This is a genomic window from Acetomicrobium mobile (assembly GCF_937920065.1).
This window is the reverse complement of the sequence record NZ_CALETC010000171.1, coordinates 1-48032: the sequence shown is the minus strand read 5'-3', so window position 1 is coordinate 48032 and position 48032 is coordinate 1. Positions and strand designations below refer to the sequence as shown.

At 44.8% G+C, this 48032-nt stretch carries 47 protein-coding genes and 1 riboswitch; all 47 genes read left to right on the top strand.

Features of this window, described 5'->3' with window-relative positions; genetic code table 11:
- Positions 1-64 precede the first annotated feature (64 nt).
- The gene (locus Q7P41_RS06740) at positions 65-406 is read left to right on the top strand and encodes a histidine triad nucleotide-binding protein (RefSeq protein ID WP_303883043.1); all 342 of its coding nucleotides are present in this window, start codon (positions 65-67) and stop codon (positions 404-406) included.
- Between the two features lie 32 nt (positions 407-438).
- Complete coding sequence (gene rpsU, locus Q7P41_RS06735; RefSeq protein ID WP_303883042.1) at positions 439-612, top strand: 30S ribosomal protein S21; 174 nt, start codon at positions 439-441, stop codon at positions 610-612.
- 280 nt (positions 613-892) lie between these two features.
- Positions 893-1366 (top strand): transcriptional regulator NrdR, encoded by a 474-nt coding sequence (nrdR, locus tag Q7P41_RS06730; protein WP_303883041.1) that lies wholly within the window; start codon positions 893-895, stop codon positions 1364-1366.
- Between the two features lie 2 nt (positions 1367-1368).
- Positions 1369-3492: an anaerobic ribonucleoside-triphosphate reductase gene (gene nrdD / locus Q7P41_RS06725; protein ID WP_303883040.1), complete on the top strand. Its 2124-nt coding sequence runs from the start codon at positions 1369-1371 to the stop codon at positions 3490-3492.
- Positions 3489-4169, top strand: a complete 681-nt coding sequence (locus Q7P41_RS06720) for an anaerobic ribonucleoside-triphosphate reductase activating protein (protein WP_303883039.1) — start codon at positions 3489-3491, stop codon at positions 4167-4169. The genes nrdD and Q7P41_RS06720 overlap by 4 nt, the downstream gene beginning before the upstream one ends.
- Before the next feature lie 31 nt (positions 4170-4200).
- Entirely contained in the window at positions 4201-5382 is a 1182-nt protein-coding gene (locus Q7P41_RS06715) for a glycine C-acetyltransferase (RefSeq protein ID WP_303883038.1), read from the top strand.
- Positions 5383-5589: 207 nt separating this feature from the next.
- Positions 5590-6735, top strand: coding sequence for an ABC transporter substrate-binding protein (locus tag Q7P41_RS06710; RefSeq protein ID WP_303883037.1), 1146 nt, complete (start codon positions 5590-5592; stop codon positions 6733-6735).
- An 89-nt stretch (positions 6736-6824) separates the two neighbouring features.
- Complete coding sequence (locus Q7P41_RS06705) at positions 6825-7718, top strand: branched-chain amino acid ABC transporter permease (RefSeq protein WP_303883036.1); 894 nt, start codon at positions 6825-6827, stop codon at positions 7716-7718.
- Positions 7715-8761, top strand: coding sequence for a branched-chain amino acid ABC transporter permease (locus Q7P41_RS06700; RefSeq protein WP_303883035.1), 1047 nt, complete (start codon positions 7715-7717; stop codon positions 8759-8761). The genes Q7P41_RS06705 and Q7P41_RS06700 overlap by 4 nt, the downstream gene beginning before the upstream one ends.
- A complete protein-coding gene (locus Q7P41_RS06695; protein ID WP_303883033.1) occupies positions 8754-9551 on the top strand; it encodes an ABC transporter ATP-binding protein in 798 nt (265 codons plus the stop codon). The genes Q7P41_RS06700 and Q7P41_RS06695 overlap by 8 nt, the downstream gene beginning before the upstream one ends.
- Positions 9538-10242, top strand: coding sequence for an ABC transporter ATP-binding protein (locus Q7P41_RS06690; protein ID WP_303883031.1), 705 nt, complete (start codon positions 9538-9540; stop codon positions 10240-10242). Before Q7P41_RS06695 ends, Q7P41_RS06690 begins: the two co-directional genes overlap by 14 nt.
- A 46-nt stretch (positions 10243-10288) precedes the next feature.
- Positions 10289-10810, top strand: a complete 522-nt coding sequence (gene pgsA, locus Q7P41_RS06685; RefSeq protein WP_303883047.1) for a CDP-diacylglycerol--glycerol-3-phosphate 3-phosphatidyltransferase — start codon at positions 10289-10291, stop codon at positions 10808-10810.
- Between the two features lie 24 nt (positions 10811-10834).
- Complete coding sequence (locus tag Q7P41_RS06680; protein ID WP_303883030.1) at positions 10835-12058, top strand: M20 family metallo-hydrolase; 1224 nt, start codon at positions 10835-10837, stop codon at positions 12056-12058.
- Positions 12059-12221: 163 nt separating this feature from the next.
- Positions 12222-14888, top strand: coding sequence for a preprotein translocase subunit SecA (gene secA, locus Q7P41_RS06675; protein ID WP_303883029.1), 2667 nt, complete (start codon positions 12222-12224; stop codon positions 14886-14888).
- 3 nt (positions 14889-14891) lie between these two features.
- Complete coding sequence (locus Q7P41_RS06670) at positions 14892-16769, top strand: hypothetical protein (protein WP_303883028.1); 1878 nt, start codon at positions 14892-14894, stop codon at positions 16767-16769.
- A 19-nt stretch (positions 16770-16788) separates the two neighbouring features.
- Positions 16789-18465, top strand: coding sequence for an arginine--tRNA ligase (argS, locus tag Q7P41_RS06665; protein WP_303883046.1), 1677 nt, complete (start codon positions 16789-16791; stop codon positions 18463-18465).
- Positions 18466-18762 carry a septum formation initiator family protein gene (locus Q7P41_RS06660; RefSeq protein WP_303883027.1) on the top strand — a complete coding sequence of 99 codons (297 nt, stop codon included), beginning with the start codon at positions 18466-18468 and terminating at the stop codon, positions 18760-18762. It abuts the gene before it with no gap.
- Between the two features lie 167 nt (positions 18763-18929).
- The gene (gene rpsF / locus Q7P41_RS06655; RefSeq protein WP_303883026.1) at positions 18930-19214 is read left to right on the top strand and encodes a 30S ribosomal protein S6; all 285 of its coding nucleotides are present in this window, start codon (positions 18930-18932) and stop codon (positions 19212-19214) included.
- A 12-nt stretch (positions 19215-19226) separates the two neighbouring features.
- Positions 19227-19700 (top strand): single-stranded DNA-binding protein, encoded by a 474-nt coding sequence (locus Q7P41_RS06650; protein ID WP_303883025.1) that lies wholly within the window; start codon positions 19227-19229, stop codon positions 19698-19700.
- 25 nt (positions 19701-19725) lie between these two features.
- The gene (gene rpsR / locus Q7P41_RS06645; protein WP_303883023.1) at positions 19726-19956 is read left to right on the top strand and encodes a 30S ribosomal protein S18; all 231 of its coding nucleotides are present in this window, start codon (positions 19726-19728) and stop codon (positions 19954-19956) included.
- A 74-nt stretch (positions 19957-20030) separates the two neighbouring features.
- Positions 20031-20987, top strand: a complete 957-nt coding sequence (locus Q7P41_RS06640; RefSeq protein WP_303883021.1) for a YybS family protein — start codon at positions 20031-20033, stop codon at positions 20985-20987.
- Positions 20988-20993: 6 nt separating this feature from the next.
- Entirely contained in the window at positions 20994-21437 is a 444-nt protein-coding gene (gene rplI, locus Q7P41_RS06635) for a 50S ribosomal protein L9 (RefSeq protein WP_303883020.1), read from the top strand.
- Between the two features lie 5 nt (positions 21438-21442).
- Complete coding sequence (gene dnaB, locus Q7P41_RS06630; protein WP_303883019.1) at positions 21443-22786, top strand: replicative DNA helicase; 1344 nt, start codon at positions 21443-21445, stop codon at positions 22784-22786.
- 97 nt (positions 22787-22883) lie between these two features.
- The gene (locus tag Q7P41_RS06625) at positions 22884-23861 is read left to right on the top strand and encodes a DUF72 domain-containing protein (protein ID WP_303883018.1); all 978 of its coding nucleotides are present in this window, start codon (positions 22884-22886) and stop codon (positions 23859-23861) included.
- On the top strand, positions 23858-24253 hold the full coding sequence (gene queD, locus Q7P41_RS06620; protein ID WP_303883017.1) for a 6-carboxytetrahydropterin synthase QueD: 396 nt from the start codon (positions 23858-23860) through the stop codon (positions 24251-24253). Before Q7P41_RS06625 ends, queD begins: the two co-directional genes overlap by 4 nt.
- A complete protein-coding gene (locus tag Q7P41_RS06615) occupies positions 24250-25218 on the top strand; it encodes a 2-hydroxyacid dehydrogenase (protein WP_303883016.1) in 969 nt (322 codons plus the stop codon). Before queD ends, Q7P41_RS06615 begins: the two co-directional genes overlap by 4 nt.
- 33 nt (positions 25219-25251) lie before the next feature.
- Complete coding sequence (locus tag Q7P41_RS06610) at positions 25252-25944, top strand: HAD family hydrolase (protein ID WP_303883015.1); 693 nt, start codon at positions 25252-25254, stop codon at positions 25942-25944.
- A gap of 7 nt (positions 25945-25951) precedes the next feature.
- On the top strand, positions 25952-28171 hold the full coding sequence (locus tag Q7P41_RS06605; RefSeq protein WP_303883014.1) for a vitamin B12-dependent ribonucleotide reductase: 2220 nt from the start codon (positions 25952-25954) through the stop codon (positions 28169-28171).
- A gap of 22 nt (positions 28172-28193) precedes the next feature.
- Positions 28194-29120 carry an HlyD family efflux transporter periplasmic adaptor subunit gene (locus Q7P41_RS06600; RefSeq protein WP_303883013.1) on the top strand — a complete coding sequence of 309 codons (927 nt, stop codon included), beginning with the start codon at positions 28194-28196 and terminating at the stop codon, positions 29118-29120.
- The gene (locus Q7P41_RS06595) at positions 29114-29818 is read left to right on the top strand and encodes a YggS family pyridoxal phosphate-dependent enzyme (RefSeq protein WP_303883012.1); all 705 of its coding nucleotides are present in this window, start codon (positions 29114-29116) and stop codon (positions 29816-29818) included. Before Q7P41_RS06600 ends, Q7P41_RS06595 begins: the two co-directional genes overlap by 7 nt.
- Before the next feature lie 30 nt (positions 29819-29848).
- Positions 29849-30238 (top strand): cell division protein SepF, encoded by a 390-nt coding sequence (gene sepF, locus Q7P41_RS06590; RefSeq protein ID WP_303883011.1) that lies wholly within the window; start codon positions 29849-29851, stop codon positions 30236-30238.
- Complete coding sequence (locus tag Q7P41_RS06585) at positions 30231-30695, top strand: DivIVA domain-containing protein (RefSeq protein ID WP_303883010.1); 465 nt, start codon at positions 30231-30233, stop codon at positions 30693-30695. The genes sepF and Q7P41_RS06585 overlap by 8 nt, the downstream gene beginning before the upstream one ends.
- Positions 30682-32772 carry an ATP-dependent DNA helicase RecG gene (gene recG, locus Q7P41_RS06580; protein WP_303883009.1) on the top strand — a complete coding sequence of 697 codons (2091 nt, stop codon included), beginning with the start codon at positions 30682-30684 and terminating at the stop codon, positions 32770-32772. The genes Q7P41_RS06585 and recG overlap by 14 nt, the downstream gene beginning before the upstream one ends.
- Before the next feature lie 124 nt (positions 32773-32896).
- Positions 32897-34255 (top strand): sodium-dependent transporter, encoded by a 1359-nt coding sequence (locus Q7P41_RS06575; protein ID WP_303883008.1) that lies wholly within the window; start codon positions 32897-32899, stop codon positions 34253-34255.
- A gap of 91 nt (positions 34256-34346) precedes the next feature.
- The gene (locus Q7P41_RS06570; protein ID WP_303883007.1) at positions 34347-35870 is read left to right on the top strand and encodes a sodium-dependent transporter; all 1524 of its coding nucleotides are present in this window, start codon (positions 34347-34349) and stop codon (positions 35868-35870) included.
- Between the two features lie 462 nt (positions 35871-36332).
- Positions 36333-37871 carry a ribonuclease Y gene (rny, locus tag Q7P41_RS06565; protein WP_303883006.1) on the top strand — a complete coding sequence of 513 codons (1539 nt, stop codon included), beginning with the start codon at positions 36333-36335 and terminating at the stop codon, positions 37869-37871.
- A gap of 10 nt (positions 37872-37881) precedes the next feature.
- Complete coding sequence (locus Q7P41_RS06560) at positions 37882-38688, top strand: TIGR00282 family metallophosphoesterase (RefSeq protein ID WP_303883045.1); 807 nt, start codon at positions 37882-37884, stop codon at positions 38686-38688.
- A gap of 143 nt (positions 38689-38831) precedes the next feature.
- Complete coding sequence (locus Q7P41_RS06555) at positions 38832-39068, top strand: HypC/HybG/HupF family hydrogenase formation chaperone (protein ID WP_303883005.1); 237 nt, start codon at positions 38832-38834, stop codon at positions 39066-39068.
- The gene (gene hypD, locus Q7P41_RS06550; protein WP_303883004.1) at positions 39046-40134 is read left to right on the top strand and encodes a hydrogenase formation protein HypD; all 1089 of its coding nucleotides are present in this window, start codon (positions 39046-39048) and stop codon (positions 40132-40134) included. Before Q7P41_RS06555 ends, hypD begins: the two co-directional genes overlap by 23 nt.
- A complete protein-coding gene (hypE, locus tag Q7P41_RS06545; protein ID WP_369693146.1) occupies positions 40131-41111 on the top strand; it encodes a hydrogenase expression/formation protein HypE in 981 nt (326 codons plus the stop codon). Before hypD ends, hypE begins: the two co-directional genes overlap by 4 nt.
- Positions 41112-41198: 87 nt before the next feature.
- A riboswitch (glycine riboswitch) is annotated at positions 41199-41294 on the top strand.
- A gap of 119 nt (positions 41295-41413) precedes the next feature.
- The gene (locus Q7P41_RS06540) at positions 41414-41830 is read left to right on the top strand and encodes a GrdX family protein (protein WP_303883002.1); all 417 of its coding nucleotides are present in this window, start codon (positions 41414-41416) and stop codon (positions 41828-41830) included.
- On the top strand, positions 41814-42134 hold the full coding sequence (locus Q7P41_RS06535) for a co-chaperone YbbN (protein ID WP_303883000.1): 321 nt from the start codon (positions 41814-41816) through the stop codon (positions 42132-42134). Before Q7P41_RS06540 ends, Q7P41_RS06535 begins: the two co-directional genes overlap by 17 nt.
- A gap of 36 nt (positions 42135-42170) precedes the next feature.
- Positions 42171-43460 (top strand): glycine/sarcosine/betaine reductase component B subunit, encoded by a 1290-nt coding sequence (locus Q7P41_RS06530; protein ID WP_303882999.1) that lies wholly within the window; start codon positions 42171-42173, stop codon positions 43458-43460.
- Between the two features lie 25 nt (positions 43461-43485).
- Positions 43486-43971, top strand: a complete 486-nt coding sequence (gene grdA / locus Q7P41_RS06525) for a glycine/sarcosine/betaine reductase complex selenoprotein A (protein WP_303882998.1) — start codon at positions 43486-43488, stop codon at positions 43969-43971.
- A 25-nt stretch (positions 43972-43996) separates the two neighbouring features.
- A complete protein-coding gene (gene grdB / locus Q7P41_RS06520) occupies positions 43997-45304 on the top strand; it encodes a glycine reductase complex selenoprotein B (protein ID WP_303882997.1) in 1308 nt (435 codons plus the stop codon).
- Positions 45305-45410: 106 nt separating this feature from the next.
- Positions 45411-46961: a glycine/sarcosine/betaine reductase complex component C subunit beta gene (gene grdC / locus Q7P41_RS06515; protein ID WP_303882996.1), complete on the top strand. Its 1551-nt coding sequence runs from the start codon at positions 45411-45413 to the stop codon at positions 46959-46961.
- A gap of 20 nt (positions 46962-46981) precedes the next feature.
- The coding region (gene grdD, locus Q7P41_RS06510; protein WP_303882995.1) for a glycine/sarcosine/betaine reductase complex component C subunit alpha at positions 46982-48032 on the top strand (1051 nt) is incomplete at its 3' end.

The window sequence follows — 48032 nt, the reverse complement described above, 5'->3', positions numbered from 1 at the left end:
AGTTGGCTTGTAAGAGACATGAATGTAGGGTAAAATAGATTAAAAGGTTTTGGAGGAATGGCGTGTGGTTAGTAATTGCGTCTTTTGCAAGATCATAAATGGCGATATAAAAAGTGACGTTGTATACGAAACGGAAGATGTTTTAGCAATTAGGGATGTAGCACCACAAGCACCTCATCATTACTTGATAATCCCAAAATTACACATACCAACCTCTCAAGACGTAAGAGATCCTTCCATCTGGGCTAATCTCATGGAAGTTTTAACAATAGTAGCACAGCGGATGGGGCTAGTAGACTCTGGTTACAGGGTCGTTATAAATTGCGGGAGCCAGGCGTGTCAGAGCATATTTCATCTTCACCTACATTTGCTTTCTGGGCGCAAATTTGGTTGGCCCCCCGGTTGAAGCTGTCATGAGATGCGAAAGGGGGGAGAGAGATGGCTAAAGTTTACAGAAGAGAAAACGAATCGATAGATGATACTTTGCGCCGCTTTAAAAGAGAGGTTAAGAAAGTTGGAGTTCTTCGAGATGCGAGGAAACACGAGCACTACGAAAAGCCGAGCGAGATAAGAAAGAAGAAAAGATCAAGTCCAAGAAAGCGCCGGGGTTAGTGGGTCCCCGCTATAAAAGTCGGGCTTGTTGTTTTCTGCTTGCAAGTTAAAAGGGGAAGACGAATATTCGTCTTCCCCTTTTAACTTGCAAATAAGTGCAACACAGTCTTAAAGATTGGTAGACATCAAATAACAAACCAAAGCCTTTCAAGTTTGATTGAGTCCTAAGGACCAAAAATTTGAGCAACTTTAAGCGTAAAGGCCTTTCAGTCATTCCAGTCAGGAATTACACTATATGTAGTAAATAAAAAAGACATATACCATACAGGTAGGGTTATGCATGCGTTGTCCAAGATGTAACCATGATGATAGCAGGGTTATAGAGACGAGAGCGGTTGAAAATGGCATCGTCATCCGCAGAAGGAGGGAATGCCCTAAATGCGGTCGGCGATTTACGACTTATGAGAGGATCGAAAGGAGCACGGTGCTTTTGGTCGTCAAAAAAGACGGTCGAAGAGAAGCTTTCGATAGGGAGAAGGTTTTAAGGGGGATGATACGCGCCTGTGAAAAACTACCCGTGCCCTTGGAGACCCTGGAAAGCGCGGTTGCTTTAATAGAGGAGGAGCTTTTCGCGTTAGCCGTGGGAGAAGTTTCGAGCGCAATGATTGGAGAAATGGTGGCAGATGCCCTGAAGAGCATAAACCACGTTGCTTACGTTAGATTTGCCTCCGTATATCGTGAATTTACCGATTTAAATAGTTTTATTGAAGAGATATCAAGGCTTTTGGAGAAGGAAGAGGGGAGGAGAATATAGCGATGGCTTCGTCCATGAAGTTTGACCGTTTTTGCGATGCGGAAATGAGCATACAGCAATTTTTGTTCAATAGGCCAGAATCAACGGATCTTGCCTTGATGGTGGAGACTCATTCCAAGGAGGAACGCAGTCCATGGGACGCCGCTAAAATAAAGGATGCCCTTATCAGAGAGGCTGGGGTCGATCCAGAAACGGCCCTTTCGATTGCCGTAGAAATCGAGGAGGAGGTGATTCGCCGCGGCAAGGACAGGCTTACCACTTCGATAATAAGGGAAATGGCTAACACCAAACTTTTTCAAAGGGGGTTGGATGCTTATCTTGTCGATCATTCCAGGGTAGGTATACCTGTTTATGATCTTGAGACTTTGATGTTTTCTCCAAATAAAGAAAATAGCAATACATCTTACAACCCGGAATCCGTTAATTTGACGATAGCTGAGATGATCATAAAAGATTACGCCTTGAGTAAGCTCTTTTCCCGCGATGTCGCACGCGCACATCTAGATGGCGACATTCACCTTCACGACCTTGGGATGGTAATAAGGCCCTACTGCAGCGGACAGAGCCCCGCATATGTGGCTAAGTTTGGGCTAAACTTGCCTTCCATAACGAGTGTCTCATCTCCGGCCAAACATCCGGATGTGCTTTTGGCCCATTTACTCAAGATGACTTCGGTGTTGCAGAATAACTTTGCCGGGGCCATCGGTTGGGATGCCATTAACATGTTTTTCGCTCCCTATCTTGAGGGTTGCAGCGATCGCGATCTACGTCAATTGGCCCAGATGTTGATATTTGAATTTAATCAATTAGCTGGTGGCAGGGGAGGGCAAGTAGCCTTCACGGACATAAACTTGTACTATGAAATTCCAAAGCACTTCCGCCATGTGCCAGCCATTGGCCCTGGTGGTAAGTTAAGTGGCAAGACTTATGGAGATTACAGTTTAACCTCAAAACGTTTTTTGCGAGCCTTGTTTGAAGTTTACTTGGAGGGAGATAGCAGATCTCAACCCTTCTTTTTCCCAAAACCGCTTCTTCACATAACTGATGCCTTCTTTAAGGAAGATGGATGGCAAGAGATGCTTGAGTTGGCTTGTATGGTAGCTTCGGAAAAGGGCAACACCTATTTTGTTTTTGACAGAGGAGGCGTGACTAAGCTCAGTGAATGCTGTCGCCTCTCCTTCGAGCTAACTGAGGAAGACTTGCTAGAAGCCAAAACTCCCTGGAAAATGAGATATTCAGCCTTGCAGAACGTAACTATAAATTTGCCCCGAGTTGCTTTCAGGTCTCAAGGTGATCTCGAGACCTTTTTCGGAATACTAGAAAATTTGATGGAAATTGCGCTCAAGGCGCATGTTCAAAAGAGGAGCTTCATTAAAAATCTTCTGGATTTAAAGGACAAAGGGCCGTTGTCGCTTTTGACAGTAGAGCATGATGGCGAGAGTTACATAAGGCTGGAAAAGGCAAGCCACTTAATAGGATTGCTTGGCCTTAATGAAGCGGTACAAGTTTTATGTGGCAAGCAGCTTTACGAAGGAAAGGAAGCAGAAGAGCTAGGGTTGGCCATAGTAAAGTTCATGGAACTCAAATGTCAAGAAATGACCGAACGAGTTGGATTTAAAGTTGTGTTAGAACAAACTCCAGCCGAGAGCGCTGCTCATAGGCTTGCCAGATTGGACTTGAAAAAGTTTCCCGAGGCAAAGCACGTAGTTAAGGGCAATGTTGAGGCAGATGAGGTATTTTATACGAACAGTACCCATATACCCTACGAAGCGGATGTTGACCCAATTGAAAGGGTAGTCAGAGAAGGACGATTCCATCCCTTCATTAAAGCTGGTGCTATAACTCACGTATGGATGGGAGAACATAAACCTGATGCCAAAGCTTTGGCCTCTTTTGTTCGCAAAATTTTCTTGCATTCTCAGAACGCACAGGTGGCCTTTAGCCCAGAGTTCACCATATGCAACGACTGTGGCATAGTTGAGAGGGGCCTGCTGTCTTCTTGCAATAGATGCCGTTCGACGAACGTTGATGGAGTGACGCGAATAACGGGGTATTTTACCAAAATCTCCTCTTGGAATGCTGGAAAAAGGGCAGAGCTTGAAGGCAGAAAGAGATGGAGTTTATGAGGCCTGATATTAAAGGCATAGGAGGCTATATTCCTTCGTCATTCATAGACTGGGAGGGACATGTGTCGGCTGTTTTGTTTTTTAGGGGGTGTAATTTTAGATGCCCCTTTTGTCATAATGGTTCAATGGTAATGGGGCAGTTGCCTGTTTTAAACGAGGAGCTCATCGTGGAGCACATTAGATCGAGGAAAGATTTCTTGGACGGGGTTGTCATAAGTGGCGGTGAACCTACGCTGGATCCCAATCGTTTGAAGGTGTTATTGCCGCGCTTTAAGGATATTGGCTTGCCCATAAAGCTGGATACGAATGGCAGCAACCCAATGGTCATTGAAGGGTTGTTGTCAGGGGGATTTGTCGATGCTATCGCCATGGACGTAAAGGCGCCTTGGGAAAAATATGAACTTTTGTGTGGTTGTATCGTCGATACAAATTTGGTGCAAGAGTCCCTGTACTTATTATTGCATCTTGACCTCGAAGTCGAAATTCGAACAACCTTCGTACCAGCTTTAATGAATTATGATGACCTTTCTATAATTCAAAGCTATTTAGTCGAAAACGTCCGTTGGGTGATACAGTGTTTCAGACCTGAAAATGCCATGGATGAAGCTTTGAGGAGAACAAAGGAGCCGGAACGTGAGGTTTTGCGCGAGAAGTTTCCCAGTGCTATCATTAGATAGAATATGACAATCTCAAGGAGGGACTGCGGGCATGTCATCTAAAATGAAATTCGTGGAGGAGGAGCTTAAGCGCCTTAGGGACGAGGGATTGTACGTCCATATTAGGGTCCTTGAAAGCCCTCAAGGTCCGTGGGTACAAATAGAGGGAAGGCAAGTTTTAAACTTGTGTTCAAATAATTACCTAGGGCTTTGCAATGATCCCAGGTTATGTGAAAAGGCCCAGGAATACATCGATAAATTCGGTGTTGGGCCTGGCGCCGTTCGCACTATCGCTGGTACGATGTCAATACACGTTGAGTTAGAGGAAAAATTGGCGACCTTCAAGGGCGCCGAAGCTGCCCTCGTCGTACAATCCGGCTTTTGCGCTAACTTGTCGGCGATTCCACCGCTAGTTGAAAGAGGCGATCTCATATTTAGCGATGAGTTGAATCACGCCTCGATAATTGATGGTTGTAGGTTGAGCAGGGCTGAGATAGTAAGATATGCCCACTGTGACGTGGTTGACCTTGAGGCTAAGCTGAAAGAATATGTAGATAAAGATTGCAGGAAGCTCATAGTCACCGATGGGGTCTTTTCTATGGATGGGGACATAGCTCCTTTGCCTGATATAGTGGAATTGGCGGATCGGTATGGCGCCATGGTCATGGTCGATGATGCCCACGGCGAAGGTGTTTTAGGTCGTGGAGGAAGGGGAATTGTTGATCATTTCGGTTTGGGCGAAAAAGTTGACATTGAAGTTGGCACTTTATCCAAGGCCTTTGGTGTTGTCGGAGGATTTATTGCAGGAAGCAAGGAGTTGATCGAGTTTTTGCGTCAAAAAGCTCGTCCTAACTTGTTTAGCAGCGCTCTAACTGTTCCTGACGTTGCCGCCAATATCGCGGCTGTGGATATCTTGGAAGAAAGTGACGATTTAGTGAAAAAGCTTTGGGAAAATGGCAACTACCTCAAGAAGTCCTTAAAGGAGAAAGGGTTTAACATCGGTAGGTCTCAAACGCCCATCACTCCGATAATGGTTGGTGATGCGAATAAAGCAAAGGAGTTTAGTTTGAAATTGTTTGAGGAGGGAATATTTATACAATCCATCGCCTATCCGACCGTTCCCTTAGGCAGCGCCAGGTTGAGGGCCATGGTTTCAGCGGCACATTCTAAGGAGGATCTGGACTTTGCTGTCGACAAATTTTCTAAAGTAGGGAGGTCCTTGGGCATTATCTAAAATATCTTACGAGGTAATTAAAACCATACGAAAGTCCTAAAAGTCCATTAGTTTGGGCATTGCTGCAAAAAATAACGATTTGTTTAATCCACCGGGCCGTAGCAAATATTTTTCAGCTCAAAATAGTTAACATAGCTTCCATTCTCAGCAGGCTTTTTATATAATAACAAAGGGCATTCTAATATCAATACTAGAGGAGGGGTGTAAATGAAAAGATTTATGCGGTTTCTTTTTTTTGCTGGGTTAATTTTGGCGGTTTGTGGGATATCGGCTTATGCTGCCGAAGAGGTGATCAAGATCGGTGTCTATGAGCCACTCACAGGCCAAAACGCCTTTGGTGGCCAGCTAACCGTTGAAGGAATACAGCTTGCCCACGAGCAGGCTCCCGAAGTGTTGGGCAAAAAGGTTGAATTAGTGATTGTGGATAACAAATCCGATAAAGTTGAAGCAGCGAACGCCGTTAAACGCTTAATTGAAAGGGATAAAGTTGTTGCAATCATCGGAAGCTATGGATCCTCGCTGTGCATGGCTGGAGGTGAGGTAGCTGAGCAATACGGCATACCTTGTATTACTGACTCGGCAACTAATCCCTTGGTTACGCAGGGCAAAAAATATTATTTCCGCATGTGTTTTATCGATCCCTTCCAGGGTGCAGCTGCTGCCAGATATGTCTACGAACAGCTAGGTGTTAGAAAGGCTGCAATATTAAAGGACGTAGCGCAGGATTACTGCGTTGGATTGGCGGCTTTCTTTAAGAAGGCCTTCTTGGATCTTGGAGGCGAGGTGGTAGCTGACCTTAACTATCAATCCGGCGATCAAGACTTTACTGCGCAATTGACCGAGATTATAAGCAAAGATGCTGAACTCCTTTATATCCCTTCCTACTTCGCCGAGGGAGCAATAATCATGAAGCAAGCCCGTGAATTGGGTGGCAAGTTTCATATCATGGGCGGAGATGCAATGGATAATCCTGACATGATCAAAATAGGCGGGGAGGCAGTAGAGGGCTTCATCTACACTACATTCCCCTATGCGCCGGAGATGCCCGATATGAATCCCATTGCACAGGAATTTACCAAAGCCTTCAGAGAGAAGTTCAAGAAAGAACCTAATGCCAATGCTGCCCTTGGATATGACTGCTACATGTTGCTCATTGATTGTATAAAAAGAGCCGGAAAGGCAGATCCTGAAGCCATTACGGAGCAACTTGCCGCGACCAAGGATTGGGTTGGAGTAACTGGTCCCACGACCATCGATGAAAACCACAACGCTATCAAATCTGTGGGGATCAAGATGGTTAAAGAGGGAAAACAAATCTACGTTGCTACCGTTCCTCCTGAAAGCGGGAAGTAAGGCTAGGCAGCTTTTGGCAAGTGACAAAGATACTGCGGGGGAGGCATGCCTCCCCCTATTTTTAGGATGTTGCCTAAAGGAGGAAAATTATGTCGTATCAGATGTTTATACAACATTTTCTGAACGCGATTACCCTGGGAAGTTTGTATGCCTTGATCGCCATAGGCTATTCGATGGTATATGGAATATTGAGGTTGATAAATTTCGCCCATGGCGAAATTTTCATGTTGGGAGCCTATTTCGTCTTCTGGGGGACAACTCTTTTCCATCTGCCGTGGGTAGCAGCTGTTCCGGTTGCTATAATTGCCACGGCCTTTTGTGGGGTTTTGGTAGACAGGTGTGCTTACAGGCCCTTGAGAGATGCTCCGAGGATTTCGGCCCTGATCAGCGCTATAGGTGTTTCCTTTTTCTTGCAAAACTTTGCCATCGTAGTGTTCTCTGCCATACCTCGTCCAGTTTATCGCCCCGATTGGTTAGTAATGCCTTTATTGGTGCATGGAGTTCATTTTTTGCCCCTAACTCTTGTGGTGCCATTAATTTCCTTCGTTTTGATGTTAGTGGTTCTTTACGTGGTTTATAAGACTAAACCAGGACTTGCCATGCGAGCGATTTCCAAGGATATCGAGACGAGTCGTTTAATGGGTGTCTCGGTGGACCAAATTGTAGCCATAACCTTCATGATTGGTTCGGCCTTGGCCGCGGCTTCGGGCATCATGTGGTCACTAAGATATCCCCAGGTTCATCCCATGATGGGAATGATTCCCGGATTTAAGGCCTTCATTGCCGCGGTTGTGGGGGGCATAGGTTCCATTCAGGGAGCTGTGATTGGAGGCATGTTCCTTGGCTTCATTGAAATAATGATAGTAGCCTTTTTCCCTAATTTATCAGGATTTAAAGATGCTTTTGCCTTTATCCTTCTCATTTTCTTACTACTTTTAAGACCAACTGGCATTATGGGAGAACGATTGGAGGAGAAGGTATGATGTCATTATCGCGTAACCATATATTAAATCTTTTAGCCGTTGCCGTGTTTGGTCTATTTTTGTGGTGGGCCGAAGGACATCTTTCCGGATATCAGGTTCAAATTATAAACTTAATAGCTATAAATACAATATTAGCTTTAGGCCTTAATTTGATCTATGGATTCGGAGGCATGTTTTCTTTAGGGCATGCGGGCTTTATGGCCATAGGAGCCTATACATGCGCACTTTTAATATTACCGCCACTGCAGAAGAAGATGATTTTCATATTACAACCCCTAAGGTGGCCCTTTTCGGTCTTGCAGGCGCCTTTTTTAGCCGCTGTTCTTTTGGGAGGTGCTATAGCTGCGATCTTTGCAATATTGATTGGAATTCCCATTCTTCGGCTTGGCGGTGATTATCTTGGAATAGCTACCATGGGTTTTGCTGAGATAGTTAGGGTAGTGGCTAATAATATCCCAAGCATAACAAATGGAGCCTTGGGTTTGAAGGGAATTCCGTCTTACGCAAATCTATGGTGGAATTACGGTTTCCTCTTCGTCGGGCTCTATGCCATGATTAGATTAGTTAACAGTAATTATGGTAATGCGCTGAAGGCAATAAGGGATGACGAAATGGCTGCGAAAGCCATGGGAATCGACGTTTTTAGATATAAGATCGAAGCTTTTGCCATGGGCTCCTTCCTTGCGGGTGTCGGCGGAGCATTACAGGCAAGCTTTATAACCACCATAGATCCCAAAATGTACATGTTTACCTTAACCTTTAATGTCCTCATGATGGTGGTAGCTGGAGGGCTTGGATCCATAACAGGCACATGCATAGCAAGTGCTGTAATTACTATATTGTTGGAGTGGCTTAGGATAGTTGAAAGTCCTATGACTTTAGGCCCTATCCATATCCCTGGGATACCCGGCATGAGGATGGTCATCTTCTCGCTAGCCTTGATATTCATAATACTTTTCAGGCGCGAAGGCATAATGGGCATGAGGGAGCTGACGTGGGATGACATTTTTGGCTACCTGGGGAGGTTTAAAGGACATGAATGATTCCATTGGTTCTACCTTGAAGTTGGAAGGTCTAACTATGAAATTCGGTGGGTTGACGGCCGTCAATGATCTTTCCCTTGAGGTCCCTAAAGGCAGCATAGTAGGTCTCATAGGGCCAAATGGTGCTGGAAAGACTACGGTTTTCAATGTGATAACCGGGTTTTATCAACCCACTGCTGGCAAGATCCTATTTAGGGGAATGGATATATCTGGCAAACAACCCCATGAGGTGTGTTCCTTAGGAATCGCACGTACTTTTCAAAACATCAGGTTGTTTGTCAACGAGACGGTGCTTCAAAACGTGATGGTAGCTTGCAACGTAAGGATGCCCGTAAAGTGGTGGGAGCCGCCGTTATTGCTGCCCTCCACCCTTAAAAAAGAGCGCATGATTAAAGACAAAGCCATGGATTTATTGCGTAAGGTTGGGCTAGAGCACCTGGCCGACGAAGTGGCAACCTCCCTTCCTTACGGTCAACAAAGGCGTTTGGAAATAGCACGTGCCATGGCAACTGACCCGGAAATACTCTTGCTGGATGAGCCGGCTGCGGGGATGAACCCAAAAGAAACCCATGAACTTATGGAGTTTATCAAAGAGATTAGGGATCTTTTTGGTTTAACTATCATGCTCATAGAGCATGATATGCGTGTGGTGATGGGGATATGCGAGCATATATGGGTCTTAGATTATGGCATTTTAATTGCGGAAGGTCCTCCTTCCTTTATTCAATCCAACGAAAGGGTTATTGAAGCTTATTTGGGAGAGGAGTACGCTCGTTATGTTAATAGTTAAAGACCTTCACGTTTATTACGGAGGCATTCACGCCATAAAGGGCATTTCCATTGAAGTGGCAGATGGAGCCATCGTCACATTGATTGGAGCGAACGGAGCTGGCAAAAGTAGTACTTTAAGATCCATAGCCGGTTTGATTAAACAGAAAAGCGGGAGCATAACTTTCAATGACGTGGATATTTCGAAACTGTCTCCCGAAAAAATCGTAGAAAGCGGAATTGTATTGGTCCCTGAGGGTAGAAAGATTTTCCCAAACCTCACTGTCATGGAGAACTTGATGCTCGGTGCATATCTAAGAAAAGATAACGAGGGAATAAAAAGGGATTTGGAGCAAGTTTTTGAGCTTTTTCCGCGGTTGAAGGAAAGGTCGTGGCAGAAAGGGGGAACTTTATCTGGAGGCGAGCAGCAGATGCTCGCTCTTGGCAGGGCACTTATGAGTGATCCGAAACTTATAATGATGGATGAACCATCTTTGGGACTTGCGCCAATCTTGGTAAAAGAAGTATTTGATATAATAAAGAAGATAAACGCACAAGGAAAGACCATACTTCTCGTCGAGCAGAACGCTTTTGCTGCCCTTAACCTTACTCATTATGCTTACGTCTTAGAAGTGGGCGAGATCGTCCTTGAAGGTTCGGGAGAAGAGTTGATAAGAAATCCGCAGGTGAGGGAGGCTTATCTCGGTGTGTAATGAACCTATTTGCGACGAGAAGTCATCAAAGGAGGGCGCAACTAAGATGGGTAGCATGAATCTTCCTAATGCATTGAGCCTCTCGAGAGTCTTTTTGGTTCCACTGATGCTGGTGTTTTTAAGCATAGGGATAAAGCATGGCGACGTACTGGCGGGAATTGTGTTTATCATAGCTGCATTTACCGACATGGCCGATGGATATATCGCAAGAAAGCACGGCATGGTCACCAATTTAGGCAAATTCATAGATCCTTTGGCGGACAAGATTCTGGTTACGGCTGCTTTGGTTGCCCTGGTGGAGCTTCAAAGGTTGCCAGCCTGGATAGTGGTCGTCATCGTTTCAAGGGAGTTCATCGTAACGGGATTGCGAATGTTAGCGGCTGCTGAAGGCGAGGTAATCGCAGCATCCAAGGGCGGTAAAGCCAAAACAGTTAGCCAAATCATTGCCATCTTTATGATGATGTTCGAGATTTCCGGGGGCATGGTCATGATGTGGATCGCCATGATTTTAACGATTTGGTCTGGGATGGACTACTTGATAAAGGGCAAAGAGTTTCTTGTAAAGTGATGGAGGCAAAGGGGGACGCATTTGTTGGCGGAAAATATAACAGATCTTTTGGATTCCCTGAGAGGGGATATGGTTCAGCTGCTTTGTGATTTGGTGTCGGTGTCTGCAATTTCCCCCGAAAGCGGCGGCAGGGGGGAGGCAGAGAAAGCGGCCTTCTTAAGCCAATATATCAGGAAATTAGGGCTCGGACACCCGGAGCGTTTTGATGCAAGTGATCCCAGGGCGGAAGGAGGTTTGAGGCCAAACATTGTGGTTCGGATACCGGGCAGCTCAACTCAACGCCTTTGGATAGTCACACACATGGACGTGGTGCCAGAAGGGGATAGGTCCTTATGGGAAACGGATCCCTTTTCCCCAGTGGTTAAAGAAGGCAAGGTATATGGCCGCGGGGCCAATGACAACGGGCAGGAAATCGTCGCCTCTATTTTTGCCGCCTATGCCCTTAAAAAGCTAGATTTAACGCCCGCTAGGGAGATATGTCTTTGTTTTGTAGCTGACGAAGAAACGGGAAGCTTTTACGGCATTCAATATCTTTTAAGAAACGGTCTGTTTTCAACGCAAGATTTGGTAGTAGTGCCTGATGGTGGAACTGAAAGAGGAGACTTTATTGAAATTGCCGAGAAGTCGATCTTGTGGTTTAATGTTCAGGTCTTCGGCAAACAGGTTCATGCAAGCAAGCCCAATGAGGGATTAAATGCCTGCAGGATAGCAAACGAGCTTTCGGTAGATTTAGACCGGGCGTTACATTCTGCCTTTCCCGATAAAGATGACATTTTTATACCTCCCCTTTCAACCTTTGAGCCCACAAAAAGGGAGCCCAACGTCGCCAATATCAACACAGTTCCTGGAAAAGAAGTTTTTGCCTTTGATTGTCGCATTCTCCCAGGTGTGGCTTTAGATGATGTGCTAGAAGTTATCGATGAAATATGCAGACGCAAAGCAAATGAAAGCGGAGCGCTTATAGAATACGAAATTTTACAAAGAAATGACGCTGCGCCTCCTACAAATGCCGATGCACCAGTCGTACGTTTGTTGAAAAAAACTATCAAAGAAGTTTTAGGAGTGGACCCCGTCATTGGTGGTATTGGCGGAGGCACTTGTGCGGCATTTTTTAGAGCTCGAGAAATTCCAGCAGCTGTATGGGCTCAGGAAGCCGATACAGCTCATATGCCAAACGAGTACGCAGTAATAGAACATATGGTAAATGAGGCAAAAGTCTTTGCTCATCTTATGCTCAAAAGCCTATAATCTTGTATATGAAAAAATAAAGACAACTGATTGATTTGTTCGGGGAACATCAAGATGAGGGTGCATTATGCGATAAATAAAAAAGGGGGTTTGTTCCTTAAGTCAAAAGGCGGATCCCCTTCTTTGCGTTTTTGGATATCCTGTGTTTTATGGGGTGAAAGGTATGTTTGATGGGTTAAAAAAGATTTTGGGATTAGATGCAAATGAAAGAACGTTAAAAAGATATACCGAGATTGTAAATGAAGTTAATGCCTTGGAAGATGGCATTGCTGTTTTAAGTGACGAGGACTTGGCAAGAGAAATCCAGAGAATACGCCATGAAGTCATCGAAAACGGACAGTCCTTGGATGAAGTTATGTGCGAAGTATTTGCCATAGTGAGAGAAGCCGCGAAGCGGAGCTTGGGCATGCGCCATTTTGACGTGCAAGTCATGGGTGCCATAGCTTTACACGAGGGGAAAATTGCAGAAATGAAGACAGGGGAGGGGAAAACCCTAGTTGCTACGATGCCTGTCGTCCTGAATGCTTTGACTGGAAAGGGCGTACACGTAGTAACGGTGAATGATTATTTGGCTAAACGTGATGCCGAGTGGATGGGAAAGGTTTACCGCTTTTTAGGTTTATCTGTAGGCGTGATCTATCCCTTCATGAGCATCGATGAAAGAAAAAAGGCCTATGAGGCCGACGTCACTTATGGCACTAATAGCGAATTTGGTTTTGACTATTTAAGGGACAACATGATTATTTCACCCACGCAGTTGGTGCAAAGGGGCCATCATTACGCAATAGTTGACGAAGTTGATTCCATTTTGATCGATGAAGCTCGAACTCCACTTATAATATCTGGTCCATCTGAGGAATCGGTTGAACCTTATAAGCTTGCTGATAAAATTGCGAGATCTCTGATTTTAAATGAGGACTTTGAGATAGAGGAAAAGGAAAAAAATGTTGCTTTGACCGAGGCTGGAATAAGGCATTGTGAAAAGATACTAGGGATTGATGATATCTATGCAGAGGTTGAAACCTCTGAATTGCTTCATAAAATAGTGCAAGCACTTAAGGCAAGACATCTATTTAAACGAGATGTGGATTATGTTGTAAAAGATGGAGAGGTAATAATAGTAGACGAATTTACGGGTAGATTAATGTACGGACGCCGATATTCCGATGGATTGCATCAAGCAATCGAGGCTAAAGAAGGTGTTACCATTGGCAAGGAAAATCAAACCCTTGCCACCATCACTTTGCAAAATTACTTTAGGATGTACGATAAGTTGGCGGGCATGACTGGTACTGCCGCTACCGAGGCAGAGGAGTTTAAGGAGATATATGGATTGGAAGTGGTGGTTATCCCAACCCATAAGCCGATGATCCGTTGTGATTACCCTGACGTAATTTATAGGACAAAACGGGAAAAGTTTGCGTCTGTGGCGGATGAAATAAGGAAATGCCATGAAAGTCAACAACCGGTATTGGTGGGGACCACTTCAATAGAAGATTCCGAAAAGTTAAGCAGGCTTCTCTCTGCACGCCATATACCACATCAAGTCTTAAATGCAAAATATCATGAAAAGGAAGCGAAGATAATTGCCCAAGCAGGACGCGTAGGCGCTGTGACGGTGGCCACCAACATGGCAGGAAGGGGTACCGATATATTGCTTGGTGGCAACCCGGAATTTCTTGCACTGGAGGAAGCACAAAAAAAAGGCATTGACATAGAGAAAGACAAAGAGGCCTACGAAGCTATCTTAAAAGAATTTAAGAGATTATGCGACAAGGAACACGAAAAAGTAGTCTCTTTGGGCGGTCTTCACGTTGTAGGCACTGAAAGGCACGAGTCCCGAAGGATCGATAATCAGCTAAGAGGACGTAGCGGTCGTCAGGGGGATCCGGGCTCATCCAGGTTTTATCTTTCCTTGGAAGATGATTTGCTTCGCCTATTTGGGTCAGATAAGATACAAGGCATTATGGAAAAGCTGGGAATGAAGGAAGGGGAGTCCATAGATCATCCCCTTTTAAGCAAAGCCATAGAATCAGCTCAGAAAAAGGTTGAGCAATATCATTTCGACATAAGGAAGCAATTACTGCAATACGATAGCGTGATGAATCAACAGAGAACAGCTATTTATGAAGAAAGAAAGAACATCCTTTTAGCCGAGGATTTGATCGAACACACTTGGCAGATTATAACGGACGCTTTGAACGGGATACTAGAGGCGTATTTCCCTGACGATAAAGAAGCGGATCCCAGGGGTGCATTTTTAAAGGTCAAGACCATATTCGGTGTTAAAATTGCTGAATGCTTGTCCAAAGTGGACGATCGCTCACTTTTACCCGATGCACGAGAAAAGATGATAGCGCTTTTGAGAGAAGGATTTGACGCAAAGCTCAAGGAATTGGGACCGGAAGCGGCGAACGGGATATTCAAAATGATTTTGTTGCGCGTTATTGACGTCCATTGGAAAGAACACTTGCTCGCTATGGATGAGCTGCGCAGGGGTATCGGGCTGAGGGCGTTAGGACAGAAGGACCCCTTGTTAGAGTATCAATTTGAATCCTACAATCTATTTCAGCAGATGTTGGGAAGCATTCGCGAAGGCGTAGCGAGGTTAGCTTTAAGGGTCTCTGTTGTGCCCGAGGAGAGCAGGCCTCTTGCTTCCTTGCGAGAAGGTAGGGACATTGCCTTAGTCGCTTCTGCCCGCGAGCACGGCTCTGACAAAAAGGCGGAACCCAGCCATACCCCGAGACGAGTTCATAAAGTTGGGCGTAATGCGCCTTGCCCCTGCGGAAGCGGAAAAAAGTACAAATACTGCTGCGGAGGGGATGCGTAAACCATGCAAAGGGTGGGAAACTTCAACAAGGGGATGTTTCTTAAGTCGGCTATTTTACTTCTTGTTGCCACTTCTTTGTTGCTTTTGGGAATGTTTTCTGCTTTTGCCGAGGAAGAAGATACTTTGGCGCTGATACGAAAGTACGTTCAGCAATCGCCTCCCTTGACCGCATATGGGAAAAATGTTAAGGCAATGGTATGGCATAGAAGTCATACATATAAAATGCTTGCCGATGGCACTTTGGTTAAAACTTCAAGGTGGCTTATATACTCGGAATCGCCTTTGCCAGAAAGTTGGGGCAAGTGGATAATTCCCTTTGTCGGCGACGAAGGGGTAGAGCTTAAAGAAGCCGCGATTTATGATCCAATAGACTTTAAACTGATCAAGACTCTTTCTCCTATTACGGTTGATCATCGAGGCTTATCGTGGCTTGAAATCGATGTTCCTCCTATGAATATTCCTCACGTTTTTTCGCTTTGCTACCTGAAAGAATTTCCCGGCAGATGGAATGTAGATGACGTGGTCCCCATAGATCTTGACCTTCCTCAATGGAGAACTATTGTAAGCGTGAGCGTGCCACATGATTCTTCGCTTGTTTGGGCTACTACCAAGAACAACCATATGGCTCCCGGCCTCGTGCAAGGTGTAGAGGATACCTATCTATGGGAATTTGTAAACCGATTCCCCGCAAGCGAATTTGCCTTGGAAGTAGAAAATAGCAATTTGCTGTCATTTAGCATGCGAAACGGTTGGCTCAATGCGATAAAGCCGTTAGAAGACTGGGCAAATAGCCTTAAAACTGTAATGCACGAGGACGTAAAGAAAATTCTGGAGAAGAAAGACAAATCGAAAAGTGGCCTAGAAATTTTGCAGTGGGCTAAAAATAAGCAGCTACTCCTGGGCAGCTCTAGTATTTGGAAGATAAGAAGAAGCGCTGAAGAGATACCTAAGGAGGGGCCATGGACTTTGTGGGAAAGAAATGTCTTGCTGGCTCATTGGCTTTCTTTGGCGGGATGGGATGTGCGGATCAACTGGTTGCCCCTCTTTGTACCGAACAAAAACGAGAATGTCCCCGGCACCCCGCATATGATTTCACGACCAATATTTGAGGCAAGATCACCTGGTAGCGGTTCTTACAAGTTCTATGATTTTGGTGGATCTTTGAGGGAAGAAACAGGCCTTATGCCCGATGCTTTATGGGGAAAAACAGTCTGCTTATACGATGGAATGGACGTAAAGCTCAAGCAGTTGGATCGTGGGAACATCGCCGATCATCGATTAAGGGCGAGATGGAATTTAGAACTAGCCGATACTGGAGAAGTACAAGGAACCCTTGAATTAATGTTAAGCGGAGGATGGCCTTACGTTATATTTGGTTGCCAAGGTTATTCTTTGGACATGTCGTCTATTACCCATCTTTATCCCCCCCAAGTGGATGTAAAGTGGAAAGAAGGGGAAGTCTTAGAAAAACCAAACGGGTTAACCATCATATATCCTGTTGCAGGGATGTTGGGAATCACAAGCGGTAACCAAATGCTTTTGATGTTGCCATCGATTTCGTTTGATAGTTTAAGGGCTTTAAGAGGGCTCGATGTTGGAGCAAAATTACGCTTCCCCTTTTTATTAGAAGGGTTCGTGACAATCAAATTGCCTTCAGGATATGAAGCCTTTTCGCTGCCTTACCTGTCATCTAAATCGGATGGAAAAATACGGTGGGAACAATCTATTGACGAGAAAAGTCGTGGTAGAATTGTTGATGTGAGGTGGCGTTTTCTAGTAGAGGAAACCTCTATGGAAGAAGAAGCCCTTTCCACTTTGCACGCAGGCCTTAAAGTGTTGCAGCAATGGAGCAATAGAACTGTTCCCATTCGCAGAAGATGACGGAGGGTTGATTGATGTGATGATTGACATGGAATCTCATATAAAAGATCTTTTATCGGATGCCATAAATTCGGCTGTAAGGAACAAAGACTTGGTTTTTCCGGAAGGACTTGAGATAATTCTCGAAAGACCTCGTCGAGAAGGTCAAGGCGATTATGCTACTAACGTGGCAATGTTGATAGCTCGTCACTGGGGTATGAAGCCAAGGGATGCAGCTGAGATCATAAAGGCGCATTTAGGGCAAAGCGAGTATGTAGAAAAGGTAGAGGTAGCAGGACCGGGCTTTATAAATTTTTTCCTATCCGATGAATGGCTAACGGGTGTCATCAAAGATATCCTTGCTAAAGGTCCTGATTATGGAAAGTCAGACATTGGCAGGGGTAAAAAAGCCCAAGTAGAGTTTGTGAGCGCTAACCCCACGGGACCTTTACACATAGGTCACGGTAGGGGTGCTGCGGTTGGTGATGCAACGGCGAGCATATTGTCCTTTGCCGGGTGGTACGTGGAAAGGGAATATTACATTAATGACGTAGGACTTCAAACCAAGATCTTGGGCAGATCCGTTCAATCGCGATATTTTGAGTTGCTAGGAAAGCCAGAGCATGCGCCTTTTCCCGAGGATGGCTATAAAGGTGACTATATCTACAAAATTGCTGAAGAGATCATTGCAGAAGAAGGAGATAAATTTTTTAGCCTTCCTACTGAAGAGACCCTTGATTACTTTAGAGATTACGCCCTAGAGGTTATATTAAATGAAATTAAAAAGGATTTGGAAGATTTTCGCGTTAACTTTGACGTATGGTTTTCCGAAAAATCCCTACATGAGCGGGGTCTCATCGATGAAATGGTGGATTTTTTAACAAGAAGAGGGCTTGCTTACGAAAAGGACGGAGCTCTATGGTATAAATCGACGTTGTTTGGTGACGAAAAAGATAGGGTATTGATTAAATCTAACGGGGAACCTACCTACTTTGCATCCGATGTGGCATATCATAAGGATAAATTTGATAGGGGTTTTGATCTCGTCATAGATGTATGGGGCGCCGATCATCATGGATACGTGCCTCGCATGAAGGCGGCCGTTCAGGCGCTTGGTAAGTCTCCCGATGCCTTGCAAATCCTTCTTATACAATTTGTTAGTTTGATCAAGGGCGGGAAGTTGGTGCCCATGTCAACGAGAGCAGGGCAGTTTGTTACCTTGAGAGAAATGATGGACGAAGTAGGCGTAGACGCGATGCGGTATTTCTTCTTAATGAGGAAGTGCGATTCTCACCTGGATTTCGATATAGATCTTGCTAAGAGCGCGTCAACCGATAACCCTGTATATTATGTACAATATGCTAGTGCAAGGATACACAGCATATTTAAGGAAGCAGCTTCCAGGGGTGTTGCTGTAGTTGATCCTGAAAAGGTTGAACTTTCCATGCTTAGTACTGAAGAAGAGAAGGCACTTATAAAGTGTCTAGCCAGATTTCCTGAAGAGATAAAAAAGGCGGCAAACGATCTCGCTCCTCACATACTCATATACTACGTGTACGATTTGGCCAAGGCCTTTCATTCTTTCTACAACGCTCACAGGGTTTTGGGGGAGGAAAACTCTTTGACTAACGCAAGGTTGACTTTAGTCCGTGCTGTTAAGGTGGTCTTGCTTAACATATTGCATTTACTGAAAATAAACGCCCCGGAAGTGATGTAAATGCCGAGGCTAAGGTGGATAGTCATATCGCTTTTTTCAATAATAGTGTTTTTAATGTTATTCAATGGCTACATCCGAGAGGTGAAAAAGCTAAACGAACTCTCGAATTGTATCGATGAACGGGTTCGGATTTTGGTCCAATTAAGATTAGACATCGAGGATAAAAGCGAAAAGATAGCTTACTATAATACGGCTGAGGGAATAGCCAGGATGGCGCGCCAGGAATTTAACCTTGTCCTACCGGGCGAGAAGATCTATATTTTGGAGTACTATACGCCTGAGGAAAACAAAGAATGATCCCTATCAATCAAAATTGACACATACTTGATGCATATAAGATAAAAAACCTGAAGGATGGATCTTGTTAAATATGGCGTTTCTGTTTATAATGCTCTTTCGTTGGTGTCCCTATCCCCTTCATAGCGAGGGGATCTTAAAGGCCAAAGGGAGGAGGTGTTGATGATATGCGACCCTATGAGTTGATGGTGCTTATTCATCCCGATACTGAGGAAGTAAAAGTTCAGGTCGATGAAATTTCTGAGATTATTAAAGGCTTAGGAGGAGAATTTCTCAAGGCTGATATCTGGGGAAAAAGGAGACTGGCATACCCTATTAAGAAGCAAACAGAAGGGTATTACGCCTTGCTCGATTTCAACTTGGAGCCTTCCCATATAGGCGAGGTGGAGCGGTTATTGAAGTTGCGCGATTCTGTTTTGAGGCATTTGATAGTACGTCTTGACGAGAAGTAGGAGAAGATAAAAATGGCGCGAGGATACAATAGAATAATACTGATGGGGAACCTTGCTCGCGATCCCGAGATAAGGTATACTGCCTCCAAACAGGCAGTGGCAAGGCTCACTGTAGCTGTGGGACGCAGTTGGAGAGATCACGATGGCAATCAGCAGGAGCGTACCGACTTCATCCCCGTAGTCGTGTGGGGCAATCAAGCTGAAAATTGCGAGAAGTATTTGCATAAAGGGCGTCCTGTATTAGTTGAGGGAAGGTTACAGGTTAGAAGCTATGAAACTAAAGTCGGCGAGAGGCGATGGGTCACGGAGGTTGTGGCGCAAAACGTCATCTTTTTAAGCGGTGGATCTCGCGAATCGCAAGATTATAGGGCATTTCCGGAGCCTGCATCGACCATTGGAAGCTTAAGGGATGAATTCCCCGATGAATTTCCCACGGATATATCTGAGATGGAAGATGAAGGGGAAGAGGCTGATATCCCATTTTAGTTTTTGAAAAGGGAGGTTATTGTGCATGGCGGAGTTTAGACGTCGAAGACGTCGTCCTAAGGTGTGCAGTTTTTGTGCGAATAAGATAGAATACGTGGATTACAAAAATGTTGAACAGCTTAAGAAATTTTTGACCGAGAGGGGAAAGATTTTGCCCCATAGGGTGACGGGAAATTGTGCCAAACACCAGAGACAACTTGCTAGGGCCATTAAAAGGGCCAGGTTCATGGCGCTTTTGCCGTTCACGGTAGAGTAGTTTATAAACTATCAAACTGGCAACGATTTGGGGAGAGGATGTTCTCTCCCCTTTTTTTACCGGGAGGTATTTAGATGAAAAGTACTCGAACCATGGTAGAAACATCGTTACTAGTCGCGCTTTCTGTCGTCCTGTTTCTGGCTAGTCATTTTTTGCCGGTCATCGGAATTATAATATCCTTTTTTTGTCCCGTGCCGCTGGTAATACTCGGGCTTAAAGTGCCCGTTCAAAATGCCTTTACAGGAGCCTTCGTAGCTTTTGTCCTTACGACATTCGTCCTGGGATTGCTAGGAGGGTTCTTTTTTCTTTTCGGGTTTGCTTTGATGGGTGTATCACTTGGCGTTTTGGGGAGGCGCTTTGAAAAGGTGTCCGATATTTTGTCCTATGGCTTTTTGATTTCTCTTTCTTGCAAACTTGTCCTCATGGCTTTAGTAAAATTGCTGACAGGTATGAACCCCTTCGCAATTGATCCCGACACCCTTATGGAATCTTTCAATAATGTCATGGGCGTGCTTTCTGGCAGTCATGGAGAAGCTTTTTTAGAGACAATGAGGATGCAGGTTGAGACCATGAGTAGAATAATGGTACATATCTTGCCAGCCATTTTAATGGCTGCCTCCTTTTTGGATTGCGTCATAAGTTATGTTATTAGCGAGAAAATTGCCCGAAGGTTCAGGATAGTTTTCTTGCCTGGGATGCCTCCTTTAGGCGAGTGGCGTTTTCCTAAGAGCACCTTGTTCGCTTTTTTCATTGCCCTTGTTCTTTCTTTTTTTGGCCGCAGCGGTAATAATATTGGTGTGCTATATGTAGTGGGCTTAAACTTAAAAGTTATTTCAATGATGATCTTTTTGATTCAAGGTTTGGCGACTGTTTGGTATTTATTATCGAAATTATCAAAACATAACATGAAAAGATGGGTCGGCATTTTAGTCGTGGTAATGATTATATTTGTTCCGATCCTCTCTATGGCTGTGATAATGTTAGGTTTTTTGGACATTTTAGTGGATCTTCGGTCAAAATTTTGGAGGTGATCTGATTTGCAGGTAATTTTGAAGCAGGATGTTGATAAATTGGGAAAGAGAGGAGATCTCGTAAAGGTTGCTGATGGTTACGCGAGAAACTATTTGATACCTCGTGGTCTAGCTGAGGAAGCAACGCCCGGTAAAATTAAAAAGCTAGAGGAAATTAAAAAAGTTGAGGAGAGACGAGCGCAAAAGATGGAAGAGGAGGCGCGTGAAAAATCAAAACTACTTCAAGGCAAGCAAGTAACTATACGCGTTAGCGCAGGGGAAAAGGGAAAGTTATTTGGAAGTGTTACCAATGCCCACATCAGCGAGGCTATTTTAGAGCAGTTGGGAGTTGAAGTGGATAAAAGGCTTATAAAAATGGAAGAACCCATTAAAGAGCTTGGTCTTTATCCCATAAAGATAAAACTTCACACAGATGTTGAAGTGGAAATGAAGTTAAAAGTGGAGGCGTGAAAAGCTTGAACCAAGAAATTGACAGGGTAATGCCACATAATCTCGATGCCGAAAGGGCAGTGCTGGGATCTTGCTTGCTCGATAAAGATGCAGCTTTATATGTGGTCGAGACGTTGCGAAAAGATGATTTCTACGATGCTATGCATCAACTGTCATATGAAATTATTTCAGAGATGCTTAAAAAAGACAAAGCGGTGGATCCCCTAACCTTTATAGAGGAGGCAAAAAACCGAGGCTTCCTCGATAGATTGGGAGGGCAATCGTTCATCGCTTCTTTGATAGATACAGTTCCTACTACTGCAAACGTGGAATATCATGCTCGCATTGTAAGAGATAAATCTGTACATAGAAAGATGATTCAAGTTGGCACCTATATTACGAAATTGGGTTACTCAGAAGAGGTGGAGTTTGAAGAAATTTTGGATGAGGCCGAAAGGGCTGTTTTCGATGTTGCAACTCGCGGTAATTTAGTAGTATTTAAAAAGATAGGAGAGATATTAAAGGCATCCTTCAAAGATTTAGAAAAACAATTTAGTAAGGGCAAGGTTGTTACCGGAATTCCTTCAGGTTATATCGACTTTGATCGGATCACGGGAGGGTTTCATCCAGGATCTTTGGCCATTCTAGCCGCTCGCCCCTCCATGGGAAAGACCGCCTTGGCCTTGAACATAGCGCAGCATGTGGCTATAGCACAGAAAACTCCCGTATTGATATTTAGCTTGGAGATGGGGGCTGAACAGCTTTTACTGCGGTTGCTCGGGTCTGAAGCCAAAGTTAACATTCATGATATGCGAACCGGGGTTTTTCCGGAAGGTGCCTGGGATGAACTTGTTAAAGCCGCCGGCACGTTGAATGAAGCTCCGATCTACATTGACGATAGCTCTTTTCTGTCCACTTTAGATCTTCGCGCTAGAGCTAGGAGATTTAAAGCGCAATATCCAAATTTGGGACTTATAATTGTCGACTACCTTCAATTGATGAGCTTATCGAGAAGGGTGGAAAACAAGCAACAGGAAGTTGCTGAAATATCAAAATCTCTAAAAGGCGTAGCAAGGGAATTAAACGTACCTGTTCTGGCACTTTCACAGCTGTCTCGTGCTGTTGAGCAAAGACAGGTAAAAAAACCTCAACTTGCAGATCTCCGGGATAGCGGTGCCATAGAACAAGATGCCGATTTGGTGGTCTTTCTTTACAGGAAGGGTTATTACAATGAAAACGAAAGTGACGACAATGTTGCGGATCTAATAATTGCAAAACATAGAAATGGTCCCACTGGAACGGTTCAGTTACTCTTCTTCAAGGAATATACGCGATTTGAAAATCTTGCCTCCTGGAACTTGCCTAAGTAATTAAATAATCCCTAGGAAACTAATTTATTTCGGGCCTTCTCCTTTGTATAAATTTGCAAATTGGACATGGCTCGAGGCGGAGGGAATAAAGCGGATTATGAAGTTGGATGTAGATTTTAGGATTGGCACCTGCTCTTGGGCCGATAAGTCACTTCTTTCCAGCGAGTGGTATCCCAAGAATTGTCAAAAGGGCAGGGAAAGATTGCGGTATTATTCCTCATTTTTTGACACAGTAGAAGCAGATAGCTTCTTTTATGCCTTGCCCGGTCCATCGGCAATTTATTCTTGGATAGCTGCAACGCCGCCGGAATTTTTGTTCAACGTCAAAGCGCACGCGCTTTTTACAAACCATTTTGTTTCAACGAGGAACCTGCCGCTTTGGTGCAGGGCGAAACTTGGCGAAAAAACAATGCGCGTTACTTTAAAGCATCTGGATAAAAAGACTAGAAGGCAATTACTTGAAGAATATAGATCTTTGCTTTCTATCCTGAAATCGACGAAAAGATTAGGTTACGTCTTATTTCAGTTTTCTCCATACACGAGGTTCGATGAGCGATGGCTTGTATACATGAAAAGGATACGCGAGATGCTTCCATCCTATCATATCGCCATAGAAGTAAGGCATGTTTCATGGTTCAGTGAAAAGGCGAAAGATAGGTTCTTGGGTTTACTGACAGAAGAAAATATGGCCTACGTGGCTGTCGATGAGCCTGCGTTGTCGTGGACGATACCAAATGATTGGTATGTAACCGCTTCTTGGGGAAGCATAGTTAGATTCCACGGAAGAAATGCGGCAGGATGGAGTAAGGGGGCTACAGTTCAAGAGAAATACAAATACAAATATACCCTCAAAGAGTTGGAGTTATGGAGAGATCTTGCATTAAGCATGGCTTTGCCCAAAAGGGTATTTATAATGTTCAATAATTGCTATAAAGATTACGCAGTTCAAAATGCCCTTTCGATGAAAAGATTGTTTGGGTTGACAAAAGATGATGCTTTGCCGTTACAAATTAGCTTGCTTGAGGCTTTAAAAGAAGCTGAAGATGACGAGATAAAAGGGAGGGAGTTGAGGTGATATTAAAGCGAGAGTTTACCTTTGATGCCGCACATTTTTTACCCGATTATCATGGCAAATGCGAGAAATTACATGGACATACCTATAGAGGGGCCATCTATATCGAAGGGGTCCCCGATGAAGAGGGCATGGTCATGGATTTTGTTGAGTTGAAGGAACTCATTCAGGAGAAAATATTATCTAAGCTGGACCATGCCTGTCTCAACGATATTATAAGACAGCCGTCGGCGGAGTACATAGCTCTTTGGATTTGGAGAGAAATTTCGCCTTTTATAAATGATGGTGTGCGTGCATTGAAGCACGTTCAAGTATGGGAAAGTCCTAAAAGCTCCGTTCTCATCGATGAAAAAGACTTCAAGGACTTTTGTGACCGTTTAGAGGCTCTATCATGAAGGTGCTTTTTTCTAACACGAGTTTTGAGCGCCTCAAAGAAATAATAGAACCTCTTTTCAAGGGTCACGAGGTTCTCTATGCCAATATCCTCGAGGACCCGAGGCCTCTTCGATGGGCTGAAGTTCTCATAAAAGGAACGGAGCCTTTTACTGTTGAAATGCTTTTTCTTGCGCAAAACTTGAAGATGGTTTGTCAATGGGGAGTTGGCGTTGAAGGCATCGACATCGGAGCTTGTTCGGCGAAGGGTGTTTTCGTTTGCAACGTTCCTTCCATTAACACTGGTAATGCTGAAGGGGTTGCCGAAGTGGCCATTTTGCATATGCTGCTTTTGGCCAAAGGTTACAATAAATCGCAAGAGAATTTGCAAAGGGGCAAAATGTTTTCGCCAAGGGGCTTGACGCTTTGGCGTAAGCGAGTTTCCATAGTTGGGTTGGGTAACGTCGGCATGGTCTTGGCGAGGCGCTTAAGTGCTTTTGAGGTGAACTTAGTGGGAGTGAACAGAACACGGAGAACGGAATTTGATTCTTTGCCGTTAACTCAATTTTTTAGCCTTGGGGATTTAAGTTCCGCTGTAAAAGGGTGCCGATTTGTGGTTGTAACTTTGGCCTTGACTCCCGAGACCAAAGGGCTAATCGGCGAAGAAGTGCTTGAGAGCATGGACGAGAACGCCTTTTTGGTAAATGTCGCACGTGCGGACATAGTACAAAAAAGGGCCCTGGAAAGGGCTTTGAAGGAGCGCAAAATTGCCGGATGTGGATTTGACGTTTTCTGGGAGGAGCCTCCTGACCCAAACGATCCTTTATTAAACCTGCCCAACTTTTACGTAACGCCTCACATTGGTGGAACTAACGATGAAACCCTTAAGGGTATCCCTGCTTTTATTGCAAGCAACGTGGATAGATTGTCAAAGGGAGAGCTTCCTGTCTCTTGCGTCAATATTAATTCGATCCAAAAAGCTACATAATTTTTACTTTGAACTTGAAGCGGAGGTGTTTTTGTGGAGATAAAGGCGATTATATTTGATTTCGACATGACTTTAGTTGATACAAGCCATGCCATAGCTTATGCTATGAACCGCTTTGCCGAAATAATGGGATTACGAAAGGTCAGTTACGATGAGGTGTTGGCCACAATCGGCTTGCCCATGGAGAAGTCTTTATCTGTTTTGTGGCAGGTGGCAAAGCCGGAGTGGTTGGACATTTACTCAAGTGAATGCAGACCCTTGGAATATGAGAAAATGAGACCTTTTCCTGGCGTGCCTGAAACTTTAAAAGCATTAAGAGATAGGGGATTGAAGCTTGCAATTACTTCAAATAGAAGAAGTGTTAAAAAAGCCATTGATCATCTAGGTTTGGGAGAGTATTTTGATTTAGTTTTGGGCTTAGAGGAGGTAAATATACCTAAGCCCGAACCCTACATCCTTTTAGAGGCAATTGAAAGCTTAGGAGTTGACTGCGACCAAGTAGCTTATGTTGGAGACACTGTTATCGATATGCTCACCGCAAAAAATGCCGGTATAGTTGGTATAGGAGTGACTACTGGACCATCAAGCGAGGAAGAACTCGTGGAAGCTGGGGCTTTTCTGGTCTTGTCAAGCGTAAACGATGTGCTGAAAATCTTTTTAGATAGCACGATTCTCCAGGCGAACGTGATGAAACCACGCGGCAAGAATGCATCGCAGGAGGAGTGATCTGTAAATGTCTGAACAAATAAGGCCTTCTTTTTCACAAAATGCGATCAAGGTTTTAGAGCGTAGATATTTATTAAAAGATGAAAAGGGAAATCTAATAGAAACGCCCGAGAACATGTTATGGCGGGTAGCACGTGCTGTTGCAAAGGCCGAAGGATCCTTTGGCGATGAAGGATCGGAAAAAGAGTGGGCCGAAAGGTTTTTCGGTATGATGGCAAGACTTGATTTTTTGCCCAATTCTCCCACGTTGATGAATGCCGGAACATCTGCAGGGCAACTATCGGCTTGTTTTGTCCTGCCTATCGGCGATAGCATGGAAGAGATATTTGATGCTCTTAAATATACTGCCCTGGTGCATAAATCCGGCGGAGGGACGGGGTTTAATTTTTCGTCACTTCGTCCTTATGGTGATATTGTAAAGAGCACTAAAGGCGTCGCCTCGGGCCCGGTCTCTTTTATGGAGCTTTTTGATCACACCACCGACGTAGTAAAACAGGGTGGAATGAGGCGCGGTGCCAACATGGGGATATTAAATGCCGATCATCCCGATGTGGTTAAATTCATCAAGGCTAAGGTAGAAGAAGGCAAGTTAAGAAATTTTAACATTTCAATAGGTGTCACTCAAAAGTTTATGCGAGCTATTTTAAACGATGAAGATTGGGATCTGATAAATCCGCGAACAAAAGAAGTAGTGGATAGAATCAAGGCACTGTATTTATTCGATCTCATATGCGAAATGGCCTGGAAGACGGGTGATCCCGGAATGATTTTTCTGGATAAAATCGAAGCTTCAAATCCCACACCCCATTTGGGTTCCATTGTTGCCACCAATCCCTGTGGAGAGCAGCCACTTTTACCCTTCGAATCATGCAATTTGGGAAGTATTAACTTATCAAACATGATTTTGTCAAATCGCGAAATTGATTGGGATAAGCTAGAACAAACTACTCGAATGGCAGTTCGTTTTTTGGATGACGTGATCGAGATAAACCAATTCCCAATAAAAGAAATTGCCGATAGGACTAAAACTACAAGAAAAATTGGATTAGGTGTTATGGGTTGGGCTGACGTACTTTTCAAGGCTCGCATTCCTTACGATAGCGAGGATGCACTGGAGCTTGCTCGTCAAGTGATGTGCTTTATAAGCAAAATTGGACATGAGGAAAGTTCAAAACTTGCAGAAGAAAGGGGCCCCTTCCCTGCATGGAAGGGAAGCAAGTGGGAAGAAAGCGGCATTTTAATGAGAAACGCCACAGTTACCACCATTGCGCCTACAGGGACCATCTCGCTCATTGCCGAGGTATCAAGTGGCATAGAACCAGTCTTTGCTCTGGCTTATAAACGGAAGGCCTTTGGTGGAAGTGCTAGCTTGACTTACGTCAATGAAATTCTGCTTGATGCCCTTAAAGAAGAGGGATTATATGCTGAAGAGCTGATCGAGGAGATATTGACCAAGGGATCCCTAAGGGATTTGGATTTACCCGAAGACATAAAAAAAGTCTTCGTAACAGCGCACGACATCGTCCCTGAATGGCACGTAAGGATGCAGGCAGCTTTTCAGGAGTTTACCGATAATGCAGTGAGTAAAACCATAAACTTACCCCACGATGCTTCTGTAGAGGATGTAAAAAAATCCTTTTTGTTGGCATACGAGCTTGGTTGCAAGGGAATAACAATTTTTAGGGACAGGTGCAAGGAAGATCAAGTGCTTTACGTAGGCGCCAAGCAAGAAACGGGAAAAGAAAGCGATAAAATTACCGTAATGAGCGTCGTTGAACAAGGCTATGTTAAGCCTAAAAAACGCCCTCCTGTGCTTTCGGGAAAGACCGTTAAAATTGGGACAAGCTATGGCAATCTCTATCTTACTTTGAACTTTATCGATGGTCAGCCCTTTGAAGTGTTTGCTACTTTGGGGAAGTCTGGCAAAGATACGCAAGCGCACACAGAGGCTTTGGGAAGGTTAATTTCTTTGGCGCTAAGAAGTGGCATACCTATAGACGAAATAATAAAGCAGTTAAAAGGAATAGGAGGAAGCACTCCCTTTCTTGAAGGCGATTCTTTGATTTTGAGTTTGCCTGACGCAATAGCGAGGGGATTGGAAAAGGCTTTGGGCAAATTGGTGGAAGTGCAAGAAAGAGGAGATATGTGTCCCGTTTGTGGTGCTCCCTTAATTCACGCAGAAGGGTGTGAACGATGCATCAGTTGCGATTACTGTAAATGCGATTAGGCATATGTAAATATACACGGAGATGAAAGAGAACAAAGGTTTCGCTCAAATCATTTATGCCATATGGTGTGTAGTGCTTGTCTCATTAGCGGTGTTTTTCTTTTTGGCTTGGCAAAACCATCACCGTTTTAAGCACCCTAATGTGGTTGTGGCAAAGCCCGCCCTGCACGTTGATGAATTTCCCGTAGAAGGTTGGTTATTGTGGCAGGAAGAGGTAGTTAGCTCGCCGGTAAAGGGCGTCCTTAAATTTGTTAACGGCGGAAAGGTGGCCAGAGTAGCTAAAGGCGAGGCCATTGCTGTCATAGAGGGCGCTGAACGAAAGGTGATTTGGGCGCCAAAGGCTGGTTATTTTGTTCCGGCGCTGGACGGAGAAGAAGGAAATTGGAACTTTGCCAGGGTTTGGTTGGATTACGACAATTTGCCCAAAGCGGTAAAGGCAAGGACTGTGCCACAAGGAGTTAACGTGCAAAAGGGGACACTCATTGGAAAAGTTATTCCCTTACCGCAGGCGTTACGCTGTGTCTTCTATGTGTATTTGACGCCCAAGGTGAAAGAAAATCTGCAGAAAAATTTTCTGTGGATACGACTTGATGAAATGGACGTTCCCTTTAGGGTTGAAGTGCTTGCGAAGGAAATTTTAGGATTGAAGGCAAGGGTTAACATTGCCTTGACGCCGTATTTTCCTGCTCATTTGACGATTGATCGCAAATTAAACTTCATGATATACGAAGGCAGAAGGCACGGGGTGCTCCTTCCCGAAGAAAGCGTAATTTTCAAGAAAGGCAAGCAAGGAGTGTATGTAGTCTCTAAAGGTTTGGCAACTTTTAAGGAAATAAAAGGCATTCCCATGGAAGGCAACATGTACTTCGTAGAAGAGGGTTTGCTTCCTGGCGAGATCGTGATATTGAACGGTGATAAGGCTAGAGAGGGGAGGGTCTTTCTATGGTAAGCGCAGATGTATATAATAATATCGAAATAGTGAAGTATAAAATCGCTAAAGCTGCAGCAAGCATCGGCAGAGATTCTGATCAAATAAAGATAATCGCAGCCACAAAAGGTCAACCTTTGGAAGCGATGATTCAGGCTGTAGAGACCGGATACATCGATGGAATTGGCGAAAACAGAGTCCAGGAAGCTAGGAAAAAGAAAGAAAAATGGCCTAAAAGCCCAAGCACTACTTGGCATATGATTGGTCATTTACAACGCAATAAAGCCAAGGTTGCCGTTCAATTGTTCGATGTCATACAAAGTATCGATAGCGCTAATCTGACAGATATTTTAGAGCAGCGATTAGTGTTGTTGAGAAAGACTATGCCTGTGCTTATCGAAGTAAAGATATCTGGCGAAGCCTCGAAGTATGGCGTTGAACCAGACCATGCTCGCGCATTGGCGGAGCATATTTTGGGCCTTTGTCCACATTTAAAGTTAATTGGATTGATGGGGATAGGTCCTTTGACGGACGAGAAAAAAAGGATAAGATCGTCTTTCGCTCTGCTTCGCCGTCTAAAGGAAGAATTGGAAGAGGATCTTGGCGTAGAGCTTCCCGAATTATCCATGGGCATGAGCGATGACTTCGAGATAGCGATCGCGGAAGGAAGTACTATGGTGCGTTTAGGTCGTGCCATATTTGGTCCTAGAGGAAATTAAATAAAGTTTACTTTAGGAGGAGAGAGGGGAATGCTTGAACGACTCCTGGCACTGTTGGGCATCACAGTGCAAAAAGAGGAGAATTTGCAAGAGGAAGGCCTAGAATCATATGAAGATGTTGATCGCATCCCACAATCACGTGCCAAGCAAGCTGCATTGGTGTTTTGTAAGGGTTACATGTGTGCGGAACGAAGGGAAGATTTGGCAGAAGCTTTACATAACGGTAAGATCATTATAGTTGACTTGCGCAACGTCGATAAAGCCGAAGGACAGAGCGCCCTCGATTTCATTTGCGGTGTGGCTTATGCTATGAGAGGTGTTGTCATGAGGATAGCACCAGCGGTCTTTTTGGCTTCGCCTAATAGAAGCCTCATCGATTTATGGGAGGAGGAAAAAGAGGTGGCCCAAAACCATGAGTGAAGTTTTGTCGGCACTTGACGTCATAAATAAAGATTTTAAGAGATCTTTGCGAGGATACGATCCTATCGAGGTGGATGACTTCTTGGATTTGGTTGCAGAGAGTTTGCACTTTTATGCAGAAAAATGTGGCGAGCAGGAGCGCATAATTCATCAACTTGAAAGGCAGCTTGAAGATTACAGAAACTTAAGGGATTCCCTTCAGGAAGCCCTTCTCATGGCGCAGCAAAGTGCAGATGAAAAGGTAGAGGCCGCAAAAAGGGAAGCCGAAGCCATCGTTGCTGAGGCAAAAGCCAAGGCTGAAAGGATGCTCGAGGAAGCTTCGCGAGCCTTGGACAGAAGTAAAGCCGAGATTGAGAGGATGAAAAAACTCAAAATATCCTTTGTTGCCGAATTTAGGGCAGTTCTAAACAAATATGCTGAAATGATAGAGGCTGAAATTGCTGATGATGAAAGCTAGTCCATCGAATGAAAATATCTTGGCTAAGGATGTTAGATTTTTAAAAGGCGTAGGGCCAAAAAGATCATATCTTCTATCCAAATTGGGTATCAAAACTATCGAGGACTTGCTTTACTTCTTTCCGCGACGTTATGAGGACAGAAGAAATATAACGCCTATAAGTTCCTTGAAACCTGGCATTGTCACAACCATGTTGGTGCGAATAGTTGGGGTGGAAAAGAAAGTTACAAAAAGGCGTAACTTAGACCTTACGATAGCCACAATAACTGATGGAACTCAAATTGCTCAGGCTATATGGTTTAACAGAAAAAGGCTGGAAAAAGTTCTTACACCGGGCTCCATGGTTGCCCTGTATGGAAAAGTGAAAAGTGATTTTGGCATGTTACAGGTGGTCAACCCCGAATTTGAAGTAGTCGAATCCGATGCAACCATGGAGGAGATGGGTAGAATTGTGCCAGTCTATCCTCTCACGGAAGGATTAAACCAAAGATGGCTTAGACTTTTGATAAAGGGGGCACTTTTAGAATATTTGCCTTTTGTAGAGGAATTCATGCCCTCTGAGATTTTGGTGCGAAATGAGTTATTACCCCTCAAGGAAGCCATCTGGGGTTATCATTATCCTGATAGCGAAGAGCAGTGGGGCTTATGTCGCAAAAGGCTCGTTTTTGATGAGCTGTTTCTTCTTCAGCTTGGGTTGGCCTTGAAAAAGGAACAATTGGAAAAGGAGACTAATGCCCCTGTTTTACTTTGGCACGGTCCCCTGCAGAGTGCTTTCATCAAAGAATGTTTAACCTTTAAACTCACTTGTGCTCAAGAAAGGGTTTTACGGGAAATAGCGGATGATGTGACTAAAAGCGTGCCTATGAATCGCTTGCTTCAGGGGGATGTAGGCTCGGGCAAAACCGTAGTTGCGGTGGCAGCGATGCTTGCCTCTGTGGATGCCGGATATCAAGCTGCAATGATGGTTCCGACCGAGGTTTTGGCCAAACAGCATTACACCAAAATAGTAAATTGGCTGTCGAAGCTAAATCTGAAGGTTGCTTTACTGACTAGCGCTTTAACTCCTCAAGAGAGGGGGGAAAGATACGAAGATATCTGCGAGGGAAGATCGCATATCGTCATTGGGACACACGCTTTAATTCAAGAAGGGGTTAAATTCCAAAGGCTGGGCTTGGTAGTGATCGACGAACAACATCGTTTTGGAGTGTTGCAACGACGAACCTTGATGGACAAGGGCAGACATCCTCATACTTTAGTCATGACTGCTACTCCCATCCCGCGAACGTTGGCATTGACCGTGTACGGAGACCTTTCCATGTCCGTAGTTGACGAACTACCTCCAGGTAGGAACCCGGTTAGAACCCAATGGATAAGAAAAAATAAATTGCCCGCTCTATATGAATTTATTAAAGCAAAATTATCCTCAGGCAATCAAGCCTATTGGGTGTGTCCTTTGATAGATGAAAGTGAATCCATAGAAGCGACTTCCGTGCAAGAACGCTATAAGTCTTTATGTCAGGAGTTTTCAAACTTCAGGGTAGGCTTGCTGCATGGTCGTTTGGAGGTTTTTGACAAGGACGAAGCTTACCAGGCCTTTGTACGCCAGGAGATAGATTTGCTTGTGGCTACCAACGTAATAGAAGTGGGCATTGACGTGCCCAGCGCTAACATAATTGTAATAGAGGATGCATACAGGTTTGGTCTATCTCAGCTTCATCAGCTCAGAGGAAGAGTAGGCCGCGGCAAAAGTCAGGGCTTTTGCTTTTTATTGGGAGAAGCTCCTACCCCTGAGGCTAGAAAGCGATTTAAGGTCTTGTGTTCCACCAATGACGGCTTTATAGTAGCTGAGGAAGATTTAAAACTGAGAGGGCCAGGTGCCTTTTGCGGAGTCAGGCAGCATGGCATAACGGACTTTAAAGTCGCAGACCTCGTAAAGGATGTTAGCTTGTTGTATAAAGCTCGCACAGAAGCCCAAAATTTGGCTTGCCTTGACCCCACCCTATTTCAATATCCAGATTTGAGAAAAAAACTATTGTCGTCCTTGGGCGACGCCCTATCCCTGATTTTTACAGCATAGTATAATATTTGCTCATTAGTACCAATTCACTTTATCATTTGCTTGAGTTGGGTCTTTAATCCTAATTTACTTTATATCTAATATGCTATAAAATGATATGCACAATAAAGAGGGGGTGATTGCAGTGGCTGAGAGAGAACAGTTAGCTTCCAGATTAGGCTTTATATTGGTGTCTGCAGGATGTGCTATAGGTTTGGGAAATGTGTGGCGATTTCCCTATATCACAGGCCGATATGGTGGAGCAGCTTTTGTAATAGTTTATTTAATTTTTTTGGCTATCATGGGTCTTCCCATCATGGTATGCGAATTTGCCATGGGGCGAGCCAGCCGTAGAAATTTAGCCGGCGCGATGCTTGTCTTGGAGCCGCCTGGTACCAAGTGGCATATTTACGGTTATCTCGGTGTGCTCGGAAACATGGTATTGATGATGTTCTATACCACTGTTACAGGTTGGGGCCTGGCTTATACTTATCACGTTGCAGTAGGACATCTTTCAATGCTTTCTCCTGAAGAAGTGGGTGCCTTTTTTGGTTCTTTCATATCCAATACTCCTGAACTGACCATGTGGATGGCTTTGGCGGTATTGCTTGGCTTCCTGGTTTGTTCGAGAGGTTTGCAGGCAGGCGTTGAACGAATAACTAAGATTTTGATGTCTGGCCTTTTTATGCTGCTCGTTGTGCTCATAGTTCGTTCCGTGACACTGCCTGGAGCTGAAAAGGGCATAGCTTTTTACCTTAAGCCAGACTTTTCTAAGCTAACTTGGGAAGCAGTTTTTGCTGCCCAAAGCCAGGCCTTTTTCACCTTGAGCTTAGGAATCGGCAGCATGTTAATATTTGGGAGTTACCTGAGCAAAGAAAGGGCCCTTCTGGGTGAGTCTGTCTATATTATAATCCTTGATACACTGATAGCATTGATGTCAGGAATGGTAATTTTCCCCGCTTGTTTTGCTTTTGGCGTCGATGCTGGAGCGGGTCCTGGTTTGATATTCGTCACTCTTCCAAACGTCTTCAATGCTATGACTGGCGGTAGATTATGGGGTACTTTATTTTTCGTATTTATATCTTTGGCAGCTTTAACGACTGTAATTGCTGTATTTGAGCATCTCATAGCCTTTGCCATGGACGAGTGGAAGTGGAGTCGCAAAAAGGCCTGTTATGTGGGCATCCTGGTCTTATTCATCGCTTCATTGCCCTGCGTTTTGGGATTTGGCCCCTGGAGCGGGTTTCAACCTTTTGGAGAGGGAACCGTAGTCCTTGATCTGGAAGATTTCATAGTAAGTTTTAATTTGCTTCCCATAGGCTCTCTCGTTTTTGTCCTCTTTTGCACCTCCAAATATGGCTGGGGATGGGAAAACTTTATTAAAGAGGCCAATACGGGCATAGGACCGAAATTCCCAGAGGGCTTGAGAGGTTATATGACTTACGTCTTGCCGGTAATCATCGCCGTTATATTGATCATGGGTTACATCCAGTTCTTTGGTTAATCAACGCAGAGGAGGTGAAAAAAGAAATAGGGATGGCTAGATTTGTTTATTTGCTTAGTATGAGTAAAACTTAAAAAAGGAGGAGAGGAGCATGGCGGAAGCTGGAAGGGAAATGTTTTTAAAGCGGCGTCATATGATTTTTGCAGCTATAGGGTCAGCCATCGGTTTGGGCAACGTCTGGCGGTTTCCTTATATGTGTTACCAGTATGGGGGAGCTGCCTTTTTGGTGGCTTACATCATAGGCATTTTTGCCATTGGGATTCCGTGGCTTCTCACTGAGTTTGGAATGGGGCATTATTTTCAAAAAGGAGCCCCTGGAGTCTTTAGCAGCATAGGCAAAAAATGGGAATGGGTAGGATGGTTTCCAAGCATATCGGCCTTTTTAATCGATACTTATTATTGTGTGATCATGGCTTGGACCCTAATTTACATGTTTAGTTCCATGACTTTAGCTTGGGGTGTGGGAGAAGTGGGTGCCCATCAGGCAGGAGATTACTTTTTTAGCACAGTGCTTGGCCTTTCAGACAATCCTGGGGTGCTTGGTGGGTTAAGGTGGCCCATAGTTGGAGCGTTAACCTTCACTTGGATCGTCATTTATTTCGTGATACATCGAGGTGCTGAATTAATTGGGAAGGTCTCAGAAGTAGTCATGGCGTTAGCGTGGGTTTTGATCGTGGCGATATTAGTAAGAAGCTTAACACTGCCCGGAGCCGTGGAGGGGCTTAATTATTACCTCGATGTCGATTGGTCCGTCTTAAAGGGAGGAGGCGTCTGGTTTGCTGCCTTTAGCCAGATAGCATTTTCGCTTTCTGTTGGGATGGCGGGAATGTATGCCTACGGACGTTTTATCGCTAGAAAGGGCGATATAACGAACAACACCGTTATTACAGTGTTTTGCGACACCAGCTTTGCATTCTTGGCGGGTTTTGCTGTCTTTAGCACAGTCGGTTATATAATGCAAGCTCTGGGAGTGTCCTTGCAAGAGGTGGCCATCGCTGGTATTGGAGTGGCTTTTGTAACTTACCCTGTCGGTATATCGTTGATGCCTGCTTTGAGTCGATTGACAGGCGTTTTATTCTTCCTCATGTTTTGGATGATAGGACTCAGTTCAGCGTATTATTTGGCTTACGCGGGATACATTGTTCCCTTGATGGACAAGTTCGGATGGGAGCGGAAAAAAGTTACTTTTTGGGGATGCCTAGTCGGATTTTTGATCGGACTTCTTTATTGTACTCAGGGGGGAATGTATTGGCTTGACATCGTTGACAGGACGGTTGCCTTCTATACATTGCTCATAGGCGGTGCCATTGCCTCGTTGGTTGTAGGTTGGGTCTTTGGTGCCGATAAGCTTCGCGAGCACGTGAATGCCACTTCAGATATCAAGGTAGGTCCTTGGATGGATTTTCTTATCAAGATCGTGGTGCCGGTAGGACTTCTTTTCGTCGTAGTTTACGGCGGTTTTATGCAGGACCTTAAGGAACCCTATGGAGGGTACGGAAGTTGGTCTAACTTCATTTGGATCATCATGGTGGCAGTCCTGATCGCTAGCTTCATATTGCAAGGCATGAAATCAAAGACGGAAGTAAGCGAGCAAGAAGGAGGGGAGGTTAGATGACGAACGCTGCAATTGGAACAACCATATTCATGGCCGTAATTATCATAGCGGGACTAGCCTTTTGTTTCAGTCGAATGGGCAAGGGGGGCGGTGAGTGGGAGGATTAAACCTAAAAGGTTTGTCCTCGCAAGCGTTAATAAATATAAAACAGCGTGAGCAAATCAAACAAATCGGGAAGGAGGATCTCCCTTCCCGATTTTTTAATGCGCCCGATATGGTCGTTATCTTTGAGTCCTGGGGTTGTCAAAAAAATTCAGAAGCCTTAGTTAAAAGACTGGTATGAAGTGCCATTTTCTACTCGATTGGGTACCTGACTTTTGCAATCACACTTGTAGTATTATGAGACATTCTGTAAAATAATGCCCAGGATGTATTTTAAAGACTATTAAATTGCGATGATCTTTTAAAACGTGTTGTTCGCATGCCTTGAACCTTGACAATTGAATGAGGGGTGATTTCTAAATGGGATTTGTCATGCTCTTATCGAGCGTGTTAGCTGGCGCGGTCGGCATTGCCGTCGGCTATTACGTTCGAAAAATACATGATGAAAAAAAGATTTTAAGCACGAAGAAAATTGCTGAACAGATAGTTGAAGAAGCAAAAAGAGAGGCCGAAACCAAGAAGCGAGAAGTTCTTGCCGAGGCTAGAGAAGAAGCGCTGAAGATTCGACACGAATTGGAAAGAGAACTTAAAGAGCGCAGGAGCGAAATTCAGCGAGCCGAAAGAAGGCTTGAACAAAGAGAGGAAAGTCTCGACAGAAAACTTGAAAATTTAGCGAAGAAAGAAGAAGAGCTAAAGGCCAGGTTGACAGAAGTAGAAAAGGCAAAACTGGAGGCCGAAAGGCTTTTGCGGGAACGGATCGTTAAACTAGAGAAAGTCGCTGGGCTTTCACGAGAAGAGGCAAAGGAACTTCTACTAAAAGAGGTAGAAGAGGAAGCCTCCTCTTCTATTGGGTTGAAATTGAAGGAGTTGGAAGAAAATTTTAAACGTGAGGCTGATAAAAAGGCAAGGGAGATTTTAACCACAGCAATTCAGCGATGTGCTGTCGATCATACTTCTGAAGTTACGGTTAGCGTTGTACCCCTGCCCTCAGACGATATGAAGGGCAGAATAATCGGCAGAGAAGGAAGGAATATTAGGGCCTTCGAAAGTTTGACAGGCGTCGATTTGATTGTGGATGATACGCCTGAGGCGGTGACGCTAAGCTGTTTTGATCCTGTAAGGCGTGAGATTGCCCGTATTTCCCTGGAGAGGCTCATCCTTGACGGAAGGATTCATCCGGCGCGCATTGAGGAGATCGTAGAAAAAGTGCGTAAGGAAGTTGACGAACATATGCTTGAGGCAGCCGAAAATGCTTTGCTCGAGGTTAATATAGAAGGCGTACATCCTGAGATCGTCAAGACCTTGGGGAGGCTTACCTATAGATCAAGCTATGGCCAAAATGCATTGGCTCACAGCTTGGAAGTCGCTCACTTGACCGGGGTAATGGCGGCAGAACTTGGGCTTGATGAAATGATCGCAAGGAGAGCGGGACTGTTGCATGATATTGGTAAAGCTATAGATTACCAGGTGGAAGGCTCGCACGCTTTAATAGGAGCAGACCTTGCGAAACGATACGGCGAGTCGCAGGTCATAGTAAACGCGATTGCTGCTCATCACGAGGAGGAAGAGCCTAAAAGTGTGTATGCTGTCTTAGTACTTGCTGCCGATGCCGTAAGTGCTTCAAGGCCTGGGGCGAGGCGCGAAAGCATAGAAGCCTATATAAGAAGACTTGAAAAACTGGAAAATTTAGCTTCTTCCTTTACGGGAGTGGAGAAAGCATACGCCATCCAGGCTGGAAGGGAAGTGCGAGTCATGATATCTCCTGAAGCAGGAGATGATGGTACCATATATAAGATTGCATACGATATTGCTCGAAAGATAGAAGAAGACCTTAAGTACCCTGGCCAAGTCAAGGTGACAGTCATAAGGGAGCTCAGGGCCATTGAGTTTGCGAAGTAGGAATGTTGTCATGAGAGTGCTTTTTATAGGAGATATCGTTGGCAGACCAGGGAGAAGGACGCTTCAAAAGCTCTTGCCCAAGGTGAGAAACACTTATGGACCTTTTGATTTCGTCATTGCAAATGTGGAAAACTCTGCCGGTGGTTTTGGTATAACCCAAAAGGTATTAGACGAGCTATTGGCAATGGGAATCGATTGCATGACGTCGGGCAATCACATATGGGACAAAAAAGAAGGTTTATCCCTATTGGATTCGGAACCCAAGTTGCTACGACCTGCCAATTATCCTCCAGGCTGTCCCGGCCGAGGAAGCGCAGTTTTGAAGTGCGGAGAGGGAAGGTTGTTAGTTTTGAACCTCTTGGGTCGAACATTTATGTACGACGTGGATTGCCCTTTTAGGAAGGCCGATGAAATCTTACAGGAGGCTTCAACCACCACCATATTGGTGGATATTCACGCCGAGGCAACATCGGAAAAAAGAGCCTTAGCATTATATCTTGATGGGCGCGTATCGGCGGTCTTAGGCACCCATACCCATGTTGCGACGGCAGATGAAGATATACTTGACAAAGGAACTGCCTTTATAACCGATGTGGGTATGACGGGAGGGCACGCCGGAGTTATTGGCATGAGGAAGGAATCGGTCATAAGTCGTTTTTTGACGTCAATGCCAGCTCGATTTGATGCGTGCAACGAGGATTTAAGACTCAACGGCGTTTGTTTGGATATAGATGCGCTAACGGGCAATGCTTTGAGCATCCGCAGAATTAGCGAGAAAGTGGATGAGAAGAACGACGAACTGGCAACGAACTCATAAGGGTTTAAGTTGCCCCGGGCGATAACGTCGAAAGCTTGTTGAATTGCTTGAATGAACGTTCGGCACAAAAGACGAAGCGGGGCCAAAATTCAATAGGTCCCGCTTTTTTACTCGTTTTAATGGAAGGTGAAGGAGGTAGAAATATGTGTCTGGCTGTTCCACATAGAATAGAAAAAATTTTGGATTCGCGCAGGGTAATTGCACGGGCGGGATCCTTGAAAGTGGAGGCAAGGACGGACTTGATCGATAGTGTAAATGTGGGCGATGTGGTTTTGGTGCACGCTGGTTTTATTATAGAAAAGTGCGAAGAAAAAGAGGGCCAAGAATTGGAAGAATTGTGGAAAGAAGTGTTGAATATTGCAGGAAAAAGGCAATCTTAGGGACAAAGCTGAATTACTTCAACGTGCTTTAGGATTTTTTGCCAAAGAGCCCATGACCTTCATGGAAGTTTGCGGCACACACACGGTTGCCATCTACAGGAGCGGATTAAGGTCATTGCTTCCAAAAAACATTTCACTTGTCTCCGGGCCTGGCTGTCCCGTCTGCGTTACAGACCAAGGAGAAGTGGACGCGGCGATAAAGCTTGCCGAAAAAAAAGGTTTGGTTTTTGCTACTTACGGGGATATGATGCGCGTTCCCGGTACTAAAGGCTCTTTGCGAAATCTTAGGACTCAAGGATCTGACGTTCGAGTGGTGAGATCCTGCGATGAGGCATTGGACCTAGCTTTGAAAAATCCAACGAAGGAAGTTGTCTTTTTAGGTGTTGGATTCGAGACGACAGCTCCCTCTACGGCTGCTATCATTTTAGAGGCAGAAGAGAAAAAGGTCCGAAACTTTTCCGTTCTTTGTTTTCATAAACTTGTTCCGCCGGCATTGCGACTCCTTGCTGAGTCAAGGGAACTTAAAGTGGATGGCTTTTTGCTTCCGGGGCATGTAACCGTTGTCATAGGCGTAAAGCCCTATGAATTTTTGCCCAGAGATTTTAACATATCCTGCACGATTGCGGGATTTGAACCCCTAGATATCATGGAAGGTTTGGTGGAACTAGCTAGACAAGTTCACGATAAGGACCCCAAGGTTAGTCTGCTTTATGCTAGGGCAGTAAGGCCAGAGGGAAACACCCGAGCCAAAAAGTTTATAAGACGAGTCTTCGATGAAGCGGATGCCAGATGGCGAGGACTTGGGAAGATTAAAAATTCTGGGTTACGGTTAAAGCCCGAATTTGCCTGCTTCGATGCCATTACGAGGTTTGATTTAGACATCAAAGAAGTTCCCTTGCCCTCTGGATGCAAATGCGGTGAAGTATTGATGGGCAAATTAAGGCCGGAGGAGTGTCCCTTGTTTTCGATTCGTTGCACTCCCGATGATCCGGTAGGTCCATGTATGGTATCTAGCGAAGGCAACTGCGCTGCTTGTTATAAGTATTCTTACAAGGTGATGCGATGATGTTTATAGAATTAGGACATGGTAGTGGTGGCAGGCCAACTCAACAACTTATCAAAGAAATATTAAATATATACGGCAATCAGAGCAATAAGGATATGGAAGATTGCGCCTTGATTGAAAATGGCATTGGCGTCACAATTGATGGTTTTACCGTAAGTCCGAGATTTTTCCCTGGGGGAGACATTGGTAAGCTTGCAATATGTGGCAGCACTAACGATCTAGCAGTAAGAGGAGTTAAGCCACTTTATTTGGCTATGGGCATTCTCATAGAAGAAGGATTACTGAAGGAAGAATTGCTAAAAGTCATCGAGAGCGCCTATCGCGTAAGCAGGGATCTGGATGTTAAACTCGTTGCTGGTGATACAAAAGTTTTGCCCAGGGGCCAGGCGGATGGCATGTATATAACTTGTTGTGCCTTAGGAGAAGTCCTTACTGACAACCACTGGGGAATTAAAAATCTATACCCGGGCGACTATTTAATCGTTACTGGTCCTATAGGACAACACGGTGCTTTAATATCGGCCCTTCACTACGGCCTTGAGGTGGATGAATTGATAAGCGATTGCAAGCCTTTGTGGCCACTTATGGAACCCTTAACTAGCATACCAGGCGTTAAGTGCGCAAGGGATTGTACGCGAGGCGGTTTAGGGACTGTCTTGTGTGAATGGGCTGAAGGATCCAACATCGGCATCGAGATCGAGGAGGAACTCATACCAGTAAATTCAGAGGTAGTATCCGTAGCTGATGTTTTAGGTTTCGATGTGCTGCATTTAGCATGCGAGGGTACGGCGGTTCTTGCCGTAGATCCGGATTATTTAAGAGAAGTTCTTTCGTCTTTGAAAAAGGTCGCCCCCCATTGTTCTGTCATAGGTAAGGTTACAGAAGATCATGTCGGGATCGTGGGGCTTAAGACAAAAATAGGAGGCATGAGGGTGATCGATATGCTCGTTGGAGAAATGGTGCCGAGGATATGTTAGTGCCTGAAGTGGCTTTGTGGATAAAAGCATGCTTGACCCTTTGAAATCATATATATAAAATGTTAGATGGAAGAATGCACATTCCGGATGAGCATCGCAAGAGATGTCTTGCCTTCTGGGCGAGAAGCCGAAGGTGTAAGGGAAAAGTCCTAATCTCTCAGGCAAAAGGATTGCGATGTGACGGGGCCCTGGAAAAGACCTTTGAAGGTCTGCCAAAGGGGCAAGCCCGATAAAAAGTGGCGAATCCCTGAGGGTAAAGAGGACAGGGGCCAAATTAACCGAATGGAAGGGAGGTTTGGCTAATGTCCTCCTCGTATTATCTTATATCCAATAATCCGCGAATAAGAACCCTTCCCAGGTGCATCTACGTAGAAGGATCTATTTTAGATGTGCTGGTAGCTGCTCGTGATAAGGTGCACGTGGGATACAAAATTTTATCTCATCCTTTATCTGGGAATATAGCTCCTTCGATGAGGATTTTTATGACAATTATCCTTGCTCAATCCCCTTGTGAAGGTCATTTCACTGATATAGAATCCCTTAATGTAATTGAAAGTACCTTAGAATTTTGTAAAGATCAAAGTCTTTCAAGCATCAAGCTTGATCAGAAAGTTCTGGAAGATATGCAATACCTTGACGAACAGTTGATCATGCCCGTACTTTGTCGGTATGGGATCGTATCAAAACAGGAGGTGTGTTTAATTGATAGAGGTAAATAAGGACAATTTTGAATCGGAAGTTCTGCAAAGTGAATTACCGGTAGTTGTAGATCTCTGGGGACCAAAATGCGGTCCGTGCCTTGCGTTGATGCCTCAGGTGGAGGAGCTTGCCTCTCAGTATGAAGGTAAAGTTAAGTTTTGCAAACTTAATGTGGCCGAGAACCGCCGTTTGGCAATTAGTCTAAAGGTCATGGGGGTCCCAACGTTCCTATTTTATCAAGGAGGGGAATTGAAGGATAGAATTACGGGAAATGAAGTAACAATAGAGGCGATAAAAGAGCGAGTGGAAAAGATATTGCAGTAGTTAGTAATTTTAAAAATGAAAAGGAGGTGTGTGTTAGTGAGGCTTGAATTGCACAAAGTCAAAATAAACGATATTAAATGGGGAAATACCACCAAAGTTGAAGACAAAGTACTTTATATTAACCAAGAAGAAATAAGTTCCTTACTTTCTAAGGACGATCGCTTTGAATGCGTCGAGGTTGATTTGGCTCGTCCGGGAGAAAAGGTCCGCATCGTGCCGGTTAAAGACGTGATAGAGCCAAGATGTAAAATTGAGGGCGAAGGAGATGTTTTTCCTGGCTTCATTGGAGACGTTGAAGGAACCGTAGGAGAGGGAAAGACCTTAGCTCTCACCGGAGCAGCGGTTGTGACCTGTGGCAAAATAATGGGTTTCCAAGAAGGCATAATAGATATGTCTGGGCCAGGGGCGGATTATACCCCTTTTTCCAAGACAAATAATGTGGTCTTGGTCTTTACTCCAAGGGCAGATATTGAAAGGCATGACTACGAAGCTGCTTGTCGCGTAGCTGGACTAAAGGTCGCTCATTTCTTGGCCACAAAGGCTAAAGATGTGTCTCCAGATGAAGTGTCCCTATACGAGCTTGAGGAGATAACAAAAAGGTCCAAGGAACTTGAAAAACTCCCTAAAGTGGCCTACATCTATATGTTGCAATCGCAGGGGTTGCTTCATGATACCTACGTGTATGGAGTAGATGCAAAAAAGATACTGCCTACTTTAATTCACCCTAATGAAGTTTTTGACGGTGCGATAGTATCGGGAAACTGCGTATCGGCTTGCGACAAAAATAGTACCTATGTTCACCAAAATAACCCGGTAATAGAGGCATTATACAAGCGTCATGGCGAGGAAATAAACTTTATTGGCTGCATAATAACAAACGAAAATGTCACGTTAGAGGATAAAAAGAGAAATTCCTCTTACACAGTAAAGCTTGCCAGGATGTTGGGTGTCGACGGTGTAATCATTACTGAAGAAGGATTCGGCAATCCCGATACAGACCTCATCATGAACTGTAAAAAGGCAGAACTCGCTGGTATAAAAACAGTTCTGATCACAGACGAATATGCGGGTAGAGATGGAGCGAGTCAATCTCTTGCCGATGCGTCGCCGGAAGCCAACGCTGTAGTAAGCGTCGGAAATGCTAACCCTATTGTAAAGTTACCGCCCATGGAAAGGGTGATTGGTTTCAGTGAATATGTTGACATTATAGCTGGAGGATTTTCCGGAAGCTTAAAGGATGACGGTTCCATCGAGGTCGAATTGCAGGCGATAACTGGAGCTACCAACGAGCTTGGTTTCACCTGTTTCTCGGCCGAGACCAGATAAAATAAAATGGGAGGTGTAACAAGCTATGGCAAAGGGTAAATTGGCCGGTAAAAAGTTGATTCTCCTTGGCGAAAGAGATGGCATTCCTGGCCCTGTCATGGAGGCCTGCTTGAAGGATAGTGGCGCAGAAACAGTGTTTTCCGTGACCGAATGTTTCGTCTGAACGGCCGCGGGAGCCATGGACCTGCAGAACCAACAGCGCGTGAAGGATGTTGTTGAGAAATATGGAGCTGAGAATGTAATAGTTATACTTGGAAGCTCCGATCCTGAAGGCGCCGAAATTTACGCAGAGACCGTGACAAACGGTGATCCGACTTACGCAGGTCCTTTGGCGGGAGTCCCGTTGGGACTCGCAGTTTACCACATTTTTGAGCCAGAAATTAGGGAAGAAGTAGATCCGGCAGTTTGGGAAGAACAGATGGAAATGATGGAAATGGTCTTGGATCCCGAGGCCCTGTCTCAAGCAGTTGCAAATATGCGCGAGCAATATAGCAAGTACACTTTAGAGTAGCAGCAAGAGATAGGGGGGATAATTAGTGACTTATAGAGTGGTCCATTATATAAACCAGTTTTTTGCCGGTATAGGTGGCGAGGAAAGGGCAGATTATCCTCCGGAACTTCGCGAGGGCGTTGTGGGCCCTGGCCAGGCTTTGCAGGCAGCATTAGGAGAAGAGGCTGTTGTGGTTGCTACCTTAGTCTGTGGAGATGATTATTTCGCGGAACATGCGGAGGAGGCTGTCGATAAGATCATCGGGCTATTGGAAAGCTATCGCCCAGATGCCTTAGTTGCAGGGCCTGCTTTCAACGCCGGGCGTTATGGGATGGCATGTGGTGCCCTATGCGATGCAGTGAGCAAAAAGTTGGGCATACCAGTTGTTACTGCCATGTATCCAGAAAATCCAGCCGTAGAAATTTACAGAAAAGATTTATACATCGTAGAAACCTCTGATAGCGCTAGGGGCATGCGCGATGCCATACCTAAAATGGCGCGTTTGATACTGAAACAGTTAAAGGGCGAACCCTTAGGGCGTCCCGAAGAAGAAGGCTACATAGAGCGGGGCATTCGTGTCAACATCTTTCGTGACCGAATAGGTGCGGAGCGAGCAGTTGACATGCTCATAAAAAAATTGAAAGGCGAGGATTTTGCAACTGAGTATCCTATGCCTTCCTTCGATCGCGTTCCTCCGGCACCAGCAATACAGAACATAAGGGAGGCTAAGATTGCCCTCGTTACATCTGGGGGTATAGTTCCAAAGGGAAACCCTGATAGGATCGAAGCTTCAAGTGCCACTAAATATGGTGAATACAGCATAGCAGGTCTCGAAAACCTTACGCCCGAAACTCATGAGACAGTTCATGGCGGTTATGATCCGACTTATGCTAACGACGATCCAGACAGAGTGCTGCCATTAGATGTAGCCAGGGAACTTGAAAAAGAAGGCGCCTTTGGCTCACTCCACGATAAATACTATGCAACTGTCGGTAACGGCACGCCAGTCGCTTACGCCAAGAAATTTGGCGAGGAAATCGCCAAAAAGTTGAAAGAAGCTGACGTTGACGGAGTGATACTTACCTCTACTTGAGGGACTTGTACTCGTTGCGGTGCAACGATCGTGAAGGAACTTGAACGAGTTGGCCTACCCACCGTCCACGTATGTACTATCGTCCCCATTTCGCAAACAGTGGGAGCAAACAGGATAGTACCCTCTGTGGCTATACCGCATCCCTTGGGCGATCCCACCAAGCCCCTTGAGGAAGAGAAGGCAATAAGGCGTCGTTTGTTGCTCAAGGCCCTAGAAGCTTTGCAGGCTGATATTGAGGAACAAACTATTTTCGGAAATTGACGAATGTCGTAGCGTTAAAGGGGCCAAAGAATTAAATCTTTGGCCCCTTTTGTGAACTTTTGTAAGATTGAACAGTCATTTTGACAAGAGGAGCGTGCATGATCACATGCGAAAAGTTGCGATAAAAGAGTATGCTTATTGCCTCAATCACACGCCTGAATTAGCTTATCACTATGGCAATACGCCTTTTTGGGAGAGAAAGATTAAGGGAGAATCAGAGTTTCTGCTTTCTCTGTCAAAGTCCATACGAACCTACGACGAAGCCATCGGTTACGCACCAAATCAAGCTTTTATTGGAGGAATATCCCTTGAAGAATTAGAGGCACATCAAACGCCCTGGTATCAAAACCCGTTAAAGGACGTTTCGCGTTACGGTACATTTGGAGAGATAATGCCTGAGGATGAGTTTCTCGGTTTGATGGATATCTGCGATGTCTTTGATATCATTTGGTTGGAGCAGTCTTTTTCTAAAAAAGTTGAAGATAAGCTTCAGGCGCATCCGTTGATGAATTCAAGCATTTTGCAGCGTTTGGAGAAGGGGCATATTTTCGAGGAAATTGAAAAGGAAATAAGGGAAGATGGAGCCGTGCCGCTTTATTCGGGGGGCGAAATTGTTGGATGTTGCAGAAAGGCCCATGAGTTTGACGAGTGCTTATCATCTTATGTATTGCTCGAGAATATTGCCTGCAAAGCGGGCGGTGTTTTAGCCTTGCTGCATTTATTGAAACGAGCGAACATGAAGCCAGAGGAAGTGGATTTCATCATTGAATGTTCAGAAGAAGCAGCCGGCGACATGAATCAAAGAGGTGGGGGGAATTTTGCTAAATCCATAGGCGAGATTGCTGGTTGCAGCAACGCTAGCGGATGTGATATACGGGGCTTTTGTGCAGGTCCGGTTTATGCCTTGGTGGACGCAGCAGCACAAGTAGCCTCGGGCGTGAGGGAAAACGTAGTAGTATTGGCGGGTGGGGCCCTTCCTAAGCTTTATATGAACGCGAGAGATCATGTCAAAAAAGGCATGCCAGCATTGGAGGACATGTTAGGCAATTTTGCCGTGTTACTTGCCCCTGAAGATGGAGAGTCCCCAGTAATGAGGCTTGACGCCGTAGGAAAACATTCCATAGGAGCGGGAGCATCTCCACAAGCCATAACGGAAGCGTTGGTTTACAAGCCACTGAAACGCATAGGTTTAGGATTTCTGGATGTGGACAAATACGCTGCAGAATTACAAAATCCAGAAATTACATTGCCGGCAGGAGCAGGTAATGTTCCTGAGGCGAACTTTAAAATGATCGCTGCTTTGGCCGTTATGAAAAGGGAACTTGATAAAGCGGGTATGACTGATTTTATAAAAACTCGCGGAATGCCCGGCTTTGCACCGACCCAAGGCCACATCCCTTCAGGTGTGCCGTTTATAGGTCATGCTTGCGAAAATATAAAAAATGGCAAGATGAAACGAGCCATGATCATCGGAAAAGGAAGCTTATTTTTGGCTCGTTTAACTAATCTTTCTGATGGAGTGTCATTCATGATAGAGGCTCCATCGCCAGCAGTTGAAGAAAAAGTAGAAACCCTTACCAAGGAAGAAGTAAAGAACACAATTCTTGAAGTGCTTGCCGATATCGCTAAATCCCTGAAGGGTGCGAATGCGAAGTGAGGTACGAGAGGTGAGGTATAGTGGATAAGTCCAAAGCGAAAAAATTCATTGGCGAGGCATTAGATGAGATTGTGAGAGCAGCAAAGGGAAGCGGCGAGCTTGTTCCTATAGGTTTAATGAGCAGCGGAAGCGAACTGGGCTCAAATGAGTTAGCCTTGGGAGGCAGGCTCGCGCAAGAGCAATACCGCTTTATCAAGGTTGTAATGATAGGCCCTCGAATTGAAGGTTTCAGCGACCTTGAGTGGATAGAGACCGATGATTGTGAAGCTGACATTCAAAAGGCCATGGAAGAGGCCTTAAGGGAAGGTCTCATAAAGGGAGCGGTAGCTCTTCACTATCCTTTTCCTTTGGGGGTTGCAACCGTTGGAATGATATACACTCCTGCGAAGGGAAGACCCCTAATAATTTCGACTTCGACCGGTACCACCTCGACCGATAGAGTGGAAGCAATGATCTTGAACGCTATTTATGGCACAGCTGTAGCTAAGGCAAGGAACATCGAATACCCGAAGGTCGGTATTTTAAATGTGGATGGGGCGCAAATTGTTTACAGATCCCTAAAGCGACTGGAAGAAAATGGGTACGAGATCGCATTTGGTAGTACTGTTAGGCAAGAGGGAGGATCTATCCTTAGGGGAAACGATCTTATAGCTGGCTCGGTTGACGTTTGTGTCACCGATACCTTGACGGGAAATGTCTTGGTCAAGGTCTTTAGTGCTTACAACACGGGCGGAAATTATGAGTCGCTTGGTTGGGGGTACGGCCCTTCCGTTGGTGAAGATTGGCCTTACGTGATTTCCATTATCTCTCGAGCCTCCGGGGCTCCTGTCATTGCAAATGCGATTCATTTTACGGCCGAAGTTGCATTAGCCGGATTACCGTCCTTGGCCAAACGAGAAATGGCAATGGCAAAAGATGCAGGCCTTGAAGGGGTGTTGGCGGAGCTTCACGGCAAGAAGGAAGAGAAAGAGGTTGAGATTGAACCTCCCAAGCCGGAGCCGACGGACGAAGAAATCCAAGGCATAGATGTATTGACCATTGAGGATGCCGTAAAAGTGCTTTGGTCTCATG

What these genes read in the sequence shown, in the direction of transcription:
- rpsU (WP_303883042.1), top strand. Translation starts at nt 439, where the DNA reads ATGGCTAAAGTTTACAGAAGAGAAAACGAATCGATAGATGATACTTTG.
- nrdR (WP_303883041.1), top strand. Translation starts at nt 893, where the DNA reads ATGCGTTGTCCAAGATGTAACCATGATGATAGCAGGGTTATAGAGACG.
- nrdD (WP_303883040.1), top strand. Translation starts at nt 1,369, where the DNA reads ATGGCTTCGTCCATGAAGTTTGACCGTTTTTGCGATGCGGAAATGAGC.
- Q7P41_RS06720 (WP_303883039.1), top strand. Translation starts at nt 3,489, where the DNA reads ATGAGGCCTGATATTAAAGGCATAGGAGGCTATATTCCTTCGTCATTC.
- Q7P41_RS06715 (WP_303883038.1), top strand. Translation starts at nt 4,201, where the DNA reads ATGTCATCTAAAATGAAATTCGTGGAGGAGGAGCTTAAGCGCCTTAGG.
- Q7P41_RS06710 (WP_303883037.1), top strand. Translation starts at nt 5,590, where the DNA reads ATGAAAAGATTTATGCGGTTTCTTTTTTTTGCTGGGTTAATTTTGGCG.
- Q7P41_RS06705 (WP_303883036.1), top strand. Translation starts at nt 6,825, where the DNA reads ATGTCGTATCAGATGTTTATACAACATTTTCTGAACGCGATTACCCTG.
- Q7P41_RS06700 (WP_303883035.1), top strand. Translation starts at nt 7,715, where the DNA reads ATGATGTCATTATCGCGTAACCATATATTAAATCTTTTAGCCGTTGCC.
- Q7P41_RS06695 (WP_303883033.1), top strand. Translation starts at nt 8,754, where the DNA reads ATGAATGATTCCATTGGTTCTACCTTGAAGTTGGAAGGTCTAACTATG.
- Q7P41_RS06690 (WP_303883031.1), top strand. Translation starts at nt 9,538, where the DNA reads ATGTTAATAGTTAAAGACCTTCACGTTTATTACGGAGGCATTCACGCC.
- pgsA (WP_303883047.1), top strand. Translation starts at nt 10,289, where the DNA reads ATGGGTAGCATGAATCTTCCTAATGCATTGAGCCTCTCGAGAGTCTTT.
- secA (WP_303883029.1), top strand. Translation starts at nt 12,222, where the DNA reads ATGTTTGATGGGTTAAAAAAGATTTTGGGATTAGATGCAAATGAAAGA.
- Q7P41_RS06670 (WP_303883028.1), top strand. Translation starts at nt 14,892, where the DNA reads ATGCAAAGGGTGGGAAACTTCAACAAGGGGATGTTTCTTAAGTCGGCT.
- argS (WP_303883046.1), top strand. Translation starts at nt 16,789, where the DNA reads ATGATTGACATGGAATCTCATATAAAAGATCTTTTATCGGATGCCATA.
- Q7P41_RS06660 (WP_303883027.1), top strand. Translation starts at nt 18,466, where the DNA reads ATGCCGAGGCTAAGGTGGATAGTCATATCGCTTTTTTCAATAATAGTG.
- rpsF (WP_303883026.1), top strand. Translation starts at nt 18,930, where the DNA reads ATGCGACCCTATGAGTTGATGGTGCTTATTCATCCCGATACTGAGGAA.
- Q7P41_RS06650 (WP_303883025.1), top strand. Translation starts at nt 19,227, where the DNA reads ATGGCGCGAGGATACAATAGAATAATACTGATGGGGAACCTTGCTCGC.
- rpsR (WP_303883023.1), top strand. Translation starts at nt 19,726, where the DNA reads ATGGCGGAGTTTAGACGTCGAAGACGTCGTCCTAAGGTGTGCAGTTTT.
- Q7P41_RS06640 (WP_303883021.1), top strand. Translation starts at nt 20,031, where the DNA reads ATGAAAAGTACTCGAACCATGGTAGAAACATCGTTACTAGTCGCGCTT.
- Q7P41_RS06625 (WP_303883018.1), top strand. Translation starts at nt 22,884, where the DNA reads ATGAAGTTGGATGTAGATTTTAGGATTGGCACCTGCTCTTGGGCCGAT.
- Q7P41_RS06615 (WP_303883016.1), top strand. Translation starts at nt 24,250, where the DNA reads ATGAAGGTGCTTTTTTCTAACACGAGTTTTGAGCGCCTCAAAGAAATA.
- Q7P41_RS06605 (WP_303883014.1), top strand. Translation starts at nt 25,952, where the DNA reads ATGTCTGAACAAATAAGGCCTTCTTTTTCACAAAATGCGATCAAGGTT.
- Q7P41_RS06600 (WP_303883013.1), top strand. Translation starts at nt 28,194, where the DNA reads ATGAAAGAGAACAAAGGTTTCGCTCAAATCATTTATGCCATATGGTGT.
- Q7P41_RS06595 (WP_303883012.1), top strand. Translation starts at nt 29,114, where the DNA reads ATGGTAAGCGCAGATGTATATAATAATATCGAAATAGTGAAGTATAAA.
- sepF (WP_303883011.1), top strand. Translation starts at nt 29,849, where the DNA reads ATGCTTGAACGACTCCTGGCACTGTTGGGCATCACAGTGCAAAAAGAG.
- Q7P41_RS06585 (WP_303883010.1), top strand. Translation starts at nt 30,231, where the DNA reads ATGAGTGAAGTTTTGTCGGCACTTGACGTCATAAATAAAGATTTTAAG.
- recG (WP_303883009.1), top strand. Translation starts at nt 30,682, where the DNA reads ATGATGAAAGCTAGTCCATCGAATGAAAATATCTTGGCTAAGGATGTT.
- Q7P41_RS06570 (WP_303883007.1), top strand. Translation starts at nt 34,347, where the DNA reads ATGGCGGAAGCTGGAAGGGAAATGTTTTTAAAGCGGCGTCATATGATT.
- rny (WP_303883006.1), top strand. Translation starts at nt 36,333, where the DNA reads ATGGGATTTGTCATGCTCTTATCGAGCGTGTTAGCTGGCGCGGTCGGC.
- Q7P41_RS06560 (WP_303883045.1), top strand. Translation starts at nt 37,882, where the DNA reads ATGAGAGTGCTTTTTATAGGAGATATCGTTGGCAGACCAGGGAGAAGG.
- Q7P41_RS06555 (WP_303883005.1), top strand. Translation starts at nt 38,832, where the DNA reads ATGTGTCTGGCTGTTCCACATAGAATAGAAAAAATTTTGGATTCGCGC.
- hypE (WP_369693146.1), top strand. Translation starts at nt 40,131, where the DNA reads ATGATGTTTATAGAATTAGGACATGGTAGTGGTGGCAGGCCAACTCAA.
- Q7P41_RS06540 (WP_303883002.1), top strand. Translation starts at nt 41,414, where the DNA reads ATGTCCTCCTCGTATTATCTTATATCCAATAATCCGCGAATAAGAACC.
- grdC (WP_303882996.1), top strand. Translation starts at nt 45,411, where the DNA reads ATGCGAAAAGTTGCGATAAAAGAGTATGCTTATTGCCTCAATCACACG.